The 57671-nt window shown below is 60.3% G+C and carries 42 protein-coding genes, 2 tRNA genes and 2 pseudogenes (1 of these 46 running past the window's edge); 20 read left to right on the top strand and 26 right to left on the bottom strand.

The features are described from left to right. Positions 1 to 677, bottom strand: the start of a protein-coding gene (locus D1Y84_RS01265; RefSeq protein ID WP_124846893.1) for a glycosyl hydrolase. It extends 727 nt beyond the left edge of the window; only the first 677 of its 1404 coding nucleotides appear in the window; the start codon lies at positions 675 to 677; its stop codon lies off the left edge, out of view. Between the two features lie 208 nt (positions 678 to 885). Here D1Y84_RS01265 and dcp point away from each other — a divergent pair, with 208 nt between their 5' ends. The 4 genes from dcp to D1Y84_RS01245 all read left to right on the top strand — a co-directional run bounded on the left by dcp (position 886) and on the right by D1Y84_RS01245 (position 7304). Continuing rightward, positions 886 to 3054: a peptidyl-dipeptidase Dcp gene (dcp, locus tag D1Y84_RS01260; RefSeq protein ID WP_233580938.1), complete on the top strand. Its 2169-nt coding sequence runs from the start codon at positions 886 to 888 to the stop codon at positions 3052 to 3054. A 601-nt stretch (positions 3055 to 3655) separates the two neighbouring features. Then, entirely contained in the window at positions 3656 to 4501 is an 846-nt protein-coding gene (locus tag D1Y84_RS01255) for an AraC family transcriptional regulator (RefSeq protein ID WP_124846892.1), read from the top strand. Between the two features lie 600 nt (positions 4502 to 5101). Next, positions 5102 to 6724 (top strand): FAD-dependent monooxygenase, encoded by a 1623-nt coding sequence (locus D1Y84_RS01250; RefSeq protein WP_124846891.1) that lies wholly within the window; start codon positions 5102 to 5104, stop codon positions 6722 to 6724. Next, positions 6717 to 7304 (top strand): isochorismatase family protein, encoded by a 588-nt coding sequence (locus D1Y84_RS01245; protein WP_158615254.1) that lies wholly within the window; start codon positions 6717 to 6719, stop codon positions 7302 to 7304. Before D1Y84_RS01250 ends, D1Y84_RS01245 begins: the two co-directional genes overlap by 8 nt. A 374-nt stretch (positions 7305 to 7678) precedes the next feature. On the opposite strand, the gene D1Y84_RS01240 is transcribed toward D1Y84_RS01245, so the two are convergent. Genes D1Y84_RS01240 through D1Y84_RS01230 form a run of 3 tightly spaced genes read right to left on the bottom strand, consistent with a single transcriptional unit; the run spans position 7679 to position 9471 of the window. Then, the gene (locus D1Y84_RS01240; RefSeq protein ID WP_124846889.1) at positions 7679 to 8308 is read right to left on the bottom strand and encodes a non-canonical purine NTP pyrophosphatase; all 630 of its coding nucleotides are present in this window, start codon (positions 8306 to 8308) and stop codon (positions 7679 to 7681) included. Then, positions 8305 to 9084, bottom strand: a complete 780-nt coding sequence (locus D1Y84_RS01235; protein WP_124846888.1) for an endonuclease III domain-containing protein — start codon at positions 9082 to 9084, stop codon at positions 8305 to 8307. The genes D1Y84_RS01240 and D1Y84_RS01235 overlap by 4 nt, the downstream gene beginning before the upstream one ends. Beyond that, a complete protein-coding gene (locus D1Y84_RS01230; RefSeq protein WP_124846887.1) occupies positions 9085 to 9471 on the bottom strand; it encodes a tetratricopeptide repeat protein in 387 nt (128 codons plus the stop codon). Between the two features lie 95 nt (positions 9472 to 9566). On the opposite strand from D1Y84_RS01230, the gene D1Y84_RS01225 reads away from it, so the two are divergent. Further along, positions 9567 to 9980: a secondary thiamine-phosphate synthase enzyme YjbQ gene (locus D1Y84_RS01225; RefSeq protein WP_124846886.1), complete on the top strand. Its 414-nt coding sequence runs from the start codon at positions 9567 to 9569 to the stop codon at positions 9978 to 9980. A gap of 50 nt (positions 9981 to 10030) precedes the next feature. Here D1Y84_RS01225 and D1Y84_RS01220 read toward each other — a convergent pair whose 3' ends face one another. The 8 genes from D1Y84_RS01220 to D1Y84_RS01185 form a co-directional block, all read right to left on the bottom strand. Next, positions 10031 to 11782, bottom strand: coding sequence for an ABC transporter ATP-binding protein (locus D1Y84_RS01220; RefSeq protein WP_124849860.1), 1752 nt, complete (start codon positions 11780 to 11782; stop codon positions 10031 to 10033). 17 nt (positions 11783 to 11799) lie between these two features. After that, the gene (gene lptG / locus D1Y84_RS01215) at positions 11800 to 14127 is read right to left on the bottom strand and encodes an LPS export ABC transporter permease LptG (RefSeq protein WP_124846885.1); all 2328 of its coding nucleotides are present in this window, start codon (positions 14125 to 14127) and stop codon (positions 11800 to 11802) included. Between the two features lie 138 nt (positions 14128 to 14265). Then, on the bottom strand, positions 14266 to 15024 hold the full coding sequence (locus D1Y84_RS01210; protein ID WP_124846884.1) for a response regulator transcription factor: 759 nt from the start codon (positions 15022 to 15024) through the stop codon (positions 14266 to 14268). Next, the gene (locus D1Y84_RS01205; protein WP_124846883.1) at positions 15021 to 15986 is read right to left on the bottom strand and encodes a sensor histidine kinase KdpD; all 966 of its coding nucleotides are present in this window, start codon (positions 15984 to 15986) and stop codon (positions 15021 to 15023) included. The genes D1Y84_RS01210 and D1Y84_RS01205 overlap by 4 nt, the downstream gene beginning before the upstream one ends. 111 nt (positions 15987 to 16097) lie before the next feature. Next, a complete protein-coding gene (locus D1Y84_RS01200; protein ID WP_124846882.1) occupies positions 16098 to 17054 on the bottom strand; it encodes a fatty acid desaturase in 957 nt (318 codons plus the stop codon). A gap of 646 nt (positions 17055 to 17700) precedes the next feature. After that, a complete protein-coding gene (locus D1Y84_RS01195; RefSeq protein WP_124846881.1) occupies positions 17701 to 20460 on the bottom strand; it encodes an HD domain-containing protein in 2760 nt (919 codons plus the stop codon). Between the two features lie 155 nt (positions 20461 to 20615). After that, positions 20616 to 20954, bottom strand: a complete 339-nt coding sequence (locus D1Y84_RS01190; protein WP_124846880.1) for a P-II family nitrogen regulator — start codon at positions 20952 to 20954, stop codon at positions 20616 to 20618. Between the two features lie 113 nt (positions 20955 to 21067). Beyond that, positions 21068 to 22492, bottom strand: coding sequence for an ammonium transporter (locus D1Y84_RS01185; RefSeq protein ID WP_124846879.1), 1425 nt, complete (start codon positions 22490 to 22492; stop codon positions 21068 to 21070). 276 nt (positions 22493 to 22768) lie between these two features. Between D1Y84_RS01185 and D1Y84_RS01180 the strand changes: the two genes are divergently transcribed. The 4 genes from D1Y84_RS01180 to D1Y84_RS01165 all read left to right on the top strand — a co-directional run bounded on the left by D1Y84_RS01180 (position 22769) and on the right by D1Y84_RS01165 (position 28372). Continuing rightward, complete coding sequence (locus tag D1Y84_RS01180; protein ID WP_124846878.1) at positions 22769 to 23365, top strand: NADH-quinone oxidoreductase subunit B; 597 nt, start codon at positions 22769 to 22771, stop codon at positions 23363 to 23365. A gap of 638 nt (positions 23366 to 24003) precedes the next feature. Beyond that, positions 24004 to 25581, top strand: coding sequence for a hypothetical protein (locus D1Y84_RS01175; protein WP_233580936.1), 1578 nt, complete (start codon positions 24004 to 24006; stop codon positions 25579 to 25581). Between the two features lie 180 nt (positions 25582 to 25761). Next, the gene (locus tag D1Y84_RS01170) at positions 25762 to 27828 is read left to right on the top strand and encodes a YCF48-related protein (protein WP_124846876.1); all 2067 of its coding nucleotides are present in this window, start codon (positions 25762 to 25764) and stop codon (positions 27826 to 27828) included. A 1-nt stretch (position 27829) separates the two neighbouring features. Then, the gene (locus tag D1Y84_RS01165; RefSeq protein WP_158615253.1) at positions 27830 to 28372 is read left to right on the top strand and encodes a GNAT family N-acetyltransferase; all 543 of its coding nucleotides are present in this window, start codon (positions 27830 to 27832) and stop codon (positions 28370 to 28372) included. On the opposite strand, the gene D1Y84_RS01160 is transcribed toward D1Y84_RS01165, so the two are convergent. After that, positions 28359 to 28838 (bottom strand): hypothetical protein, encoded by a 480-nt coding sequence (locus tag D1Y84_RS01160; protein ID WP_148092681.1) that lies wholly within the window; start codon positions 28836 to 28838, stop codon positions 28359 to 28361. The two genes, D1Y84_RS01165 and D1Y84_RS01160, sit on opposite strands and share 14 nt — an antisense overlap. 287 nt (positions 28839 to 29125) lie before the next feature. Here D1Y84_RS01160 and mqnE point away from each other — a divergent pair, with 287 nt between their 5' ends. Then, positions 29126 to 30280, top strand: a complete 1155-nt coding sequence (gene mqnE / locus D1Y84_RS01155) for an aminofutalosine synthase MqnE (RefSeq protein WP_124846873.1) — start codon at positions 29126 to 29128, stop codon at positions 30278 to 30280. A 56-nt stretch (positions 30281 to 30336) separates the two neighbouring features. Here the strand turns inward: mqnE and opgC are convergent, their stop codons facing one another. The 5 genes and pseudogenes from opgC to D1Y84_RS01130 all read right to left on the bottom strand — a co-directional run bounded on the left by opgC (position 30337) and on the right by D1Y84_RS01130 (position 37816). Beyond that, positions 30337 to 31635: an OpgC domain-containing protein gene (gene opgC, locus D1Y84_RS01150; protein ID WP_124846872.1), complete on the bottom strand. Its 1299-nt coding sequence runs from the start codon at positions 31633 to 31635 to the stop codon at positions 30337 to 30339. Between the two features lie 92 nt (positions 31636 to 31727). Next, complete coding sequence (locus D1Y84_RS01145) at positions 31728 to 32567, bottom strand: ABC transporter ATP-binding protein (protein WP_124846871.1); 840 nt, start codon at positions 32565 to 32567, stop codon at positions 31728 to 31730. A 1-nt stretch (position 32568) separates the two neighbouring features. Continuing rightward, the gene (locus D1Y84_RS01140; RefSeq protein WP_124846870.1) at positions 32569 to 33348 is read right to left on the bottom strand and encodes an ABC transporter permease; all 780 of its coding nucleotides are present in this window, start codon (positions 33346 to 33348) and stop codon (positions 32569 to 32571) included. A 154-nt stretch (positions 33349 to 33502) separates the two neighbouring features. Then, positions 33503 to 34944: pseudogene (locus D1Y84_RS01135) on the bottom strand (sigma-54-dependent transcriptional regulator). Continuing rightward, positions 34937 to 37816, bottom strand: coding sequence for an ATP-binding protein (locus D1Y84_RS01130; RefSeq protein WP_124846869.1), 2880 nt, complete (start codon positions 37814 to 37816; stop codon positions 34937 to 34939). The pseudogene D1Y84_RS01135 and the gene D1Y84_RS01130 overlap by 8 nt, the downstream one beginning before the upstream one ends. 465 nt (positions 37817 to 38281) lie before the next feature. Between D1Y84_RS01130 and D1Y84_RS01125 the strand changes: the two genes are divergently transcribed. After that, entirely contained in the window at positions 38282 to 39193 is a 912-nt protein-coding gene (locus D1Y84_RS01125) for an alpha/beta fold hydrolase (RefSeq protein WP_158615252.1), read from the top strand. 6 nt (positions 39194 to 39199) lie between these two features. Here the strand turns inward: D1Y84_RS01125 and D1Y84_RS01120 are convergent, their stop codons facing one another. Together D1Y84_RS01120 and glgX are read right to left on the bottom strand one after the other, a co-directional pair. Next, positions 39200 to 39904: a M48 family metallopeptidase gene (locus D1Y84_RS01120; RefSeq protein WP_124846867.1), complete on the bottom strand. Its 705-nt coding sequence runs from the start codon at positions 39902 to 39904 to the stop codon at positions 39200 to 39202. A gap of 59 nt (positions 39905 to 39963) precedes the next feature. Further along, the gene (gene glgX, locus D1Y84_RS01115; RefSeq protein WP_233580934.1) at positions 39964 to 42117 is read right to left on the bottom strand and encodes a glycogen debranching protein GlgX; all 2154 of its coding nucleotides are present in this window, start codon (positions 42115 to 42117) and stop codon (positions 39964 to 39966) included. A gap of 111 nt (positions 42118 to 42228) precedes the next feature. Here glgX and D1Y84_RS01110 point away from each other — a divergent pair. Then, positions 42229 to 42305 (top strand) — tRNA-Arg (locus D1Y84_RS01110). A 693-nt stretch (positions 42306 to 42998) separates the two neighbouring features. Here D1Y84_RS01110 and D1Y84_RS01105 read toward each other — a convergent pair. From D1Y84_RS01105 to D1Y84_RS01085, 5 genes are all read right to left on the bottom strand, one after another. After that, positions 42999 to 43199 carry a hypothetical protein gene (locus D1Y84_RS01105; RefSeq protein WP_148092678.1) on the bottom strand — a complete coding sequence of 67 codons (201 nt, stop codon included), beginning with the start codon at positions 43197 to 43199 and terminating at the stop codon, positions 42999 to 43001. Between the two features lie 851 nt (positions 43200 to 44050). Beyond that, complete coding sequence (locus D1Y84_RS17805; RefSeq protein ID WP_124846865.1) at positions 44051 to 44671, bottom strand: hypothetical protein; 621 nt, start codon at positions 44669 to 44671, stop codon at positions 44051 to 44053. An 845-nt stretch (positions 44672 to 45516) separates the two neighbouring features. Beyond that, positions 45517 to 46134, bottom strand: coding sequence for an alpha/beta hydrolase (locus D1Y84_RS01095; RefSeq protein WP_233581533.1), 618 nt, complete (start codon positions 46132 to 46134; stop codon positions 45517 to 45519). Positions 46135 to 47331: 1197 nt separating this feature from the next. After that, positions 47332 to 47772, bottom strand: coding sequence for a hypothetical protein (locus D1Y84_RS01090; RefSeq protein WP_124846863.1), 441 nt, complete (start codon positions 47770 to 47772; stop codon positions 47332 to 47334). 200 nt (positions 47773 to 47972) lie between these two features. Further along, complete coding sequence (locus D1Y84_RS01085) at positions 47973 to 48476, bottom strand: TetR/AcrR family transcriptional regulator (protein ID WP_255424371.1); 504 nt, start codon at positions 48474 to 48476, stop codon at positions 47973 to 47975. A gap of 231 nt (positions 48477 to 48707) precedes the next feature. Here D1Y84_RS01085 and D1Y84_RS01080 point away from each other — a divergent pair. The 4 genes and pseudogenes from D1Y84_RS01080 to D1Y84_RS01065 all read left to right on the top strand — a co-directional run. Beyond that, positions 48708 to 48911, top strand: a pseudogene (locus tag D1Y84_RS01080) (TetR/AcrR family transcriptional regulator); the annotation flags it as partial. 2463 nt (positions 48912 to 51374) lie between these two features. Beyond that, positions 51375 to 51986: an alpha/beta hydrolase gene (locus tag D1Y84_RS01075; protein WP_158615250.1), complete on the top strand. Its 612-nt coding sequence runs from the start codon at positions 51375 to 51377 to the stop codon at positions 51984 to 51986. A gap of 804 nt (positions 51987 to 52790) precedes the next feature. Beyond that, positions 52791 to 53006: a hypothetical protein gene (locus D1Y84_RS17720; RefSeq protein WP_148092679.1), complete on the top strand. Its 216-nt coding sequence runs from the start codon at positions 52791 to 52793 to the stop codon at positions 53004 to 53006. 988 nt (positions 53007 to 53994) lie between these two features. Beyond that, on the top strand, positions 53995 to 54195 hold the full coding sequence (locus D1Y84_RS01065) for a hypothetical protein (RefSeq protein WP_148092678.1): 201 nt from the start codon (positions 53995 to 53997) through the stop codon (positions 54193 to 54195). Between the two features lie 693 nt (positions 54196 to 54888). Here D1Y84_RS01065 and D1Y84_RS01060 read toward each other — a convergent pair. Beyond that, positions 54889 to 54964 (bottom strand) — tRNA-Arg (locus D1Y84_RS01060). Positions 54965 to 55139: 175 nt separating this feature from the next. On the opposite strand from D1Y84_RS01060, the gene D1Y84_RS18065 reads away from it, so the two are divergent. Genes D1Y84_RS18065 through D1Y84_RS18050 form a run of 4 tightly spaced genes read left to right on the top strand, consistent with a single transcriptional unit; the run spans position 55140 to position 57254 of the window. Beyond that, positions 55140 to 55412 carry a hypothetical protein gene (locus D1Y84_RS18065; RefSeq protein WP_199726335.1) on the top strand — a complete coding sequence of 91 codons (273 nt, stop codon included), beginning with the start codon at positions 55140 to 55142 and terminating at the stop codon, positions 55410 to 55412. A gap of 38 nt (positions 55413 to 55450) precedes the next feature. Further along, positions 55451 to 55843, top strand: a complete 393-nt coding sequence (locus D1Y84_RS18060) for a hypothetical protein (protein WP_199726334.1) — start codon at positions 55451 to 55453, stop codon at positions 55841 to 55843. 14 nt (positions 55844 to 55857) lie between these two features. After that, positions 55858 to 56742 carry an alpha-amylase family glycosyl hydrolase gene (locus tag D1Y84_RS18055; protein ID WP_199726333.1) on the top strand — a complete coding sequence of 295 codons (885 nt, stop codon included), beginning with the start codon at positions 55858 to 55860 and terminating at the stop codon, positions 56740 to 56742. After that, positions 56736 to 57254 (top strand): hypothetical protein, encoded by a 519-nt coding sequence (locus D1Y84_RS18050; protein WP_199726332.1) that lies wholly within the window; start codon positions 56736 to 56738, stop codon positions 57252 to 57254. The genes D1Y84_RS18055 and D1Y84_RS18050 overlap by 7 nt, the downstream gene beginning before the upstream one ends. Positions 57255 to 57671 lie beyond the last annotated feature (417 nt).

The following is a 57671-nucleotide window of genomic DNA, read 5'->3' as shown; positions in this document are numbered from 1 at the left end:
AGGTCGGCAAAAACTGTGCCGTCCGGGGTCAGCGTACCGGAGCCTTTTGGAACCAGGAGAAATTGCAATCCCACGTTGTTGGTTTCCGCCCCGCTTTCGCTGAGGTTGAGCAGCGGATACTCCCTGAGCGTGGCATCTGCCTTGACCGTGCGGTACAGGTCGCGTTGAAAATTCGCCACCGGCTGCCAGGTGGCGTTGCTGCCGCCCTTCACGCCCTTGTAGACGACCCCGCCAAAATTATTCGGCTCGTTGGGCCCTTCCATCGATCGCAGCGCGTGCGCAGCCGCCAGCTGCTTCCAGGCTTCAATGATCGCGCCGAAATCCTTGTCCTTGACGCCGCTTCCCGGGCTGAGATCAATCAACGCCCCACTCATCGCGTGCAGCAGCAGCAGGGAACTCATGTCGTAGCGCCCGTCGGCTGCGTCCCGAATGTTGCGCACGCCAAGGTAGCGCACTGACTTCGCCAGCTTGGCCGCGTCCTGCCCGTGCTGCACGTGGGTGTTCACGCCCAGTGAGTCAAGAAACCTCGCTACTGGAACAGCCTGCATGGGGCGTTCGCCGCTTGCGTGCGCGATCGCCGGACAAAGGCTGGCGAGCAGAACGAGGCCCACGCTCTCACCCCATGTGCGCCGGGAAAGTATGGTGGTGAACCAGCGGGTGCTCTTTTCACGATGCAAGGGGCAGGTCTCCTTCAGGTTTGGCTGGGTCTTGGCTCGATCGATGCTTCCCGTACGCGGAGGCAGCCGCCACGCGGAGTAAACCGTAAACGGCAAAGCTTCCTGCCCCAGCATATCCGCGGCTGGCTGCTTTCAAGCATTACAGTCGCGTTTTCGCAGCCTGGACACGGAAACCCTACAATCACCACACAGAGGTAACGAATCACGGATGCGGATGAAGACGATGCAGACATGGATGGCGGCCGGGGCGATCGCGCTCGGGAGCACGGCGGGTGGAGCGGCACAGGCGACGGGAGCAGGCGGCTTTGGACCCAGCAATCCGTTTTATGGGGAGAGCACGCTTCCATTCCACGCACCCCCTTTTGACCGCATCCACGACGCGGACTACCAGCCCGCGATCGAGGCCGGGATGCGCGAACACCTGCGCGAAATCGACGCGATCGCAAATGATCCCACGGCGCCGACCTTCGACAACACCCTGGTTGCCATGGAGCGTTCCGGGCTCTTGCTGCAGCGCGTACTGCGCGTGTTCAGCAGCGTCACTGGCGCCAACACCAACCCGGTCCTGCAAAAAGTCCAGCAGGAAGAAGCGCCGAGGCAGGCAGCGCATAACGACGCGATCTATCTAAACAGCAAGCTCTTCGCAAGAGTAAAGGCGATACACGACCAGCGCACCAGCCTGCATCTTGACGCGGAGCAGCTCCGGCTGGTCAAAGTGACGTACGACCAGTTTCTGCGCGCGGGAGCGCAGCTTTCCGATGCGGACAAGGCACAGCTTCGCCAGTTGAACGAGCGTGAGTCCACGCTTTCCAATGCTTTTGAAACCAGGCTGCTGGCTGCCACCAAGGCCGGTGCCTACACGACCACTGACAAAGCCGCTCTCGCGGGTTTGAGCGACGCGCAGCTGGCAGCCGCGGCCCAGGCGGCCAGTGCTCGTAAGCAGCAGGGCTATGTGCTGCCCTTGCAAAACACTACGCAGCAGCCGGCACTCGCTTCGCTTACGCAGCGCTCAACGCGCCAGGCGCTCTTCCAGGATTCCCTCGAGCGCGCCGAGCGCCCGGGCGACAACGATACCCGCGACGTGATCGCGCAACTGGCGCAGGTGCGCGCACACAAAGCGAAGCTGCTCGGTTTTTCGAGCTATGCCGCCTGGAAGCTAGGCGACCAGATGGCCAAGACGCCCGAGGCTGCTTTGCACTTTATGGACGCGCTGGTGCCTGCTGCCACGGCGAAGGCTCAGGGCGAGGCTGCCGAGATCCAGAAGGTGATCGACGCGCAGAATGGCGGCTTCCAGCTCGAAGCATGGGATTGGGACTTCTACGCCGAGCAGGTCCGCAAGGCACGTTACGACCTCGATGAAGCAGAGCTGAAGCCGTACTTCGAGATCGACAAAGTCCTCGAAAATGGCGTGTTTTATGCCGCTCACCTGCTGTACGGCATTTCGTTCAAGGAGCGCAAGGACATCCCGGTTTACGAGCCGGATGTGCGCGTCTTTGAGGTGACCGACAGCAACGGCAAGCCCCTGGCGCTGTTCTATTGCGACTACTGGAAGCGCGACAACAAGAACGGCGGCGCGTGGATGAGCGAGTTTGTGGGCCAGTCGCGCCTGCTGGGCACGCTGCCCGTGGTCTACAACGTTGCCAATTTCACCAAGCCTGCGCCGGGACAGCCCGCGCTGATCTCGTTCGACGATGTCACCACCATGTTCCACGAGTTTGGCCATGCGCTGCACGGCATGTTTGCGGACAGCATGTACCCGAGCCTGAGCGGCACGTCGGTTCCGCGCGACTTCGTGGAGTTTCCGTCGCAGTTCAACGAGCACTGGGCCATGTACCCGGAAGTCTTCGCGCACTATGCGCGCAACTACCAGACCGGGGCAGCCATGCCGGCGGAGTTGACGGCCAAGCTGCAGAAGGCGCGCACCTTCAACCAGGGTTACGCGCTGACCGAGCTGCTCGCGGCCGCGGAGCTCGACATGCAGTGGCACACTCTGCCGGCGGACGCGCCGCTGCAGAAGTCGGACGAGTTTGAGCAGCAGGCGCTCGAGAAGACCAGGCTTGCGCTGAAGCAGGTGCCGCCACGCTATCGCTCTTCGTACTTCATGCACATCTGGGGCAATGGCTATGCGGCCGGCTACTACGCGTACCTGTGGAGCGAAATGCTCGACGATGACGCGTTCCAGTGGTTCCAGGATCACGGCGGACTCACCCGCGCCAACGGCGATCGCTTCCGCCAGATGGTGCTGTCACGCGGCAACTCTGCAGATCTCGAGTCGCTGTACAAAGCCTGGCTTGGTGCGGATCCTTCGGCAAAGCCGATGCTGAAATATCGCGGGCTCGAGGACTCAGCAGCCGGCGACACCCAGGCCTCGAAGTAGGGGAGCGCACCTGGCGCAGACAAGCGCCGGGTGCCGTGCACGGTCCATACGCAGCGATGAGCTATGGAGGACACTTCCGGACTCACCGACGGCAACAAATTCTATGTTTCACGCGAACGCATCCTTCGATTCGACCCGGAAGGCGTTCTCCGTCGTCGTGCTCTCGAACAACGACGGATGCGTGTCGCGTGTTCAGCCGGCTGTGTGGAATCTGAGTTCCTGTCCGATTTGGCTGACTCTTTGAATTCGACAGGCTGTTCGAGACTTGCCGCTACTCTCAAAGAACCATTGCTCGATGAGTGACTCGGCCCGTTCTCGTCGCCCGAGAACGTCTGAGCGGCCACCAGGCGACATACGGTGCGCTTGTCGCACCGGCCATGACTGATGCAAAGCATGGCTGATTGCCGACAGTCGGCGAGGACAGATTGCGAAGCTACCGCCTTGGGTAATGCAGGTGCTTAATCTAATTTGTTCATTTGGCAACTCACTTCAGGGAGCATCCAACATCACAGATTGATGTTACGGGCTTGGCAAACTCGCGGAACCTGCCCACCAAGATGTATGTGGGTGGTAAGGACATCTGTGAGAGCTTTGAGGAAGTATGAGCTCACCTGACGGCAAGCCGACAGTGCCGGTACACCTCGCGGTATTCCAGATGCGGAACAACGAACGTGCAGAGGCGCCCCGTGATCAATTCGAGCTGTTTGCGCCCCTGACTACGGGCGAGACCTCTCTGAAAGTCAATGGTCGAGTGATTCACGACGGCAGCCTGCGTCCAGGGATGTTGCGTTTATCAGCACCAGTTGATCAGGAAGAACGCAATGTCAGAAGCCCTCTTCAGGGCATCCGGCTAACGTTGTCCAAGGCCAGGGTGGACCATCTCTTCTCACAATATGAATACAGACATCGCCCGGCACGGCACTGCTTCATGATCCCGATTCTCGGCGGCCAACCCCTTGTTCAGCGCCTCGTGAGTGATGCAACCTTCGCAGCGGAACTATCAGGAGCAGCAAGAGCGATCTATCTGGACGGTATTGCGGAAGCGATGATCGGTCTTCTGATCGAAAACCATCAAAAGCCTCCAGCAACCCCCGCGCGCTCATCAGTACGTCCCTTGTCACGAGCACAGCTCAAGGACTGCATGGTCTATGCCGACGAGATGCTCGGGCAAAAGCTGTGTCTTGTTGCATGGGCGCAGACTGTAAAACTATCCACCTCAGAATTCGGCCGGCGCTTTCAACGGGCTACGGGTAAGACTCCCTACGCGTGGTTCATGGATCGGCGGATTGAACGTGCTCAGAGCCTCTTGCAGAATACGACCACAACGCTGACCGCCGTGGCGCTCAGCCTCGGGTTTTCAAGCCAGAGCCACTTCACAGAAGCCTTTCGTCAACGTACCGGCCTGGCGCCAGACCGTTATCGCAGAAACTCGCTGCAAATCCGATAGGTCCAGCGGTTTTCTGAAATACCGTCTCCTACCTTCTGCTCTACGCTCCTTCTAGTGATCGAAAAGTCACCTGCAAAGGGAGTCTTGCAGGTTGAAGGAGGAGCGTCATGTCAAGTCTGGAATATATCCAACGCCAGAAGACTCGAGACGATACCGTCGGCTCTTTCCTGACTCGCTGAGAACACTTGGCCCCGTCTCTGCCAGGCAGGACTACGAGCAGAGTTGGGACTTAGGTGCGCAGTAATTCATTCTTGGAGACTGTCAACAGGGAACTCTGCACGAGGAGAGGAATCTTCATGACCGTTTGGACACTCGCGACACGTTGCGGCGAAAGACAGAGAAGCACTCCAGGAGTGGGCAGAGTTTCTTGAGGCTAATCAGCTTCCCCATTCTCCGCTGATCAGCTCAATCCAGGCCTGGCTTATCGTCGTCGAGGATCCGGACCGAAATTGCTGGCGGCTTTACACACTTGAGAAGCATGGCCGGGAACTCAAGCCGGAGGAAAAAAACCGTGGCTGCAGGAGTGATCGGACCTAATCGGTTGCACCTGGAATATCCCGCACCAAACCACGAAATGGTTCTAGCAAATCAGGAGATTTCATGAGCGAGATGAAACCCGTGTTGATTGTAGGAGCCGGGCCGACTGGGATGACCGCAGCGATGGAGCTTGCGCGCTTCGGCATCCCCGTCCGGATAGTAGAGAAAGCTTCGAAGCCGGCTACCACATCGCGCGCAGTGGGTGTGCAAGCGCGCACGTTGGAGCTCTTTGAGCAGCGCGGCTTCAGCGCGCAACTCGTGGAGCGTGGCAATCCAGGTGTCGCGGTCAGCGTCTACGGCGGTGGTAAGCGGGTATTTCACCTGCAGTTCAACACGATCGATAGCAAGTACCAGTACATCCTGTTCGTCTCTCAAGCCGAAGCGGAGAAGGCGCTGCGCGATGCGCTTGAGCGGGCGTCCGTGAGCATCGATTGGGGAACGACGATGGTCGCATTCTCACAGGCCGACCATGGCGATCATCTTACCGCCATACTCCAAGGTAGCGACGGTGTGCTGGAAAAGCTAGGCTGCTCCTACCTCATCGCGTCTGAAGGGGCACACAGTAATGTGCGAGAGACCCTGGGATTCGCCTTTGAAGGCAAGTCGCTTGAAGAACAGTATGCCTTGGGTGATTTCTATATCGATGGCGATCTATCGGATTCGGACCTGCATATCTTCTCGTCGGAGCATGGCTTCATGGGTATGTTTCCCATGGGCAACAAGCGATTCCGCATCATCGCAAGCAATCCCATCAGCAAACCGTCGAAGGAAACGGCACCTGCTCTGGAAGAGCTGCAGCAGCTTTATCATCAGCGGTCCCCGATCCCTGCGACGTTTCATGATCTGAAGTGGAGCTCATGGTTCCGTATCAACAGCCGCATGGTCCATCAGCTTAGAAGCGGTCGCATCTTCCTCGGTGGCGATTCAGCCCACATTCATAGCCCGGCCGGCGCTCAAGGTATGAACACCGGTATCCAGGACATGATCAATTTATGCTGGAAACTGGCGATGGTTCTCAAAGGTGAGGCGAAGGAGAGCATTCTCGAGACTTACGCTGCAGACCGTATTCCCGTCATCCGCGGTGTATTGACGAAAACAGAGGGACTGACTCACGCAATTGGAGAAGAAAAGGCTTTCTTCCGTTCGGTCTTCAACCACCTCGCACCCTGGATCGTGGGAACAGAGGTTGTTCAGCACAACAGCACGGAACGTATGAGCCAACTCAGTCTTCACTATCGCGAGAGCACCTTGTCCGACAACCATGCAGCAGCCGGCACGTTGAAGGCCGGAGATCGCGTACCGGACATCTCAGTCACGCTGCTGCCTGTGGAGGGTTCCGCCGACCAGAATGCACAGCTATCGACTCTCTTTCAGCTGATGGATCCTTCCACCTTCACGTTGCTCTACTCCAACATCAGTGATCCAGCGAAGACTCATGCTGAGATACAAGGTGCGATCGGGCCTTGGCACTCCCTCATGCAGGGTCATCAGATCGCTGCCGCAACGAACGATGACAGCGCATTTAAAGATCGCTTCGGCACTTCGTCGTCGATCATTCTGGTACGGCCCGATGGATACATCGCGTTCACGGGTTCGGAGCATTCTATTCCACGACTCGCGGAGTACTGCGACAAGTGGCTTATCGCTGAGCAGCCGGGCTCCGAGAGGGAGGAGCATCATGCTTAATCGACAGTCAGCCTGGGCGCAACTATCCGCTGGGATGGCACAGGTTCTTTTCTGCGATCTGCAGAAGGCGATCGTCAAGCACGGCCAAACCAATATCCCAAAAGCGCTCGCAAGTGCAGCCGGTGCCCTGCTTCAGCTGACAAAGATCTTTGACTTGCCTGCAGTCGTCAGCGTGGTGCCCCATGGTAGCGACTCGCAGGTGATTACTGAATTGGAGGGAGCAGAATCCGTCGGGCCCAAGTTGCTTCGAACAACCAACAGACTCGTTGCGGACCCTCCTACCTTGCAGGCGATCAAGCGCTCCGATCGCAAGGTGCTCATCGTAGCCGGATTCATGATGGAGGCAGTTGTGCTCGACACGGTTCTCGATGCGCGCGCGGCCGGGTACGAAGTTCTGGTAGCGGTCGATGCCTGCGGGAGCCCATCTCTCCGTACTGAACAGTCAGTCTTGCGGCAGATGGAATCCGCCGGTGCCGTCCCCACCTCGGTCATCTCAATTAGAACCAAGCTGTCACCTGGCTTTTCGACAGACGAGGGCAAGCAGATGTTCGCAGCCGTGCAAGCCATCAAGTATGCCTAGATGTACGGAGTAAGCGAATGCGCGTCCAGAATGGCTTGTTGCGACCACGTTGATTGCTTAGCTCGCAGGCGATGGTGGCTCGGGCGGGTGACCTGGGAAGCGGCCGTGAGCATCATCCAACAGTATGGCTGCCTTCTTGCACATCAAAGGTTCGACGACATCGTTGATGTACAGATTCGATATTCCTTGTCCTCGGAGAGCCGAGCCGATGGACCTGTTCTCCGGTTCTGAGATCGAGAGAGGGTGGCTGAGGCTCCCGCATCTGCTCTCGAAGCTTTACAGAGCGACCCACCATTCCGCCGCCGGGCTTCGTAAATGCTGTATCGGTCTTGTTTGCGGGGACGTGTAGGAGGCAAAGAGGCAGTGCGGGTGCGTCAGGCCGGAAGCATGCGGAGCAGCGCTCGCAACGCCGCTCCGCGATGGCTCAGACCCAACCGCGTTTCAGCGTCCAGTTCGGCCATCGAGCGGCCATACCCGGGCAGCAGGAAGAGCGGGTCGTAGCCGAACCCTCCGCCGCCTTGCGGGGCCTCGAGCAGCACGCCTGCGACGGTGCCTTCCGCAGTAGCGACAATCGTTTGGTTCTGTGCAACGGCCAGAACACAGCGATAGTGGGCCGCACGCGGAGTCCTCACCGGGAGCCGTCGCATCTCTGCCAATAGGCAAAGATTGTTGCGCTCGTCGCCCAGTATGCTGCCCGCAGTGGCAAAGCCGAGCCGATCGGCATAGCGGGCCGAGTACACTCCCGGCGCACCCCCAAGCGCATCGACCACCAGCCCTGAGTCGTCCGCCAGTACGTAGGCGCCGGGCAGAAACCCTCCATAGTACAGGGCCTTGCCCTCAGCATTCTCCTGGAAGGTCTCGCCATCTTCGGGAGGCGGCGCAATGCCCTCGAGCCCGGGCAGCTCCGCGATCTTCCAGTCTGAGCCGCCGGCGGCAGCGGCCACGGAGAAGTCGCGCAACTTGCCTCGGTTCCCGCTCGCCACGTACAGGGTGCGCTGGTTCATCTCTTGTCCTTTGCTGCTTGCCTCACCGCATCGATTGCGATGCGTGGCGCCTGTTCTGCAACCACTGGTGGGGCAAATTGAGGCTGGTTCAACGGGCAACCGCCGCAGCGGGGCACCCCGCCGCAGTGAGTTTTGCCGACCATCACGATCAGCGCGTGAAACTCGTTGTAGTGCGTGAGCAACGTGGGCGGCGCATCACTCGCGAACGCTGCCAGCGCGAGCTTTTGTATGTCCGCGTATCGCGCCTTCTCATCGATCAGGCCATGCCTGGTGACCACCCGGCGCAGGTACTCATCCACGACCATGACCGGCTGCGACAGGGCATAGAGCAGGATGGCATCCGCCGTCTCGGGTCCAACGCCCGGCAGCGCCAGCAGGGCTTCGCGGGTGGGGGTGGTCGGCGCGGCAGCCATCCGTCTGAGCGATCCTTCATACGCGCTGTCGAGCAGTGCGATGAACGCCTGAATTGCCGCGGCCTTGCGCACCATGTAGCCCGACGGGCGGATCAGGGTACGCAGTGTTTCATCCTCAAGCGCCCGCAACCCATCGACGGACATCGCGCCGGCGGCTTTCAGATTGGCAATCGATCGCTCCACGTTGCGCCAGGATGTGTTCTGCGTCAGGTACGCGCCCACCACGGTTTCGATTGCGCTCTCCGATGGCCACCAGTGCTGCGCACCGTATGCCTCAACCATGGCTTCGTACAGGGTGCGCAAAGCTCCGGCGTGTTGCCCGTTCGGTATTACGCGAGCCTGGTTTGTCTTTGCCGTGTCCATCTATTCCTGGGTTGCTGGCTGCGCACCGGGTCGCGACTGCTGCAGTTGCTGCTTCCAGCCCAGCAGCTTTGCACGCAGGCCAGCCGCCTCTGCTTCCGGCACCATGCCTTTGTGCTGGTACAGGATCGAAAGTGCCGTGTACGCTAGCACATCGTCCGGAGCCTGCTCGGCAAGTTGCTGCGCGGCTGCGATGCCCTCGTCCAGGCGCCCGGCGTCCTGCAGGGCGCGAATCAGGCCGTGCTGCGCATCCAGAAAAGCTGGGTCGGCCACGAGGGCGGCCCGGAAGCCAAGCGCCGCGGCAGCGGCATCCCCGGCGGCGAGCAGGTCCAATGCGGCGTAATACAGGTGTTCCGCCCGGTGGCGGTCGTGTGCGGGCGCGGCTTCCATCTTGTTTCGATCATAGCGCCGATGGCCAGACCGGCTGGCGCATGCGCGTTGCTCGCGTCCCCCACCCTCGTATTATCAACAGCATGACCGGCAACATGAAGGCGCACACCGAATACCTCTGGTTCAACACGGCGCGTAAGCGCGAGATGGTGCATATCACCCCGCAGATCGAGGCGATCGTCCTGGCGAGTGGCGTCGAGGATGGCCTGTGCTTTGTGTCGCCCATGCACATCACGGCGGCCATCTACGTGAATGACCACGAGAGCGGCCTAATCGAAGACATCGATGAGTGGCTCGAGAAGCTCGCACCCACCGGGCCCGACTACAGGCATCACCAGACGGGCGAAGACAATGGCGACGCACACCTGAAGTCTCTGCTGCTGCACCACGAGACGACTCTGCCGGTCACAAACGGGCGGCTGGACCTTGGCCCCTGGCAACGCATCTTCTACGCGGAGTTCGACGGCCTGCGCCGCAAGCGGGTGATCGTCAAGATCCTTGGGATCTAAACCTGTACGGGCCAAGGCAACGAGCTGCCTGGTCCCGCCTCGGGCCGGGCCTAGCTGGCGACGGCGATCTCTTCCTCGAGCATCTGCTTTTCGTGAAGGCTGGCGTAGTAGCCGCCCCTGGCGAGCAGCTCGTCGTGCGTACCCAGCTCGGTGATGCGCCCAGCGATCAGTACGGCGATCTGATCGGCATTGCGGATTGTCGACACGCGGTGCGCAATCAGCACGGTGGTGCGGCCACGCATCGCGCGCCCCAGGCCGGTGAGGATCTGTTCCTCGGTGTAGGTGTCCACGTTGGCCAGTGCATCGTCCAGGATCAGAATGCGGGGATCGCAAATGATCGCGCGGGCCAGGGCGGAGCGCTGTTTCTGGCCACCCGAGAGTGTCAGTCCGCGTTCCCCGATCACCGTGTCGAAGCCGGCGGGGAACTCTTCAAATTCTTTGCGAATGTGCGCGGCTTCGGCCGCAGCCAGCAGTTCGGCCTCCGTTGCGTCCGGGCGCCCCAGCGTGATGTTGTCGCGGATGGTAGTGGAGAACAGGAATGTCTCCTGCGGCACGTAGCCGATGCTCTCCCGCAGCGCGTCTAATGGGTAGTCGCGCACCGGTCGATCGTCGATCAGCACACTGCCCTTGGGAGCATCATGAAGCCGTACCAGCAGGCTCGCGAGCGTGCTCTTGCCCGCGCCTGTCGGGCCCACCAAGGCAAGGCTGCTACCGGCCGGCACCTTCAACGAGATACCGTGCAACGCCTCGGCTGCATTGCCCTCATAGCTGAAGTGCAGGTTGCGGAACTCGATCTCGCCTGCCTCGATCCCTGCCAGCGTCAGGTCTGCTTCGCGGTCATCGATGGTTGGCTCTTCCACCAGTACTTCCTGGATGCGCGTCACCGAAGCCTTGCCGCGCTGGACGAGGTTCACGACCCAGCCCAGCGCAATCATCGGCCAGGTCAGCATCACTGTGTAGGTGGAAAACGCCACAAAGTCGCCGACCGAGATGCGTCCGCGGATGACCTCGTGGCCGCCAATCCACAGCACCATGATCATGGCGAGCCCAAGCAGGTACTCAAGCGTGGGCCAGAGCATGCCCATCAACTGCACGAGTCGCAGGCCACGCCGGATGTACTCGCGGTTGGACTGCTCAAAGGCTGCGATCTGCGCTTCTTCCTGCGCGAACGCCCGCACCAGCCGAGCGCCGGAAAAGTTCTCCTGCGCCTGCGCGCTGATGTCCGAGAACATGGCCTGGATACGCTCAAAGCGATCGTGGATGCGGCGGCCCAGCGCCTGCACCAGCACGCTTGCCAGTGGCAGCGGCGCGAGCGCAACCAGCGTCAGCATGGGCGAGATGCGCAGCAGGAAATACAGGGCGCCCAGCGTGAACAGGATGGTGTTGGCGCTATACATGATCGCCGGACCGAGCAGCATGCGCACGGCGTTGAGGTCATTGGTCATGCGCGCCATGATGTCGCCGGTACGATTGCGCTGGAAGTAGCCTGCCGGCTGCTTCTCGAGCTGCGCGAACAGGTCGTTGCGCAGGTTGAACTCGATGTCGCGCGAGATGCCGATGAGGATCCAGCGCGTCCAGAACAGGAAGAAGCCCTTGGCGACCGCCAGTGCTACGAGCGAAAGTCCATAGCCCAGCAGCTTGCGCCGCGTTACCCCGTGCGAAAGGTCGTTCACCGCGGTACGAATAATCAGGGGAAAGAAGATCCAGATCGCGTTGGAGAGCACGGTGACCAGCGCGCCCCAGGCGTACGCGCGCTTGTAGCGCTTCAGGTAGGGCCACAGTGGTTTCAGTTCCGGCAGGATCATCGTGGCCCTCTCCTCTAGGTGGGTGTGCGCAGCAGCAGGTAGCTGCCGGCAAGCGCAAACAGCAGGTCCGGCGACCAGGCCGCCAGGAAGGCCGGCAGCATGTTTACGTCGCCCATAGCTTCCAGCGTACTAGAAACGATCCAGTAGACGATGGCGACGCCGATCGCCACGGCAATGCCGGCAAGCGATCCGGAGCGCCCCATGGAGAGCGCAAATGGCACGGCCAGCACCGCCATCACCAGCGTAATCAGCGGGTAAGCGAGCTTGTGGTTCAGCTGTACCCGCAGCCGCATGGTGTCAAACCCGCTCTGCCGCAGGTCATGAATGTAGCGGCTCAGCTCCACAAAACTCATCTCGGAGGATTGCCGCGGGTCCTTTTTGAAGTACTGCGGCTGTTCTGCCAGCGACGTCAGGCCCATGGCGGAGAAGGTAGTGTAGCTGGCCACCTCGTCGCCGGCGAACGTTCGCTCCCACCCATTGCGGAAGATCCACTGGTTCTGCTTTGCGTCCCAGGCCGCACTGGTGGCGAAGAGACGCTTTTCGAGCTCAAAGGTGCCGGGCTTGAATGTGAACACGCTAATGTTGGCGAACCGGTCCCGATCCTGGTCGAAGAACTGGTAGTAGAAGATGTGGCTGGGGAGCCCCGCTTTTTCAATGCCGAACATCCACTTTTCACCCGGGCGCTGGAAGGTCTGCGCGGGACGGCCCTTGATCACCGCGCGCAAAGCCTCCTGGCGGCGGTTCGCGCCCGGGATATAGGTCTCTCCGAAAGCGAACAGCGCGACCGACAGCAGGGAAGCGATGACGAGCACAGGCACGACCACGCGGTACACGCTGATGCCCGTGGCCTTCATCGCGGTGAGCTCGTTGGTGCGGTTCAGGGTGCCGAATACGACCAGTACCGCGATCAACACGCTGAGCGGCGCGATCAGGTAGATCATGCTGGGTGTGAGGTTCAGCAGGTACTCGCCTACGACCACAAACGGGGAGCGATTCCGGATGATGTCGCCCAGCAGCTCAAAGAACGTAAACAGCAGCATCAGCATGACAAAGGTGGCGAGCACCATGGCAAACGTCTTCAGGAACTCGACGATCACGTAGTTGTCGAGCAGCAGCGGGAAGTGGCTGCGGGCTGTGCGGACCCTGCCGGAGGTCGCTCCGGCGCGTGCGCCGTTGTTATTGCCCTCGGAGTGCCGGCCGCCCTTGCGGAAGCGCGCGGTGAGGTTCGGTAGCGACGGAAGCCCGGCACCGCTCACGGAGAGCCGTCGCAGCAGCAGCAGGCCGGCGGCTCCGAAGAGTATGTTCGCCGCCCATACCCCGGCCACCACGGAAACCTTGTTCTGCCGGGCCAGGGCGATGCCGGTGGACGAAAGGAAGTAGTAGATGAACACCAGGGCTATGGTCAGTACGAACCCGGCGCTTTTGCCGCCACGCTTGGAGCTCATGCCAAGCGGCACACCGACCAGCATCAGCACCAGGCAGGCGAACGGGTAGGCAAAGCGCTTGGACCGCTCGATCTGGTAGACGCGGCCGCCCGGGGCCGCCGCGAGCTTGCGCAGCGTCGCATCCGACATGGCCAGCATCGGCGACGGGGCCCGCGTCGTGTGGTCGTTGTCGTCGGCTTCCGAGACCAGCGGGAGGTCGGTCTGCGAAAAGGTGGAAACGTCGTACTGGTTGCTGTTGGAAGTGTCGATCTGCTGCTGCGCGCCGTGGCGCAGGCGCATCAGCACCTGGTCGCTGGCGTCGTTCACCACCGTTGCGTCGGCTGCCGTGGTAATGCGCGGCGCGTTGGCGTCGGTGATATCCGCAAGGAAGATCTTGTGCCACTGCGACGCGCCGGTCGACGCCTTCACGTCATCGATGTACAGCACGATGTTCTTGAAGTCCTCGTAGAAGACCCGCGGCTGTACTTCAAACGAAGCCTGCGAGTTCCGCAGGTCGTCTTCCAGCGTGAGGCTCATGCGCCATGCCGCCGGAGCCAGGTAGAGCGAGTTTGCCAGGCACAGGATGAGCCCGGCGAAGGCGACAATGCTGGCCGTGCGCACAAAGCTCCACACGCCGATACCGCAGGCTCGCATCGAGGTGATCTCGCTGTCACTGGCAAGACGGCTGAAGCCGAGCAGCACACCCACCAGTACCGCCATGGGCACGGTGAGCACAATTGTGCTCGGCAGCCAGTACACCATGATCTGCAGCACGGTGCCCATGGAGCTAGCGTTGCGCACCATCAGCTCCAGCAGGTGCTCCAGGTGCGGGATGAAAAAGATGAAGGTGAACAGGGCACCGCCAAGCAGCGCATGCGAGGTGATCTCGCGAAGAATGTAGCGGGTCAGAATGCGCATGGGCAGCTTTGCTTCTCATCGACCGGCGCAAGCCGTGAAGGTACGACTCGACAGGCTCTGTTGGTGGGGCAGGAGTGAAGCATCTGGCTGCCCCAAGTTTACAGGAGCCGGCCTCGCGGGCCCGGCGCGTCGGGCCTGCTACTCGCCGTTCGGCAAAAAGCGGTAACCAACACCCCGCACAGTCTTGAGGTATACAGGGTTGGCTGGTTCATCCTCGATGTAGCGTCGCAGCCGCACCACAAAGTTGTCGATCGCACGGGTGTCGGTGTCTTCGTGCACGCGCCACACCTGCTCCAACAGCTCCTTGCGCGGAATAATCCGTAGCGGATGCTCCGAGAGATAGCGCAAAAAGTCGGCCTCCATCAGGGTGAGACGGGTGCGCTGCCCCTTGGCTTCCAGCTCCAGCTGCGAAAAATCGATCACCCGGCCTGAAAACTCAAAGGTTGGCGGCGGCTCTTCCAGCTTGCCCGCACTCTCGCCCTCGGTATGCGGACGCTGCCATTGCATGCGCCGCAGCAATACGTGCAGCCGTGCGAGCAGTATGTTCAGGTCGAAGGGCTTGGCCAGGTAGTCATCGGCGCCTGCCTGCAATCCCCCCAGCACGTCCTCTGTCCGGCCGCGTGCTGTCAACATCAGCACCGGCACAAAGTTGCCGGCGCTACGCAGGGCAGCCGTCACGGCAAAGCCGTTAATGCCGGGCAGCATGACATCCAGCAGCACGGCGTCAAACGGCGGGCGCTCGGTGAGCAATGTGAGCGCAGTCTCACCGTCGTGCGCCAGCTCCACCTCGTAGCCTTCCGCCTGCAGGTTGAACAGAAGTCCCTCGGCAAGATGCAGTTCGTCCTCAACCACCAGGATCCGTGACGGGGTGTTGAGCGCGGGTGCTGTGGTGCTCATGGGGTCACACCCTGTTGCGAAGCTTTGCGTGCTTTTTCGCCGGATGCGAGCAGGCTTTCCGGCAGCTGGGGCAGTCGCGCGGTGAACGTTGAGCCCCGGTTTTCACCCTTGCTCTCGGCCGAGATACGGCCGCCGTGCTGCTTCACAATGGCCTGCACCAGGAACAGGCCAAGCCCGGTTCCCTGGGTGCGCATTACGGCGCGTACGGGTACCCGGTAAAAGCGCTTGAAGATTCGTTTCAGGTGCTCCGTGTCAATGCCGATGCCGTGATCCGTCACCTCGAGGCAGGCAGCGCCGTTCTCGTCTGCGAACACGCGAACGGTCATGGTGGCGGCCTGCGCGCGCACGGGCGAATACTTGATCGCGTTGTTCATCAGGTTTCCAAAGGCGGTGCTCAGGTCTTCAAGACTTCCATGCACCAGCAGCGGCTTGTCACAAAGCGAGAGCTGTATTGCTTCCGGCGCAAGCCCATGCTGGTTCAGAACACGCGCGGTGACACTTTCAGCGACGGCCCGGAGGTCCAGGGTCTCCATGGCGTGCTTGTGGCTGCGCTGGGTGATCTCGCCGGCCTTGAGGATCTGCTCCACCGTGGAAAGCAGCCGATCGCTGTCTGCCAGCATGATGCCGTAGAACTCCTGGCGCTTCTCTTCCGGCACGGGGCGGCGCTGCAGCGTTTCGAGATACAGGCGGATCGAGGCGATGGGTGTTTTCAGCTCGTGCGTAACAGCGTTGAGAAAGCTGTCCTGCTGGTCGTTGCGCCGCACCTCGCGCACCAGGAAGATGGTATTCAGCACGACACCGGCGATGAGCAGCATGGTGACCGGTATGCCGACTGCCAGTGGCAGGATCGCGCGCCAGTTCAGCACAATCCAGCTGACGTTAAGCGTGATGGCCAGGCCAACGAGCAGGATGCCAAGCAGGATGGCGAGCACTATGGCGGGTCGGCGGCGGGTGATGCGCATAGGATTTCCCGGCTGAGAACGTGGCAAAAAAAACAACGCCCGCAAGCAGTATAGGCCGTGTAGTGCCGACCTTCTGCTTGCGGGCGTTTTGCTGTTCAGGCGTGGTGCGGTTTAGGCAGCGCCCGAGGGACGGGGGTTAGCCGGGTCCCAGTTGGCGAGCTTGATGTCATGTGCCAGGCCCACCTTCTTCAGGAACCAGATGCCGTAGTAGTTGGGATCAAACTCGTACCAGCGCAGGCCATGACGGGCAGACACCGGGTGCGCGTGGTGGTTGTTGTGCCAGCCTTCGCCGCCAGTCAACAACGCTACCCACCAGTTGTTGCGTGACTCATCGCGGGTCTCGAAGCGGCGCGAACCCCACAGATGGGTCGCCGAGTTGACCAGCCACGTGGCATGCAGACCAAGCGTGACGCGCAGGAAGATGCCCCAGAGAACGACCGGCCATCCACCCCAGGCGAGGAGCGCAAGCCCGGTGACGGTGAGCGGTACCCAGTGGTACTTAGACAGGGCAACGTAGAACTTGTCGCGGCTCAGATCAGGAGCGTAACGGTTCAGGATCGCGGTCGAAGAGTGCAGGGCCTGGCCGCTCATGATCCAGCCCATGTGCGCCCAGAAGGTGCCCTCGGTCGGAGAGTGCGGATCGCCTTCATGGTCAGACAGCTGGTGATGCACGCGGTGGGTGCCCACCCAGAAGATTGGTCCACCCTCGAGCGAAAGCGTGCCGCAGACGGCGAGGCAGTGCTCAAGCCACTTGGGAACCTTGTAGCCACGATGGGTCAGCAACCGGTGATAGCACATGCCGATGCCGACATTGATCGAGAGGAAGTAGAGGACTACGAGTGAGACCAGGCCCTTCCAGGTGAAGAAGAACAGCGATACCACAGCGAGGACGTGGAAGATCACCATGAAAATCGTCGTGATCCATGAGACCGAGCCACTCTGGTGCTTGCGTCCAAGCGTGGGCAGTTGCGCCGGGGTGCTTGAGCCTGCACTGGTGCGGGTGCGGCGCTGGGCGTTCTCTTCGGCAGCCGTGGGGGTGATTACCGGTTCTTCGAGTTCTACAGCCATGTCTTGGGGGTGTCCTGTCCTGTCCGTGTTTCCTGCTTGAGTCAAAGCCTAGCAGCGGCGGAAAGGAGCAGGTGTAAGACTTGTGTAATGACCCGGTACAGCGAGGTACATGCACGCGAGATGCGGCCCCTCATGCGCCTCGCCCGCACGCATGCTCACGATCGGTTGCTCCATGCTCTCGCCGAACACTGACGATTTGGCCCGAGCAGAAAAGTCGATGCAGCAACATCGTCACGAGGCAACATATATTGACGATCTGGATTCTTAGTGTGGATAGTAGTTCGGCATTTGGGGCCAATCCAAGTGCTGGTTGCCTGCTCCGGGCGACCCGCTCGTACTACAGGCCGCACATGCGAGGGGGTCCTCGCTATGATCACGACTACGCACGCCCGTCCTCAAGCTCATCATGCCGTACATCTAGTAAGCGCTGCTCATGCTGTGCTTTGCCCACGTTGTCACATGCGGGTGGGTGCCGCAGCCTCTGCCCGCGAGACAGTCCGGGTGCTGGCGCGTCATCGCTGCCCCAACGGCGACGAAACTGCGTCGTGGCCATCCACGCCGGTGCCTTTCAGCTAAGGCTCACCCGCGCTTTCTCTGCATACCGCCGCTAGGACGGAGTCGGCGCCGCCTTTCATGCCGCACAGCGTTACGCTTGCGCTGTTCCCGCGGGCGCGGGTGGCGACGCGATGGATGCAGTCTCTGACTGATCGCTGGCAATCGTTGAGAGCGCTTCCTCGATCCGCTGCGTCATGCAGGCTTCTTCGGGCACCTGTAGCTTGCGCCCTGCGGTGGTCAGGTAAAACACGTCGATTGCCAGCTCACCCTCGGTATCGATCAGCGCCACCTCGATATTGCAGTGACAGATCGCAATCGCCGCCGACAGGGCGCGGAGCAGGCCTGGCGAGTCCGGTGCGACCACCTGCAGCAGGGTGCTGTGGCTTGAACTCTGGTTGTCGAAGTGGAAGCGCGGAACGATCCGCGTTCGTGCCGCGGTGGCCATGCCGTGCCGCGGTCGCTGCCGCGAGCGCAGCATCCCCTCGATTGCAATCTCGCCCCGTAAGGCGCTGCGCAGGCTCTTCAAAAAGCGCTCGTGCTCGCCCGGATTCAGCTCGAGTGTACGGAATGGATCGGTGAACTGAAACGAGTCCAGGATGATGCCCGCGCTGTTCGAGAAAGCATCCGCCTTGACGATGTTCATTCCCCAGGCCGAGAGCGCCCCTGCCATATCCGCGAACAGCATGGGCCGATCGCGGGTAATCAGCGTCACTTCGTTGAATTGTCGGTGCAGACGGAACGCCAGCTGGATCGGCTCGCTGGCCAGCCCCAGTGAAAGCTTGAAGTGTTCGCCAATCTGGTCCGGCAGCCTCGTCTGCAGGTAGCGTTGCGGCATGCCTTCCAGGAACGAGCGAAGCTGCTCGTTCTGAATGTTGTCCTGCGCGGCGAAGCCACCATGCACGGCCACGCGCGACAGGATTCGCGCCAGCACCACGGGGTCCGCATCGACGTGGTACCTGATCTCGTCGACCGAGCGGTCCAGGTAGTTGGCTGTCGCAATGTAGAGCTGCCAGATGTTCTCAGCCTTCCACGGAGTCAGCGCATCCGGGTGTACGGCCTTGATATCAGCAAAGGTAAGCAGGGTCAGCATCTTGAGCTGCTGCTGGCCGGGCGCATGTTCGCTGAACGCGCGAATGCTTTCCGGGTCGAAGATATCGCGGCGTAGCGCGTGCGACATCTCCAGGTGGTTGCGGATCAATCGACGCACGATGTCGCGTTCTTCCAGGTCGAACTCGAGTCGGGTAAAGACGCGTTCGGCCAGCTCGATACTTTCCCGCGCGTGGTCGCCTGTGCGCCGGGCCTTGCCGGTGTCGTGCAGCAGCAGCGCCAGCATCAGCAGGTCGCGCCGCTCGATCTCGGGCAGCAGGGTAGAGAAGCGCTTTTCCCACTCGTGCCGGGGTGTGCGCAGCGCGTGCACGTTTTCGATCACCAGGAACGTGTGCTCATCGACAGTGTAGCGATGATAGGCATCGCGTACCACCAGCGAGTCGATCCCATGAAACTCGGGCAACAACAGTTCCAGGAGGCCCAGCGCATGCATGATGCGCAGGGCGTGCGCAGCATGCGGCCCAAGCAGCACATCCCGGAGGCAGTTCCACAGGTACGGCCCTTCCGGCAGGTGCACCGCCAGTGCGGAAAGCGACTCGCTGATGCGGCTCTCCGTGCCCTCGCGAAAACTCGATCCATACTGCGCGATATGGGCAAAGACTCGCAGCAGCGATTCGGCATCGGTCGAGGTGCCTGGTTCCAGCGTGATGCGGTTGTCTTCCACCCAGAAGTTGGTGCCGCCGACCAGGCTGCGGCGCCGCCGCAGTACCTTCAGCAATGGCTTGCGGGCGATCGGGGGTGCCGCGTCCAGCAGCAGCGTGGCGCGACGGGAGATGGTGCGCGCGTGGCGATAGTAGGTGCGCATCCAGTAGGCCGGGTCAGCCGAGCCCAGTGTCTCGAGACCGACACTGCCGGCCGCCGCCTCATCCTGCGCGACCCAGTCGAGAATATTGTCATCGCGGCCATTGCGAATATGCAGAAAACATCGCGTCGCCGCGAGGAATTCAAAGGCGCTTTCGAGATCGTTCGGTTCTGAGCTCGCGGAGCTACCCGTCGAGGAGCTTTCTGCATTACCCGCAGCAGCACTCAGGCTGAGCGTGAAGCCCTCCGCGCCCGGCCGATCGGGCCATGCCCGTTGTGCCGCGAGGTGTCGCAACAGCTGGAGCCACCGAATCAGCTGGTAGTCCCGCATACCGCCGGGGCATTCTTTTATGTTCGGTTCCAGGTGGAAAATGGTGTCGCCGAACTTGGCGTGGCGCATCCGCGCAGCTTCCGCCAGGTAGGCTTCCATGCCGGCCGCCTCGCGCAGCAGCGCGGTCATCAGCAATTCGTTCTCGAAGCGGGCGGCCAGCCCCGCATCACCAAAGAGCAGGCGGCGATCCAGCAGGGAAATGCCGAACTCGAGGTTGGTTTCGCCATCGAGCCGTTCGCACTCCTTCAGGGTGCGGGTAGCAGGGCTGGCACGCAGCCCAATATCCCAGATCGCCTGGGTGGCAGTGCGGATCAGTTCGTGCGCATCGCGTTCGACAGCTTCGCTTGCACACAGGAAAAGCACATCGATGTCGGAAGCAGGAAAGAGTTCGCGGCGCCCGTAGCCTCCGAGCGCGAACACGGCGATGGCCGGCTCCTGCCCGGGTTGCAGCGTGCTCCAGATCTCGCGTAGCAGCGCATCCACTTCGACCGTGCGGCGCTGGATGGATGCCGTGCCATCGCCGGTGCGAAGGAACGTCTCACGCGCAGCCTGCTCGGCGAGCACGGTCTTCGCGCGAAGCTGAGCCAGTGGCAGAGAAGCGGCTTTCCACATGCGCGACTTGTCCTTTCTTGCAGCGGTTGCACTTGGAAGCTCTCGAAAGGTGCGCAAGCGATACAGGTCTGAAGCAGGTGGCGCAGGGAAACAGAGCCTGGGTGGTGCGGAGTGCGCGCCGGCGCGTGGCTTAGCCGAGGCCCCTCGTCGCGGTTCTAAAGGGCGGTTGGACCGCGCTCGTCATTGCGGATGCGGATCGCCTCATCCACCTTGGTCAGAAAGATCTTGCCATCGCCGATCTTGCCGGTCCGTGCTGCGTTGGAGATTGCGCTGACTGCCTTCTCCACAAGCTCGTCCTGCACCACGGTCTCCAGCTTGATCTTGGGCAGCAGGTCTACGGTGTACTCACGGCCACGGTAAAACTCCGTGTGGCCTTTCTGCCGGCCATGGCCGCGGGCTTCCAGGATCGTCATGCCCTCGATGCCCGCTTCCAGCAGGGCATCCTTCACGGCATCAAGGCGGGAGGGCTGCAAAATCGCTTCAATCTTGTACATCGTTCGCCAATCCTTCTTCCCGCAATGCGGGCTTCACTCACAGTATGCGGTCGCCCTTGCTCGGATGCAGCCACAAGCCGGCGCAACCGCGCCATCGGTAACGAGCCCGGCGCTCAGGAAGCGAAATCGTAGCCTTCTTCCCCATGCTGCGAGATGTCGAGGCCCTCGGCTTCATCATCGGCCGAGACACGCAGCCCGATCACCAGGTCCACCAGCTTGAGCAGGACCAGCGTGCCCACGATCGAAAGCGCCCAGGCAATCGCCACCCCCACGGCCTGGTTGCCGACCTGGTGCCAGTTACCCTCAATTGCGCCCGATGGAAGCACCGCGCCCTTCGCGTCCTTGAAGATCGGGTTGATTGCGGACGACGCGAAGATGCCGGTCAGGATGGCGCCCAGCGTGCCGCCCGCTCCATGCACGCCGAAAGCGTCGAGTGAGTCGTCGTAGCCAAACAGGTTCTTGACGAAGACAACCATGGCATAGCAGAAGAAGCCGGCGATCAGCCCGATGGCCAGGGCGCCCATGGGCTGCACGTAGCCCGCCGCGGGAGTGATGGCGACTAAGCCGGCCACTGCGCCCGAGATCGCGCCCAGGGCAGAGGGCTTGCCATTGCGAATCCACTCGGCGGCGCCCCACGCAATGGCTGCAGCCGCGGCACCGAAATGGGTGTTCACGAAGGCAGACGTGGCCAAGGGACCAGACGAAAGGGCGGAACCAGCGTTGAAGCCGAACCAGCCGACCCACAGCATGCAGGCTCCCACCAGCGACAACACCACGGAATGCGGCATCATCGGCTCGCGCGGATAGCCCACACGCTTGCCAAGGTACAGGGCACACACCAGGGCGGAAACACCGGATGTGACATGGACGACGGTGCCCCCGGCGAAGTCAAGCGTGGGGAAGCGGCCTCCTAGCGAGGCGTTCAGCAGGCCACCCTTGCCCCAGACCATGTGAGCCATGGGCGAGTACACCACCAATGACCAGAGCACCATGAAGACGCACATGGCGGAAAACTTCATGCGTTCCGCAAACGCCCCGGTGATCAGCGCAGGCGTGATGATCGCGAACATGAGCTGGTAAATCATGTAGGTCTGCAGCGGCAGGGTGGCCGCGTAGTCAGGGTCCGGGCTCAGTCCCACGCCGCGGAGAAACACGTGGTGCAGTCCCCCGATAAAGGCCGATCCCGAGTCAAACGCCAGCGAGTACGACACCAGCGCCCAAAGCACGGTGATGATCGCCATCATGCTGAAGCTCTGCATCATGGTGGCCAGCACATTCTTGCGTCGCACCAGGCCGGAGTAGAAAAGCGCCAGCCCGGGGCCCGTCATCATCAGCACCAGGGCCGCGGACACCAGCATCCAGGTGTTGTCCGCTCCGCTCTGCGCTGCGGCTGCAGCAGCTTCGAGCTTGGCAATGCGGGCTTCCGTTATCGCCGCCGGCGCGGCAGTGGTTTGGGCCAACGCATGGGCAAAGGGCAGACAACACAGGGCAGCGCACGGCAACAGAAGCAGGCGGCGGGAAAGGGAACTGGCGGACATGGCACTCCAAAGATATAGCGCTCGGGGTCTATGGTCTGCTGCCTGCACGGTGCAGTTCCCCCGGACATTCCCGAAGGACAGTTGTGCGGCAAAGCTGATTGTGTCCCGTGTTGCAGCTACTTTTACATACTTTGTCGCAAACCTAAAGAACAACGAGGCGGCCACCGCCGCGGCCGCGGGTCGGGCGTTGCCGCAAACTGATCCCGGGATCGGCCCCGGCAAAGTGCTTCGAGCGATTGGGTTCCTGCTTTGCGGTCGGGGCGATATAGTAACAATATGAGTTCTTCTCCGACTGGCCCCGCAAACGAGATCAACAAGGATCGGTACTTCTTTGGCGCGCTTGAGTCTTCCGGCAAGAACCGGGAAAAGCTGCGCGAGGTGACCTACGGCGACCAGCAGCCGGAGGGCATCCTGCTGGCCTCGCTGGACGCAGCGTTAAATTGGGCGCGTAAGAGCTCCGTGTGGCCCATGACCTTTGGCCTGGCCTGTTGCGCGATCGAGATGATGTCGATGGGCGCTTCACGCTTCGACGTGGCTCGCTTCGGCATGGAGGTGTTTCGGCCCTCCCCGCGCCAGGCGGATCTGATGGTGATCGCTGGTCGCGTTTCCAACAAGATGGCCCCGGTGATCCGCCGTCTTTACGACCAGATGCCCGAGCCGAAGTGGGTGATCTCCATGGGAGCCTGCGCCACCTCCGGCGGTGTCTTCAACAACTATGCCGTGGTCCAGGGCGTCAACCAGGTGATTCCGGTGGACATCTACGTTCCGGGCTGCCCACCTCGCCCTGAGCAGCTGATGTATGCCCTCACGCTTCTGCAGGAGAAGATTCAGCGCGAAAAGGGCACCACGCGCCGTGCACTCAACCTGAGCTAAGCCTGCCGAGAAGATCCACGCCTGAGCCCGCCACCCTGGCGGGCTCACTTGCGTGCGGCGAGCACGTTGCGAACCACGGCAACGCGCATGCTCTCCGGCTTCCACGGCCCTCTCGCACGTCCATTAGCACGTTGCCAGCCACGTTTCTGTTCCTATTCTGTACGCACCTAGCCCTATAGCACCTCGGTTTATACCAAAGTGGTAGCTGATGGGAGATTTTGCTTGCTTTGTGTGTTGCGAGCGGACACTCTTATCCCTGTAGATGGATCAGTGATGGGGATAGTCGGCAGAGTGTTCAAGGCGGCTGAACCCCTAGTTGATCAATCGGATACGAGCGAAAAAGCGGCTGGCGGCAGGCAACTTCACAGCCGCATGATGCTCTAAGGTAGTGAACGTGTACTAGGTTCCGCTCCCAGCTCACTTGTGGAGGTCAGAAATACTAGTAACATCGCGTTTTCGCCAGGAATTTTGTTCGACTTTTAAGTTTGGTTGCGGAGGATAGACGCATGTATCGAGGTTCAACGCATTCTTTGGGCCGAATTCTGCTAGTAGGTTGTGCTGTGGGGCTCGGCGCCACGGGCCTCTATGCGCAGGATTCAGCTTCAACACCGGCGGCGCCAGCACCAGCCCCGTCACAGATGATGCCGAAGCAGGCACCAGTATCCCGGATCGACATCTTCACCGGCTACTCGTACTTTGCTCCACATGGCACGGTCACGACCAACACGATTGCCGGAACACCGTACCCAGTACGTTATGGCTCGGTGGACGAAGGGGCGATCGGTTCGGCCGCTTACTTCTTCAACCGCTACGTAGGCGGCGTGGTTGAATACGCTGACCACACCCTGGGCAAGAACGATGGCTTCCAGGATGCGACTGCCGGTATCATCTTCCGCTATCCGTCATCGCTGGGTGTTACGCCCTTTGCTCACGCAATGGCCGGTGCTTCCCGCGTCGGTGGCCCGAATGCCGAACCCAATGTCTATCACGTCTACACCTGGGGCCCGATGCTCAAGGTTGGCGGCGGTCTTGATTACGACACCCCCTTGTTTAATCACCACCTCGGCATCCGCCTGTTCCAGGCAGACTATGTCTACACGCATGCCGATTTTGGTCCCCAACCCATCGATGGTGGCCGCGCCAACATCGACTCGGCTGAGCTGAGCGCAGGCCTCCTGTTCAAGTTCGGCAACATCGTGCCGCCGCCGCCGGTCACCTACACCTGCTCGGCTGCTCCGATGTCGGTATTCCCTGGCGACCCAGTCACCATTACGGGCACTGCCGCCAACCTGGATCCCAAGAAGCCTGCCAGCTACACCTGGACAGGTCAGGGCATCCAGATCAAGGGTGACAGCTCCACCGCGACAGTCGACACCGCAAACCTGCAGCCGGGTTCTTACACGGCGATGGGCCACGTTGGTTACGGCATGAAGCCGGGCCAGTTCGCTGACTGCACCGTGCCGTTCACGGTCAAGCAGTTCGAACCGCCGACGATCTCGTGCTCGGCCAACCCAAGCAGCGTGAACCCGGGCGACAGCTCGACGATCACTGCCATGGGTGTCAGCCCGCAGAACCGTCCGCTGACCTACAGCTACTCCGCATCGGCTGGCCAGATCTCCGGCACGTCGAACACGGCAACCCTGGCAACCGCAGGCGCACCGGCCGGCACCGTCACTGTCACCTGCAACGTGGCTGATGACAAGGGTCAGACCGCAACAACGACGACCACGGTCACCGTTGCTGCTCCGCCGGCACCCGCACCCAAGGTACAAACGCTTTGCGACATCACCTTCGATCGTGACACCAAGCGTCCCGCACGTGTGGACAACGAAGCCAAGGCCTGCCTTGACGACGTGACCCTCAACGCGCAGCGCTCGGCCGACGCCTCGGTGGTCCTGGTTGGCAATGCAGCTCCGGCAGCAGCACCGATGGGCCGGCATGGTAAGCATGCCGCCGCGATGATGACGCCTGAGAAGCTTGCTGCACAGCGCGCTGTCAACACCAAGGACTACCTGGTGAAGGAGAAGGGCATTGATGCTTCGCGCATCTCGGTCCGGACCGGCACGAAGGGTACGAACGAGGTTGACAACTACCTGGTACCTGCTGGCGCATCGTTCGATAGCGAGATCCAGGGCACGACACCGGTCGATGATTCGGTCAAGGCCCAGTCCCGCACCGCGCATGCACCTGCACACCACAAGCACCACAAGAAGTAACCCGTAAGAGCGGGGGCCGCGAGGCTTCCGCTCTGCGAGCAACACAGGGGCTGGCCGCTATCACGGTCAGCCCCGCTTTTCTGCTCTGCTTGTCTGCCCGAGCTTTACCGCTTGCGCTCAACCCGCTCGCTCGAACCCGCGTACACGATGTTGAAGGAGACCGGTCCACACCGGCGTATCATGACGAATCGCACCCATCGCACCACCCGCATCCTCCCTCGCCTTTTCAATCTTGCCGCCTTTGCTACGCTGGTTCTTGCTGTCACTCCCTTTTCCACGGCAAGCGCACAAACCCCATCAGCTTCGGCGCAGCGCATCTGGACGTCGGTCGGCCCGGACGGCGGAGATGCCCGCTCGCTCGCTCCCGACCCGAAGAACAATCAACACCTTTACCTGGGCACCCTGAGCTCGTGGGTGTACGAGACCAACGATGCCGGAAAGAGCTGGCAACGGCTCGCCAAGCTGGGCAGTGGTGACAATCTCGCAGTGGACAACATCTTCGTGGACGCGAGTGACCCCAAGACGCTGGTAGCCGGCGTGTTCGAGATTGACGGCCACGGCGGCAGCATCTACATCAGCCATGACGGCGGCAAGAAGTGGGCCGTGGTGCCCGACATGGATGGGCAGAGTGTTCGCGCTCTTGCGCAGGCTCCTTCCAATCCGAAAATCTACATGGCCGGCACGGTTTCCGGCGTTTATCGTTCCAACGATGGCGGCCAGCACTGGGCGGCGATCACGCCGGCACACTCGACCGAGCTTCATGAGGTGGAATCGGTTGCGATCGATCCAGTCGACACCAACATCATGTATGCCGGTACCTGGCACCTGCCCTGGAAGACCACGGACGGCGGAGCGCACTGGACCAACATCAAGAATGGCCTGATCGATGACTCGGACGTTTTCTCGATCATCATCGACCCGCATACGCCTTCCGTGGTCTATGCCAGTGCCTGCTCCGGCATTTACAAGAGCGACTCGGCCGGCGATCTCTTCCACAAGGTACAAGGCATTCCTTCGACCGCTCGGCGTACCCGCGTGCTGATGCAGGACCCGACCAACGCCAAGATCGTCTACGCGGGCACGACTGAGGGTCTTTACAAGACTGCCGATGCGGGCACGAACTGGACCCGCCTGACCGGCCCCGACGTGATCATCAACGACGTGTTTGTGGACCCCACGAACGATCAGCACCTGATGCTGGCGACCGATCGCAGCGGCGTTCTCGCAAGCGAGGACGGCGGCAAGACCTTCAGTTCGTCGAACAGTGGCTTTTCGCAGCGGCTCGTGCAGACGCTGCTGGTCGACCAGAAGCAGCCGGGCACCCTCTACGCCGGGGTACTGAACGACAAGATTTACGGCGGCATGTTCGTAAGCAAGGATGACGGATCCAGCTGGCAGCAGCAGTCGGAAGGGCTGAACGGGCGCGACGTCTTCGTGTTGGCACAGGGCACCGATGGCAATGTCTATGCAGGCACCAATGACGGCGTAGCGAAGCTCTCTGATGGAAAGTGGCAGACGATTGGTGACCTGGTCCAGCACGACAGCCACCCGGTGGTCTCCCGCGTCCACGGCCGCAAGGTGACGAAGACCGTGGAAACGTCCAAGAAGATGGGCGCGATCCAGGGCCGGGTCAACTCCTTGGACTTCGGTGGGCTCGATCAGCCGTCCACAGCCTGGTTCGCCGCCACCGCGAAGGGCGTATATCGCTCCGCGGACAATGGCACGACCTGGGAAATGACGAAGCTGCCGCCGGCCGATTACCGCTACGTCGATGCCCTAGGCTCGCGCGTGGTGGCTGGTCAGCGCGGCAGTCTCATGCTGTCGGATGATGCCGGGCAGAACTGGAAGCCGATTCCAGTTCCAACTGGACTCACCGGCATCAATGCCCTGGCTGTATCGGGCGACAACGTGCTTTGGGCGGGCGGACGCGAAGGCGTTTTCTACACCAAGGATTCGGGTGAGACCTGGCAGCAGATCAAGAACCTGCCTCTCGGCGAGATCGGTGGTCTTGACTACGATCCCTCGTTGAAGAAGGTCCTGGTGTCATCCCGCACGTCCACCACGATCTTCGGCGTCGATGCTTCCGGAAGTCCCTGGAAGTACTGGCAGGCTGGATGGCGTGTTCACCAGGTGCTGCAGCAGGGCAACCGGCTTGTTGGCGCCTCGCTGTTCGACGGTGTGGTGCTCGAGGCACGACCCCAGAACGCGGGCACCGCAACCCCGGGTGCTCCTTCAGGCGCTCAGTAGGGTGAGCCCGGTTGCACTACGCGACTACACGGAGGCAGACCTGCCTGTGCTGCATGCACTGGACCAGGTCTGCTTTCCGCCGGGCATCGCGTACAGCTACGCGGAGTTGCGCAGCTTCCTGCATCACCCCAGCTCGTCAACCGCAGTCGCCTGCTCCACATCCGCGAGCCAAAATGGCGAAGAACATATCCTGGGATTCGCCGTCGTACGCTCGGTGCGGCGGCGTTTGCGGGAGTCTCCATCGCCGGCTCCAGCCCTCCACATACTCACCATTGACGTAGCGCCGGAAGCACGTCGGCGCGGTGTGGGTGGCTTGCTGATGCGCTGGATGCTGCAGAAAGGCACGGCGCTCAACCTGCAGTCGATCGTGCTGGAAGTCTCAATCGAAAACCACGCGGCCCAGCGGTTCTACCGGCACTTCGGGTTCGAGGTCACCGGGACAATCCCGGGCTATTACAACGGCCTCACAGACGCACTGGAGCTGGAGTTAAGACTCGATCCAGTGGCTCCGGCTGCGCCTGCGGCAGGAGCTACCGGGGAGTAGCTGCGGCCGCGAGCAGCCCAGCCCGCGTGGCATCCGTGGACGCACCCTGAGCCTTCCACTGAATGCGTCCCGTTGGATCGACGAGGAGCACGACCACCATCGATTCATCCATTCCCAGTCCGATCGCCTGGTGCAACGCGGCCTTGTCTACGTAAACCGGGACGGTCCAGTGCAGCAGTTCGGGGTCGGTTTCCTGCGCACGCAAGGACGCGTTATCCCACCAGCGGTACAGGGCATTCTCAGGCGCGCTTACCGGCATCCGGTACACCTTGAAGTTTAAACGCGTGTGCTGCAGCGCCTGCGATGGAGCGGTCCAAGTGGCCAGTTGCTGCTCCTGGTCGCGACGCCATGAGATCAGCAGGAGATTGCGCGCACCCTGGAGCTGGTTTGGCAAGCGCAGCGACGTGCGATCGAGCGCTTGTGCTGAGATCTCCGGAAGGAAGTCTGGCTGGACAGCCTTCTGCACGGGCTCGCTAATTTCTCGATGCAGGCTCCACCAGTGCAGGGTACGCGGCTGTGCCGTCTGGGCAAGCGCCCGCGCCGCTCCCATGGAAGCCAAAAGGCAACCGGCGACGGCAAATGGAAGCGCAAGGAAACGGCACCGCCGATAAGTCTTCGTGGGCATCTTTCGGCATGGTAACAGTGCTGTTTGGTCACGTGGTGCGCGCGCGTGCGAGGGATCAACGCGCGACAGTAACCCTGGTGCGGGCTGCCGCACCTGGTTCGGTAAAATAAGGGCTGGAGTGCATATCCATGGCTGAACAGCTGGCAGGACTTGTGGGCGCACGGCGACCCTTTGTGACGGACGATCGCGCCCTGGAGCCGATCGCCGAGAAGGTGGCCGCGCAGCAGCGGCTGAGTTTCGAGGATGGCCTCGCGCTGTACCGGTCCCCGGACATCCTGGCTGTCGGCTGGCTGGCCAACAGCGTGCGCGAGCGCCTGCATGGCGACCTCACGTACTTCAACGTGAACCGCCACATCAATCCGACCAATGTGTGCGTGGCGTCGTGCCGGCTGTGTGCTTTTGGCCGTAAGAAGGGTACCGAAGGCACCTACACGATGGCGCTGGAGGAAGCGTGGGCAACGGCCGCCGAAGGCTACTCCGAGGCCGTGACCGAGTTCCACATTGTGGGCGGACTGCACCCTGACCTTCCCCTGGAGTACTTCCTCGACATGGTGTCCGGGCTCAAGGAGCGTTTCCCGCTGGTGCATGTCAAGGCATTCACGATGGTGGAGGTGGCCTTCTTCGCCAAGCGCGCCAAGCTCACCATTCGCGAGGTACTGGAGAAGGTGCGTGCGGCCGGGGTGGACTCCATGCCGGGCGGCGGCGCCGAGATCTTCTCCGACCGGGTGCGCTCGATCATCTGCGACCACAAGATCAACGGCAATGAGTGGCTCGAAACAGCGGAGACCGCGCACCAGCTTGGGCTGCGCAGCAACGCCACGATGCTCTATGGGCATGTCGAGAACGACGAAGACCGCGTGGATCACATGTGCCGGCTTCGCGATGTGCAGGACCGCACGGGCGGTTTCCAGACCTTTATCCCGCTCGCGTTCCACCCCGACAACACCGCGCTCCATCATCTGCCGCGTACGACCGGGCTGCTCGACATGAAGCAGATCGCTGTAGGGCGCCTGATGCTCGATAACTTCGCGCACATCAAGAGCTACTGGCAGATGGTTTCCGCAAAGATGGCACAGATTTCGCTGCGCTTTGGCGCGGATGACATCGACGGAACGGTGATCGAGGAGAAGATCTACCACGATGCGGGCGCTACTACGCCGCAGGGCATGCGCCGGCAGGACCTGGTGCACCTGATCACGGCTGCCGGCCGGGTCCCTTTTGAGCGCGACACGATGTACCGGGCGGTCACGCGTACCGAGGACACCTTCACCGTCGCTGTTTGAAGCCGGACGAGACATGCCCTCGCATGCCTCGTGCCTGGCTCGTGCTTAGCCCCCGTCTAGCTGATGTGCTCTTCTGCCGAGGCGAGCAGCGGCTGGGCGCAGTCCAGGAGCGATACAGTGGGCGCTCCGGCAGCTTTGGTGGGCTCGAGCTGCGTGGGCGCTGCCAAGGGGAGAGTGGTTCCCGCGGCAACGCCTGCGGGAACAGCCTTGCCGGACGCATGGTCGGGCGGCATGCTCTTTTCGCGATCCCGTTTGGCGCGCCGCCTTTTAACAATCTGCGACGCCAGCAGGAACAGTCCGCCGAAAGTCACCACAAGCACCAGAACGGCTGCTGCTCCATGCAGCTCCGCTACATCGTTGTAGAGCAGCGCCAGCGCAAAAAACACGAACACGATGTGCGCGCAGAAGACTTCAAGCGAGGCTTTGCCCAGCGTGAGAAACGGTTCGTTCTGTACCAGCCGAAAAACGAAGCGGCGAAGCCAGTAGAACAGCACGGTGAAAGCGACAAGGTTCAGGACGCGCAGCGGCCCAATGTGCCACTTGTCAAGCTGAAAGGCCAGCCGGTCCGGGGTAAGAACGCTCCCGAGCCATTCGTGGCGCACTCCCAAAAAGAAGAGGCATACGACCAAGGCCCCGGCAGCAATGGGTGCGTTGATGCGTTTCAGCGGGGAGTCACCGGCAGCCGACTTCGCACCCAGGTAGAGCCCGGCCATCCAGATGGCCTGCCACGCCAGAAGGTTGAACGCACCGCCTTCCTGCACGGGAATCTGCAGGTGTGTGAGGTGAACGATGCCTCCGTGAAGCCACTCGCGAAGCCCCACCTGTGCCCCGAACCAGAGCAAGAAACTCGCGACCAGCGGCAGCCGCCAGCCTTTCCGCACGGCCCAGGACAGGATCACAGGCGTGGCGGCAAGAAACAGCACATACAGTGGAAGAATATCCAGCAGAGGCGGGCAGTAAAGCAGCAGAAGTGAACCCGCGATCGCCGTCGCCGGGTGCGCCAGGTAGAAGTCGAGCAGGTTATAAATTGCGGCGCGATGCGTCGTGGTGGCCAAGGCGGCGATCACGGTGAAAGCCAGCGTCAGCATCAGCACGTGAATGCCATAGATCTTGAGTGCGCGCCGCCACAGCTTTGCATGCATGGCATTGCCATCTTCGGCGGCCTGCTTGCTGTAAATGCGCGCCACCAGCAAGGCCGAGAGAAACACAAAGCCCTCTGCCGAGGTCAGGAACCCGAACGGCTGGTTCACCCACTCGCTCAGGCGAGTGGGCAGGTGGGTCAACGTCATCCACACCAGAAAGAGTCCGCGGAGTGCGTCGAGTTCGGGCCGTCGCTGGAGCTTTGGAAATCGCATGCTACGTGGTTAGACGGGCTTTCCGGGAACGAGTTGCTGGAAGTCACGAGGAAGTGTTCTGCGAGCCAGCCGGAGCATGCGCTGCAGCGAACTCAGGCGAGATATTCCCGGATGAAAGGATCTTCGGAGTGCACCAGGTCCATCGTGGAGCCGTCGAAGATGAGCTTGCCATTGTGCAGCATGAGGAAGGTCGTGCTCGCTTCCACCTCTCCCTTGGGCAGCTTCTCCATCTTGCTGGCTTCCTTGTTGAACCGGTGCGTCGCCAGGGTAAAGGCGTCTTGCAGGCGGTGTGAAACCAGCAGGGCACTGGTCCCCGAAACATCCCGCTGCTTGATCACGAGTTCGATGATGGTCGTCGAGGTGATGGGATCCAGTCCGCCCGTGGGAGAGTCATACAGCAGCAACTGTGGCGAACTGATGATGGCGCGGGCAATGGACACACGCCGGCGCATACCGCCGGAAAGCTGTGACGGGAATTTGTCGATCGTGTCCTCGAGCTCAACGAATCGAAGCGCTTCACGCACTCTGCGATCGACTTCTTCTTCGGAGACGTGATCCTCATTAAGCCGGTAAGCAACATTGTCGCGCACAGTCAGCGAATCAAAGAGCGCGCCTTCCTGGAAGACCATGCCGATATCGGCGCGGAGGCGAAACAGATCCTGTTCCGCAAGCGTGCTCAAATCTTCTCCAAACACCTTGATGGTGCCGGAGTCGGGACGGATGAGGCCGTTCGCAAGCTTGAGGAGCACGCTTTTGCCGACGCCGGCAGGCCCGAGCAGGATCCTCGTCTCACCGCCCTTGAGCTGGAATGAGATGTCATCGAGTACGGTGTGGCCGGCCGAGGAGAGGCTCACGTTCTCAAACACGATGACGGGCTCGTCCGGGTGCTCTTCGTGCCAGCTTTTTTTCTTCTCTTCGGTCGCTTCAGCCATGCTACTTCCCAAAGATGCCGATCATCAGGCGGCTGATGACGAAGTCACTCGCGATGATGAGCACGGAGGACACCACGACGGCCTGGGTGGTGGAGCGCCCTACGCCCTGCGTGCCCCCCTTGGTGGTCATGCCGTAGAAGCAGCCTATCGTGGAGATGATGAAGCCGAAGATGACCGGCTTCACCAGGCCCTGGAAGATGTCGGAGAACACCAGCGATTGATATGCGGAGTGAAAATACTGCGAGGCATCCTGTCCCAGCATGAAGACCGCCACTGCGCCTCCACCCATGGTACCGACGGTGTCGGACAGGATTGTAAGGAAGAACAGCATGATCACGGTAGAGACAATACGGGGCATGACCAGTTTCTTCAGCGGATCCGTGCCGAGCGCGCGCATGGCGTCAATCTGCTCCGTCACCACCATGGAGCCAAGCTCCGAGGCCATGCCGGAGGCGTTGCGACCGGAAACCATCAGGCTGGTCAAAACCGGTCCCAGCTCCTTGATCATGGAGAAGGAAACCAACTGCCCCGTGATCGCGGCAGCACCAAACTGGGTCAGGGATGAGGCGGTTTGCAGCGCGAGTACGCCACCGGTAAAGAAGCCTGTCAGCAGGACAATGGGGATGGAGCCGACCCCGATAGAATCTGCCTGCGTAAAGATCTCGCCTAGGTAGAGCGGGCGGCGCAGCAGGTTAGCCAGGGCGCGCCCGATGAGCAGGGCGTAGTCCTGGAGCGCGAGAATTGCATTTTTAGCCGAGCGATCCAGTGTGCTGTCTGCCATAGAATTGGGACGCCCGTGCATGCCCTCCGCGAGCATGGCCTGCGATCTCTCTCCGTTCGATGCAAATGCAGGTGCAAGTCCAGGTACTTTGATGCGAACCGGCGCTGGAGCTCACCTTGTGTGAGCATACGCGAGGCGGATGCCGGACGACGGGCTAGGCCTCGCGCGTCCGCTTCTTGATCTCGACGCTGAGACGTTTAATCTTCTGGTTCAGGGTCGAAAGTGGAATGCGAAACTGTTCGGCCGCCTCGGTCTGGTTCCAGTTGCAGCGCTCCAGCTTGTCGATGATGATGCGCCGTTCAATGTCCTCCATGATGTCAAAGAGGGAAGCATTGGTGGAGTGCTCGAGCAGGCTTGAGGAGTAGCTCTTGCCCGTAACATGCGGCGGAAGCAGCTCAAGCCCGATGTGCTGACTCGTGCTGAGCACCACCCCGCGCTCCATCACGTTTTCAAGTTCGCGCACATTGCCGGGCCAGTCGTAATCCATCAGCGCGCGCAGGGCTTCGGGTGACAGGGTGCGCATGGGCAGCTCGTTTTCATCCGAGTAGCGGCGCAGAAAGTGGGTAGCCAGTGCTGGGATGTCTTCGCGGCGCGCACGCAGCGGTGGCAGCTCGAACCGGATCACATCCAGGCGATAGAAAAGATCCTCGCGGAACTTGCCTTCGCGCACTGCCTGGCGAAGATCGACGTTTGTCGCGGTGATGATGCGGACATCCACCTGGATCTCCTGCGTTCCGCCAAGGTGCATGAAGCGCTTGTCCTGCAGCACGCGCAGGATCTTGGCCTGGGTATCAAGCGGCATCGTGCCGATCTCGTCCAGGAAAAGCGTGCCGCCGTTGGCGACTTCAAACAGGCCCTTCTTGGCGGTGACGGCGGAGGTAAACGCACCCTTCACGTGGCCGAACAGGGTGGACTCGAGCAGGTCCGTCGGTACCGCGCCGGTGTTGACCGGGACGAACGGCTTTTCCTTGCGCGGCGAGTTGGCGTGCACTGCCTTTGCAATCAACTCCTTGCCGGTGCCGCTCTCGCCCTGGATCAGCACGGTGGACCGGGAGGGCGCGATCTGCGCCACCGTGTCGAAGATACGGAGCATGATCTCGCTCTTGCCGATGATGTGCGGAAAGTTGTAGCGCTGCTTCAGGGCACGCTTGAGCTGGACGTTTTCTTCTTCGGCCCGGTATCGGGCGATGGCGGCACGGATGTCCGCCAGCAGCTTCTCGTTATCCATGGTTTCTGGACGAAGTTCTGGGCGCCGGCGCGGATCGCGTCCACCACGTTGTCGACCGTGCCGTAGGCGGTCAACATGATCACGGGCAGCTCTGGGGCGCGCTCGCGGATAAGCTGCAGGATCTCGATACCATTCTTGCCGGGCAAGGCAAGGTCAAGCAGAACTAGGTCGTAGGGCCGTTGCTCGATCCGACCCAGCCCCGCCTCGCCGTCAATCGCCGTCTCTACCTGGTAGCCCTCAAGGTCGAGCAGGGTCTCGAGCGTCTCGCGAATGCCAGCCTCATCATCGATGATGAGGATCGTGTGCTCTGTGCCGCGATGGGCAGGAGCCTTGGATGGAGGTGTGGCTACATAGGTCGTTTCAGACATGCGCTGGTTTCTCTTTCAACGGAAATTCGAGCGCAAAGGTAGTACCAGCGCCAGGCTGCGATTCCACACGGATCTTGCCGGAATGCTCCTGCATGATGCCGTAGGTGACGGCGAGACCAAGCCCGGTACCGCGGCGCTGGCCTTCCTTGATAGCGCTCTTGGTGGTGAAGAACGGATCATAAATGCGCTGCACGTGCTCGGGCGCAATGCCGGAGCCCGAGTCGCACACAGAGACCGTGACCATGCCGTTGTAGCGCGTGCTGACCTCGAGACGTCCTCCGTCCTGCATGGCGTCTTTCGCATTGAGGAAGAGGTTCAAGAACACCTGCTGGAGCTTGCCATTGTTGCCCTGGATCGCCGGCAGGGCTGGATCCAGATCGCAGACGAGCTCGATCCGCGCTGTCTTGAGCTGGTGCTCCAGCAGCGCCAGGGTTTCCCGCACCACGGCATTCAGGTCGGTTGCCCGGAACTCGGCGCCGCCAGTGCGTGAGAAGTTCAGCAGGCCATTCACAATTTCGGACGCTCGAAACGTCTGCTTGGTAATCTTGTCGAGCAACGGGGCGAGCTTGGCATCATCGCGGAGCTGCTTGCTCAGCATCTGCGTGTAGGACGAGATTACGGCAAGCGGGGTGTTGACCTCGTGCGCTACGCCGGCAGCCAGCAGCCCGATGGAAGAGAGCTTCTCCGCCTGGGCAAGCTGGGACTCGAGGCCCACGCGGGCGGTGATGTCGTCGACCAGCACGATGCGCCCCAGTGTCTGGAACTCGCGGGAAACCAGGGGCGCGATCGAGATGTTCGCGACGCGGTTCTCCTCGCCCGGCGCCTCGCCCCGGGTACCCAGGGGGAACTTGTAGAGGTAGTGCACACCGGGCTCGTCCTTGACGCGGTGGAACTCACGCACGAAGGCGTCGTCAAACACATCGGCAAGCCGCTGTCCCAGCACCACCGCGCGCGGCATCGCGTAGAGCACTTCCATCTGCGCGTTCCAGCTCTCGATGCGTTCATCAAGATCGAGCGCGAGGATGCCCACATTGGTGGATTCGACGATGTTCTCGTTGAACTCCTTGAGCCGCTCGAACTCTTCGATCTTGCGCTGGAGGCTGGCGTACAGGGCCGCGTTCTGGATGGCGATGCCGATGTAGCCGGCCAGCGATTCCAGTAGCTCCACGTCTTCGCTCGAGAGAAAATCGCCATCGGTGGTGCGCCCCAAGCCAATGACAGCGATGGTGCGATCCTGCACCTGGCAGGGCAGGTAGTAGTGCAGCTCCAGTGCCGCCGCGGTGCGACGCTCCTGGTCCGCGAGGTGCAATGCCTGCTGCGGGTTTTCCAGGAAGATGTGGGTTCCGGCGTCCGGCTGATCGAAGTCCAGAAACCCCAGAGCGAGCGGCGCCGCGTCGGAGACCAGGGCAGGCGGGAGCCCATGGGCAGCCGCAAGCCGGAAGGCTCCGGGCGCGTCTGTGCGCTCGGCTGCACTTTCCCCGCTAGCCAGGAACACAGCGACCCGCGCCACCAGCAGGGTCTGGGAGAGGCGGCTGGTGATGGAGGTGAGCAGGTGATCAAGGTCAGTCTGGGTGCCCAGGCCTTTGCCGAACTCGATCAGGGTTTGCCGGTAGTCATAGCGCTTGCGATCAAACAGGCGATCCACGCGGTTCTGGATCGCGCGTTTGACCGGGTCGAATAGTGCGGAGGTGATGATGATCGCCGCCAGCAGCCCGTAGGTGCCGGCAGCCGGCAGCTTGGTGTGCACTGTCTCCGCGATCACCGCAACGACCACGAAGTAGAAGCCGACCAGCGAGGCGGTAGCCAGTGTGTAGGTCACGCCGCGCTTGAAGATCAGGTCGACGTCCATCAGGCGGTAGCGCACGATCGCCCAGGCGAAGGTGAGCGGCAGGATCACAAGCGCCAGGATGGCGAGGTTGCGCAGCGACTCGGGGGTGCCGATATCCAGCAGGTACGGGAAGACGTACAGCACCGAGAAGGGAACGATGCTCAGGATCGAGCCGCGCGTCAACCACTTTAACTGCTGGCGCCGAAGCACCTGGCCGTCCTCGCGGCCGGCCCGGCGATGCTCCACGGCAAAAAGCACGGTGGCCAGGACGTAGAACGCGTCGAGATAGGCGGTGGCGATCTGGTCGAGACGGTGTGCCAGGATGCCCGTGGCCTGCCAGTGCAGCCGGGCAAACACCTGCAACCCGATGATGAGGCAAGCCGGCAGGTAGGTGAGCCAGAGCACCGCGGCTTTGCGGCGGCCGGAACGGCTGCTGAACGACAGCGCAAAGTGCAGAAACAGGGCTGGCTGGAGCGCGCCCGCCACGATCCCGGCCCAGTACACGACCTGGTCAAATGCGTTGAGCTTGCCGGTGTAGAGGAACGAGTACACGGCAAAAGAAGCCAGGCAGAAGATATAAAAATGAGTGGCATGCGGCGCTGTCCAGCGGCGCAGCAGCACGTACAGTCCAATGCCGAGGTACACCAGCGCGATGAGCCGCTCGCCGAAGTTGATACTGGTATCCGCGCTGTCCAGAATGACCGGGACGTCGATCCGGATGCCGCGCCGCGAGATCACATAGCTCGCCGAACCATAGACCTTGGTGTGGTACCACTCGCGGGCAAGCGCGGCCGTGCGGGGCATGGGCTGCTGATTTACCGACAGCAGGAAGTCGCCGGCCTTGATGCCGGCGCGCTCACCCGCGCTGTTATGCGGTACCCGGTCTGCTTCGAGGGCGCCCTGAGACTCGCTCCACCAGACGCCGTCGGTCGGCCGCTGAAAATGCTGCTCCTGCTGAAAGTTCAGGACCGCAAGAAGCACCGCGGCTACGGTCAGCAGGGCAAGCGTCAGGGCAACTACTCGGGTTTGGAGAGACCGTTCCATGCTGAGGTGTGATCACCTCTTCGTGACCACCGACTGATGACCTTGCACGTCGAGGGCCATTTCTAAAGCACACCCGCGCCCGTACGATGCTGCTCTCATGAGGATATTCCCGTAATTTGCGCGCAGACGATGCAGCATTGCACCGTCACAGTCTCGCAAATATGGGAGGAGACTACTGGAAACTATACAGTTGCTCCCGAGACCTCGAGTTCTCTCCACCACCGCGGGTCAAGATTTCACTACAACTTCATTCACATGTCTGTAACAATCGAGTTTGCGCCAACGTGGCCTTGCATGCGCATACCCCCGACACGCGCGTATTAGTTCCCGGAGAGAAGTACCTTGCCGAACAATCATCCAGAGGAGCCGCGACCCGCTACTGTGGCGGTCACGGACTTCCACCCAGCGAGCACACCCACCGAGGCGAGCCTCGTCTCCCGTCGCACGGCTCTTCAGCTCATGGACTTGAGCCGAACAGTTCCGAGCGGCACGGATGCGCCTTCCACCGAGCAGGTCGCGATACGTGCGTGTGACGCGTTGATCGACGGATATCGCATGCATGCGCTGGTCGCCGGCGCAGGTGCACCGGTGGTGCTGGTGCATGGCCTGCTGGGTGCGGCTGCGGCATGGATGCCGGTGATGCGCGTCTTGGCCCGGGAGGCCACTGTGTACGCCGTGGACGCGATTGGCATAGGCCAGTCGGAGCGGGTGCGCGGGATTGACGGCAGTCTGCAGGCATCGGCCCGGCGATTGGCATTGTGGATGGACCATGCTGGTCTTGAGCGGGTAGACCTGGTCGGCACCTCGCATGGAGGCGCTGTGGCCATGTGTTTCGCCGCGATGTTCCCGCAACGGGTGCGTTCGCTCCTGCTTCACGCGCCGGCGAATCCTTTCTGCATGCAGTCCCAGCCGCAAATCCGCTTTGCCGGCACACGGATCGGCCGCCGTGTGGCGCACTGGCTGCCGGCCGCTCCCTCGTGGGTGCATCAGGCGGCGCTATGCCGCATGTATGGTGATCCCACCCGGGTACGCGCCGGCTCACTCGAGGAGTACGTCGAGTCGCTGCGCCGCCCCGGGACCGTGGAGTACATCCTGTCTGTGCTCCGGCACTGGGTGCCCGATATGACAGCACTGGTTCCCATGCTCCCGCGGCTGCGCAAGCTGCCGACGATGCTGTTGTGGGGAGCCCAGGACCGCGCCGTCTCACTCAGTTCGGCCTGGCGACTCCGCGCGGTGCTGCGTGCTCCCCTCGAGATCCTGCCCGAGTTGGGGCACCTGCCATTTGAAGAGGCGCCAGAGCTTTTCGCCGACCGCATCCTTCGTTTCGTCGCGGACACCGCTGGTCGGGCCAGTGTTGTGCCGCTCCGAACTGCCTAAAGCTTTCTAAAGTGTTTTCAGATATGCCCGGGCTGCGTCGATCTGGGGGAAGAGTTCTTCTTCCTCCTGGAACGCCCGGGGGTGCACGCATCGCCGCCCGCGCCGTACCGTCACAGGGTGCTTCAGGTGCAGCATTTCGTGGTACATCAGGTACTCGATGGCGAAGCGAGGCACGTCGGCACGGTCGAACACGCGGCTGACCATGATGGTGTTGTGCGCGGCATCGTAGTGCCCCAGAAGACGGCGCGCGTTGTGTTCACTCCACGTCAGCACGGGTCTCCCCAGCAGCCCGAAGAAGAAGCTGGTGTTGAGCGACTCAAAGACCTCGTCGAGATCCCAGTACTGCCCCTTGGCTGTAATCACTCGCTTGCGCCCGCGCAACTGCCGTATCTGCTCGGTCTGTCGAACAACCGGTTCAGAGAGGGTGTAGCGCTTATATCGGGAAGCATGGGTCGCTTCGATCGGCTTGCGATAGAGCTTGGCAAGCAGAATGTGAGCAATCGCGCGCAACACCGGCTCGGGTGCGCCTTCCAGGAGATCGGAAAGGTGCACGCGTAACACGCCCTCACGCATGCGGATCGTCGTGTTCAGGCTGGTGAACTTGCGAAACCGGGCATGAATGGGAGGGATCGGAGCACGCGGCCGAAGGACGCGGTACTCCTCGGAAAAAAGCTGTTGCAGGAACGGTTCCACCAAGCGAAAGCCTAGCATAGGAGACCCTCCAGGGATGTGAGTCCGCGACGGGCGGACTCACATCTCTGTTGAGTGTTCTAGTACTGGCCAGACTGCGCGTTCTCGCTCTTCAAGGCAAGCAGCAGCACAGAGCGCGCCGTCACGCCGTATGCCTCGCCTGTTTTGAAGCTGCCGGAAGCGCCATTCTCCTCGAGGTTGGTGTCGATCAGCAGGGCCCACTCTTCGCCGCCATAGGACTCGGGAAGCGTGAACTGGACGAGATCACTGTGCTCGTTGATGACCAGCAGCAGGGTGGCATCGCCGCCGCGCTTCTGGATTCCTGTGGGCTGCGCGCGGCCATCCATAAGCATGCCGAAGCACTTCATGTTGGAGTCGCCCCAGTGCTCGTCTTCCATCTCGGTGCCGTTGGCGTTGATCCAGGTGAGATCCTTCACGCCGATCGCCTCGTTGTAGTAGCCCTCGTAGAAGCGGCTGCGGCGCAGGATGGGGAACTTGTGACGGAGACGGGTCAACTCCTTCACAAAGGCGATGAGGTGCTTGCCCTTGTCGTGCAGGTCCCAGTTCAGCCACGAGATCTCGGAATCCTGGCAGTACGCGTTGTTGTTGCCTCCCTGCGTTCTGCCAAACTCGTCGCCCGCGAGCAGCATGGGCGTGCCCTGCGAAAGCAGCAACGTGGCCAGCATATTGCGGATCTGCCGCGAACGCAGGGCGTTGATCGCCTCGTCGTCGGTAGGTCCCTCAACGCCGCAGTTCCATGAGCGATTGTCAGAGCTGCCGTCGTTGTTGTTCTCGCCGTTGGCATCGTTGTGCTTCTCGTTGTAGGTCACGATGTCGTTGAGCGTGAAGCCGTCATGCGCCGTGAGGAAGTTGACGGAGGCCCACGGCTTGCGGCCATGGTGGTTGAACACGGCGTTGGACGCGCAGATGCGCTCGGTCAGCTCCGAAGCAGGTGCCTGGTCGCGCCAGAAATCGCGCACCGTGTCGCGGAACTTGTCGTTCCATTCAGCCCAGCCCGGGGGAAAACCACCGACCTGGTAGCCGCCGGGGCCGCAGTCCCATGGCTCTGCGATGAGCTTCACTGTCTGCAGAAGGGGGTCCTGCGAGCAGGCCTTGAGGAAGCCGCTCTTGTTGTCGAAGCCGTTGGGTTCGCGCGCCAGGATGGTGCCAAGGTCGAAGCGGAAGCCATCGACATTGGTGCCTTCCACCCAGTAACGGAGCGAATCCATGACCATCTGCAGCACGCGCGGATGGCTCACGTTGACCGTGTTGCCGGTACCGGTTTCGTTGATGTAGTAGCGTGGCTGGTCAGGGAGCAGGCGATAGTAGCTTGCGTTGTCGATACCCTTGAAGGACAACGTTGGTCCTTTTTCATTGCCTTCAGCCGTGTGGTTGTAGACCACGTCAAGGATCACCTCGAGCCCTGCCTCGTGGTACTTGGCCACCATCTCCTTGAATTCCTTCAGGGTGTCTGGCCGGTTGGACGCGTAACGAGGATCAGGGGCGAAAAAGCCGATCGTGTTGTAGCCCCAGTAGTTCACCATGCCTTTTTCAAGCAGGTTGCTGTCATTCACAAAAGTGTGGATTGGCAGCAGTTCGACGGAGGTGACGCCCAGGTCCTTGATGTAGTCAATGACTGGTTGCTGGGCCAGCCCAGCGTAGGTGCCGCGCAGGTGCTCCGGTATGTCGTTGCGCTGCTTGGTGAAACCCTTCACATGGGTTTCGTAGAAGATGGTCTCTTCCCAGGGAACATGCTTGCGACCACGCGTACCGGTGAAGTCGAAGTTAGGATCCACCACGATGCATTTCGGGACAAACGGGGCCGAGTCGCGCTCGTCGAACGTTGTATCGTCCATCGACTCCATCACGTAGCCGAAGATGGCCGGGTCCCAGATCACCTCGCCGATGTGGGCGTAGGCGTAGGGGTCGAGCAGGAGCTTGTTGTGATTGAAGCGATGTCCATTTTCCGGCTCATAGGGGCCGTAGACCCTGTACCCATAGCGCTGCCCGGGAGCCAGCCCCGGGATGTAGCCGTGCCAGACCTCGTTCGTGTGCTCTGGCAGCGCCAGTCGCTGCAACTCTTCTTTGCCATCGTCTGAAAAAAGACAAAGTTCCACCTTGGTCGCGTGGGCCGAGAAAAGGGCGAAATTGACTCCCTTGCCATCCCAATGCGCTCCCCGGTGAAATGATGTCCCCTCACGAATCTCGTACTGCGTCGCCTCTGCTGTGCTCACGAATGTTCCTGCCATCTTGTAAAGTCGTATTGCTGAATGAGAACTGGCGGGTAAGATGCAGGATTTCTTCTGCGCAGCAATTCGGGCAGCGATGAGACAATACATAGGCTTGGCCCCGTAGCTCAGGTGGATAGAGCGACGGTTTCCTAAACCGCAGGTCGCAAGTTCGAATCTTGCCGGGGCCACCACTACTCACGAGTATTTATGCGGGTTGTAGCGACCACCTTCAAACTTTGTATTTACATCGGTTTGAGCGATGAGGGCTTCGAAAGCTTAACATTGACGCACCTTTGACCCTACGCTGTGTTCTCGCCACTGCGCTCTATGATGCACAGAGAAGCCCCGAAAACCGTTACCGACCGGTGCACGAACCGTTACAAGGTGTAGGTAAGTTTTGGACGGTAACTAGGCGAAAATACGGCGAAACTGATAAGCTCGTCCAATATGGCTTGGCCTCAACTCCAGCCTTCCACACCTGCACTGGTTTGCCACCTACCGCCCCTGCCGCCGCTTGGTATTCGCGACTGCTAGCGTGCCGAATGTCACCCCTAGCCGCCACCAGCGCCGCCAACCTTAAAGTATCCGGACTGCTCTCACGTGCAAGCCTACTCAGCCAACACCCTCACGCTGCATCCGTGGATGGCCGATCCCGACGAGCCCCGTCTTCGTACCATAGCCTCCTCACTGGTGGCATCGGTGAGGTTGACGCGAGCGTCGAACGAGGAGGTCGTGGCCAAAACTCAACCTGTCCAGGAGACCGTAACGACCTCAGTGGAGATAGCGGAGCAGATCTTGCGGCTTTCCTTGGAGAGGGTGCGATCTCTGGCGAAGTGACGTTCTGGGCGATGAGCCACCCTGTAACCGAAAGCGTCCGCTTAGTTTTAGCGATCCTGCCGCGTCTCCCTCGCCATACGAGCCGCCCGATTACCGGTGATGATCAGCACCAGCGCAATCAACGACACCAGGAAGAATGTCCAGTCCAGCACGTGGGTATGCTGATTTTGGTTCAGGTAGATGACTGGTAGCTCGACCATGACGATCACCATGCCAGCACAGACGCGTTTGCTCTCCAGATAATCCATGCCCGGAATCATAGATGGAACCCGACGCATAAAGAAAACCCCAACCGAAGTTGGGGCGAGTTTGCAGAATTGCTGACCGATCTGATGCGACCAGCGTTAACTGGGCTGCAAATGGCGTAAATTCGTTCTACATCTTACTGTCGGCGAAAGCCTGGAGTACTGCCTCCTGCGCGCCAAGCGATGCGATGCTCTGCGTTCCACAGGCCCGCGCCCGACATAGGCGCGAGTCCTCAGAATCGTTGGTGGGACGATCTCCACAGATTTCACAGGCCCGGCCAGACGGCGCTCAAAGCACGAGACGATAGCATAGACCAGTACAGGGAGGATGAGAAGGGAGAGGGGTTCGAGATACACGGTCAGTCCTTTCGTACTTACGCAGGCATTTGGCGCCCTACGGATTAGCCTCCGCCAGCGCAGGTGATCCGATATGCGCACCCACGCGTAGCCAACAACACCACCGATGAGGAGCGCTCCTACAGCAGCGAGCGTGAGCACGACCGAATCCATCGGCCCAGCCTTAATATGGTCAATAGTCCGGGTCGCCCGTCTGAGTTGGATTTATTCCGGGCCTGCGGTAGAGTCAGGCATGCCAGCTAAGGACATATCGGCTCCAGTAGCCGCGTGCATGCGGTATCGACCGCACGTCCCTGACATGCCTAATCTAAAAGAGTTAAGAACAAGATTTCGATTGAGTCAGGCAGATATGGGTCGCCTTCTGGGACCAGTTCAGACGGATGTAGGCAGCGGGAATCGGGTAGGCGTCAACCGGAATTAGGGACGCGCATCCTACTGCACCTTTTAGACCCTGAGCCTGAGACCGTACTAAAAGCGCTTTACCCCAATTTAGAGCTTCAGGCCAACTCAACCGATAAGTGTGAGTCGATCACTGTTCCTGCGGACAATCCCGTTAAGTCACTTAAAACCGGCACGTGATTAGAGACGTCATTCTCGCTCGCCGGTGCATAGCGCTCGACCATTTTCTGGATCGTTAGATCGCGGTACTCAGGCCCTGGAAGTAGCGCCTGAAGAGCCGCGAAGCCTTGTGCTGCCGTGGGAAACACCGCGAAGCGAGGATCGCCGTGCGACGCTCCATGCAGCTGCGCGTACTCTCCCCAATCAATATTGCCGGGATTGTTGTTGCGCTGGGCACGGGAGTTGAGGACGTAGAATCCTTCCTCGCGTGCGATGCCTTCGGTGAGAGACATTAGGTTTTCTTTGCCACGATCTGGGCGTCGCGGCGGTAAATGCAGATGTCTGGTGGCGTGATCGCCGAATGGGGAGATATAGCTGAGAGCCTCGCCATGGCACGACATCGTCAAACCGAGCATCGATCCCTCGTCATGGTCCGCCGCTACGTCCACGAGGGCAAGAAATTGAGGCAGATCGCGGCAGGGAAGCTGGGGCTGTAGCCGATGCGCAAGCGACGCCGTCCAGCGCGGAACAGGGAAGTGGAGATCCCGCTTGACGCTCATCCTGAGACCTGCCCGGTCCGCGCGCTTAGGAGCTGGCTCGAGCGGGCCAAGCTAACCCAAGGCCAGGTCTTCCGCCGGATCGATCGACAACTCGCTCGGCCCACTCGTCCTGGCCTCTAGGGAGCTTGGTATAGCGGAATACCCTCTGAGCTTGGGGATCGAGGAGATTGATTACTCCTGATATGTCGGCTTATGGGGAAGTAACCTCGGGCCGGGAACGGACAGATGCGTTTAAAGTATCCGATACGATGTTCGTAATTCACTAGACAGAATCCGCGTTGTCGGACGTAAGTGGTTTGTTTGTGAGTCATATAGAACCATGGCGGCTCGCTCATGTCAAGAAGTGCTCTACGCGGTGGATAGGCGGAGGGACCACATTCGCCCCTGGCCCAACTTCCCACAGCGGCGTTTATGGTTACTTACCCAGATGGCATCGGGGCTTAATGAGTACATTGGCCTGCTCTCGTCACTTGAGAACGACCGATCCGGGACATTCGACCAGCCGACTCAGATGGACGCAGTACTCTACTGCCTTCTCACCTGTTCCTGTTCACTGTTCTCAGGATTTCGGCGACGACGGCCTGGCCAGGCTTGCTTGAGGGGTCGACCAAATCGAAATGACCGCCATCTACGGGAATAATTGTTACAGAATCGCCCTTGGAGCGGGCGGCAGTCTGATAGTCGACTGCCAAGGTTCCTACGTGTTGCAAGAGCGCCTGCGAGCCGGATGAATCTGGGGGATGTTTAGCGGGAGAAAGCTCTGAACCGATCCGTCATGATAGCGCGCAGGCTGATCCGCAGGCGTTCCTTCCATGAACTGGGTGACGGCGGGCATTGGGCAGTAATCAGATTCCAAGGGTTGCGCCGCAGTGAGATCGTGGACCGTCGATGTCGATGATCTCCTTGATGGCAAGGGGACCGATTGTATGAAGCGGACTGGTGCTTGGCAGCTTAGGCCGGGCGCCAAGCCACAGAGCGAGTTGGCCGCCGGAGGAATGTCCAACGACGAATACCCTTGAGAGATCGAGCTTGTCCTTCGCGGCGATCTTACGTAGATAATCAACGGCTTTGGCCAGGTCAAGGTAAGTATTGGGCCAACCCCCGCCGGGGCTGCCTGCGCGGCGATATTCAATGTTCCACGTTGCCACGCCCCGCTCGTGAGAGCCAAGGACAGAGGCTCCATGAGTGAGTAATCCGGGGGTGGATGATCGCGCGGGCAGATGATCTGCCCAACAACCTCCGTGGACGACGATGACCACGGGGACTCGCTCTCCGGAAGTCGGCAGACGGAGCTTTCCGAAGTGCAGAGGGCCAGAATCGTAATGCAATGTCTGAGCGTCTCTTGCGGGTGGTAAAGCCAGTGTCGATTGGGCCGAGGCGAGGCCTGCACAAAGGACAGGTGTGCAGGAGGTCACGAAAAGCCTGCTTATGGTTCCACTCAAGTGGTATTTGGCTGCACTCATCTTCAGTTTCATCTTCCCGCCCCTTGGGCTTACGATGAGCCGTAACTCTAGCTGAATCGGCTGATTTCTAGAGTTTAGCCGCCCCTCAGGGGACGGACGCAAATCTAATCTCGTTCCGTTGCAATGGGCTGCTAAACACGCGATTCGCCAAAGTATTTATGCATGTGTGCTAAATCGCAAATGCACTCATTGACCACAGATAAGTAATTAGAAGTCGGCATATAGGAAGTGCTCTGATGAGGTTGCTGTCCCCTCTCGGGCTGTCACTCACTTCCGTTAGCGGCTTGTCACCACTTAGCGACGGGTTCAGGTGAAGTCGATATCGACACAGAGCCGCGCACCTGCTGCACAAACGAATGTACTTGGTCTTCTGAACAACGCAGGCTGGTCAACCTGTATGTAGTGGCCGCTGTGCTGAACGACCACCCTCTACTGTTAGCAGAAAGCGTTCTCAAGCCCTCCTGCTTCTGGTTCCACATCTGATCCTTCGTCTCTCGAGAGAGATCAAGATGGGGAGCTGCGACGGCCGAAGAGCTGCAGCCTCGTGCGCGGAAATATCGAAGTTGCCCAGTTCTCCTTGGAAAGCCGCAAGGTTTTCTCTGCATACACCCTCAAGTGTTGGAGCAATGGGGTGGAATCGATCACCTGGATTACCTCCAGGGCATGCTCCCAGAGGGCGATTTCTCTAGCCTCTCGTCGCGTAGTCACCGGGTCACTCCAGCCGTGGCCTGCGCGGTCGAAAGAGCAGGTACGGGTCGTCCTACCCAGGACAGGCTGCACGCCGCTCCAGACCAACCCGTCATTGCCTAAGCCTGAATCAAGAACAAGCGTCGGGCTGCCGGCACCTTGGCAGTTGATTGGCATGCGATGACCGTCAGCGATGAGTGTAGTCCCGGGTGGGGGTCGCATCGCGACAAGCAACAGCGTCAACACTGATTAGAACCACAATTGTGACTGCACCAATACCCAGCAACAGAAGTGGTAAGCCTCGGCAAGACGCCTCGCCATGGGAGAGGGCCGCCGACGTAGAGCCAACGACCGGGCGAGACAGAAACCTGAGACGCAAATCCCACAGCACACAATCATAAGAGGCGAGAAGATCATCGCACCTCCTGAATGGAAGCGTATTCTCCTGCGTCGGTAAGGAAAAGTCGCCTTGCGGAAAGTGATCCGCTTCACACTGGGCAAAGGCAGAACTCACGCTTCCAGTCTCCCGGTGAACCGGGCCGATAGCGTGAGGACAATGCCAGCGGAAAGGACGCCGAAGCCCGACCACTCCGGCCAGCGTTGACGTGATGCTCCCAACAGCATCAGTCCCACTCCGATGAGCATGAAACCGACCCAGCGTCTGCCTAGACCCATCACGTCTCTCTTGGAAGTCATTGCATGCACATGGACTGCGATCTTGTCGCGGCTTTCCAAGCGCTTCTTCTCATCCGGGCTCATGCCGAGCTTGATGGTCTTGCTCTCGACGGCAGAGGCGGTGGCGGGATCGGCAACCACGGTGTCGATCGTCTTCTTCACGTCCTCGGGCGTCATGCTGTCCAGACCCGGGAGCTTGACGTTCAACTCGGCCCGGCGGTAACGGGTGCCCTGCCTTTCGGCTAGTGTCGTGACATTAACCGTAAGCAGCTCCATGAGGACTGTATCCTTTTCGGCGGCATGGATACCGAAGAGCAAGATGCCAAACGTGATTTACCGTCTGCTTGATTAGCCGGAGGTCTGACTGGCGTGGCCAGCTTTTCTTGCTGGCAGCTTGGCCTTTGTCTTCGCTGGCTCAGAGGCGGGCTCCATACCTGGATCAGGCAGCAACACCCTTCCACCTTGCAAGAGCTTCATCACGTGAAAGCAGTCGCTCGGGAGGATACTGCTCCCTTGCTGGCGCGCCAGATGTCTGCGGCGGTCAGCAGAACGTCCACAGCAATCCGGGCTGTTAGAAGCACCGCCGGATCGTCATGTGCAACATGCAGACTCTTGGCAAGTTGCTCTGCGAGCCCCCGCTGCTGTTCGCCAAGGTAGTCCCAAAGCCTGGCGCGCGCAGCGGGCGATTGGCCAAGGATTGATCGAACCAGAAGCGCGCGCTTCGGATCTTCATCCTCGACGCCAGTACAGCAAAGATTGCATCGGGCGAGCGCCCGTTCTACCGGTGCATCCTGAACACGTAGAGCGAAAACCTCAGTGAATTTTGCCGTGTTCGCCGTAAAGCTCGCCAGGACGATGGCGTCTTTACTCGGAAAATATCGGTACAGGGTGGACGGGCTGACATCGGCCGCCGCCGCGATTGTTTCCATCGTCGTCTGCTCATAGCCGCCACTGGCGAAGAGCGTCATAGCTTCCGCAATGATGCGGTCTCTGCTGTGCGCTGCGCCTTTCGCTCTCTCATGCCGATGACATGATCCTACATTAGAAAAAGAGTCTTGTTCATTTGACAGTGACTTTCATATGGGAGATGCCTCTTCCTCATGTTCATGTAGGATCATGTCAAGCATGAGAGAGCGAAAGGCGCAGCGCAGCAGAGACCGCATCATTGCGGAAGCTATGACGCTCTTCGCCAGTGGCGCTATGAGCAGACGACGATGGAAACAATCGCGGCGGCGGCCGATGTCAGCCCGTCACACCTGTACCGATATTTTCCGAGTAAAGACGCCATCGTCCTGGCGAGCTTTACGGCGAACACGGCAAAATTCACTGAGGTTTTCGCTCTACGTGTTCAGGATGCACCGGTAGAACGGGCGCTCGCCGATGCCAATCTTTGCTGTACTGGCGGTCGAGGATGAAGATCCGAAGCGCGCGCTTCTGGTTCGATCAATCCTTGGCCAATCGCCGCGCTGCGCGCGCCAGGCTTTGGGACTACCTACCTTGGCGAACAGCAGCGGGGGCTCCAGAGCAACTTGCCAAGAGTCTGCATGTTGCACATGACGATCCGGCGGTGCTTCTAACAGCCGCGGATTGCTGTGGACGTTCTGCTGACCGCCGCAGACATCTGGCGCGCCAGCAAGGGAGCAGTATCCTCCCGAGCGACTGCTTTCAACGTGATGAAGCTCTTGCAAGGTGGAAGGGTGTTGCTGCCTGATCCAGGTATGGAGCCCGCCTCTGAGCCAGCGAAGACAAAGGCCAAGCTGCCAGCAAGAAAAGCTGGCCACGCCAGTCAGACCTCCGGCTAATCAAGCAGACGGTAAATCACGTTTGGCATCTTGCTCTTCGTATCCATGCCGCCGAAAAAGGATACAGTCCTCATGAGCTGCTTACGGTTAATGTCACGACACTAGCCGAAAGGCAGGGCACCCGTTACCGGGCCGAGTTGAACGTCAAGCTCCCGGGTCTGGACAGCATGACGCCGCGAGGACGTGAAGAAGACGAGTCAACGATCGGAACGCAGCGATCGCACCGCGACGAACGCGCGTCTGGTACCGACGACCGTCCGCCGTTGCCGTCCCGATCCGATCCGTCGAGAGCAAGACCATCAAGCTCGGCATGAGCCCGGATGAGGTAAAAGAGACGCTTGGAAACCCGGACAAGATCGCAGTCCATGTGCATGCAATGACTTCCAAGAGAGACGTGATGGGTCTAGGCAGACGCTGGGTCGGTTTCATGCTCATCGGAGTGGGACTGATGCTGTTGGGAGCATCACGTCAACGCTGCCGGAGTGGTCGGGCTTCGGCGTCCTTTCCGCTGGCATTGTCCTCACGCTATCGGCCCGGTTCACCGGGAGACTGGAAGCGTGAGTTCTGCCTTTGCCCAGTGTGAAGCGGATCACTTTCCGCAAGGCGACTTTTCCTTACCGACGCAGGAGAATACGCTTCCATTCAGGAGGTGCGATGATCTTCTCGCCTCTTATGATTGTGTGTGCTGTGGGATTTGCGTCTCAGGTTTCTGTCTCGCCCGGTCGTTGGCTCTACGTCGGCGGCCCTCTCCCATGGCGAGGCGTCTTGCCGAGGGCTTACCACTTCTGTTGCTGGGTATTGTGCAGTCACAATTGTGGTTCTAATCAGTGTTGACGCTGTTGCTTGTCGCGATGCGACCCCCACCCGGGACTACACTCATCGCTGACGGTCATCGCATGCCAATCAACTGCCAAGGTGCCGGCAGCCCGACGCTTGTTCTTGATTCAGGCTTAGGCAATGACGGGTTGGTCTGGAGCGGCGTGCAGCCTGTCCTGGGTAGGACGACCCGTACCTGCTCTTTCGACCCGCGCGGCCACGGCTGGAGTGACCCGGTGACTACGCGACGAGAGGCTAGAGAAATCGCCCTCTGGGAGCATGCCCTGGAGGTAATCCAGGTGATCGATTCCACCCCATTGCTCCAACACTTGAGGGTGTATGCAGAGAAAACCTTGCGGCTTTCCAAGGAGAACTGGGCAACTTCGATATTTCCGCGCACGAGGCTGCAGCTCTTCGGCCGTCGCAGCTCCCCATCTTGATCTCTCTCGAGAGACGAAGGATCAGATGTGGAACCAGAAGCAGGAGGGCTTGAGAACGCTTTCTGCTAACAGTAGAGGTGGTCGTTCAGCACAGCGGCCACTACATACAGGTTGACCAGCCTGCGTTGTTCAGAAGACCAAGTACATTCGTTTGTGCAGCAGGTGCGCGGCTCTGTGTCGATATCGACTTCACCTGAACCCGTCGCTAAGTGGTGACAAGCCGCTAACGGAAGTGAGTGACAGCCCGAGAGGGGGACAGCAACCTCATCAGAGCACTTCCTATATGCCGACTTCTAATTACTTATCTGTGGTCAATGAGTGCATTTGCGATTTAGCACACATGCATAAATACTTTGGCGAATCGCGTGTTTAGCAGCCCATTGCAACGGAACGAGATTAGTTGATTTGCGTCCGTCCCCTGAGGGGCGGCTAAACTCTAGAAATCAGCCGATTCAGCTAGAGTTACGGCTCATCGTAAGCCCAGGGGCGGGAAGATGAAACTGAAGATGAGTGCAGCCAAATACCACTTGAGTGGAACCATAAGCAGGCTTTTCGTGACCTCCTGCACACCTGTCCTTTGTGCAGGCCTCGCCTCGGCCCAATCGACACTGGCTTTACCACCCGCAAGAGACGCTCAGACATTGCATTACGATTCTGGCCCTCTGCACTTCGGAAAGCTCCGTCTGCCGACTTCCGGAGAGCGAGTCCCCGTGGTCATCGTCGTCCACGGAGGTTGTTGGGCAGATCATCTGCCCGGCGATCATCCACCCCCGGATTACTCACTCATGGAGCCTCTGTCCTTGGCTCTCACGAGCGGGGCGTGGCAACGTGGAACATTGAATATCGCCGCGCAGGCAGCCCCGGCGGGGGTTGGCCCAATACTTACCTTGACCTGGCCAAAGCCGTTGATTATCTACGTAAGATCGCCGCGAAGGACAAGCTCGATCTCTCAAGGGTATTCGTCGTTGGACATTCCTCCGGCGGCCAACTCGCTCTGTGGCTTGGCGCCCGGCCTAAGCTGCCAAGCACCAGTCCGCTTCATACAATCGGTCCCCTTGCCATCAAGGAGATCATCGACATCGACGGTCCACCCGATCTCACTGCGGCGCAACCCTTGGAATCTGATTACTGCCCAATGCCCGCCGTCACCCAGTTCATGGAAGGAACGCCTGCGGATCAGCCTGCGCGCTATCATGACGGATCGGTTCAGAGCTTTCTCCCGCTAAACATCCCCCAGATCATCCTCAGCGGCGGCCTCTTGCAACACGTAGGAACCTTGGCAGTCGACTATCAGACTGCCGCCCGCTCCAAGGGCGATTCTGTAACAATTATTCCCGTAGATGGCGGTCATTTCGATTTGGTCGACCCCTCAAGCAAGCCTGGCCAGGCCGTCGTCGCCGAAATCCTGAGAACAGTGAACAGGAACAGGTGAGAAGGCAGTAGAGTACTGCGTCCATCTGAGTCGGCTGGTCGAATGTCCCGGATCGGTCGTTCTCAAGTGACGAGAGCAGGCCAATGTACTCATTAAGCCCCGATGCCATCTGGGTAAGTAACCATAAACGCCGCTGTGGGAAGTTGGGCCAGGGGCGAATGTGGTCCCTCCGCCTATCCACCGCGTAGAGCACTTCTTGACATGAGCGAGCCGCCATGGTTCTATATGACTCACAAACAAACCACTTACGTCCGACAACGCGGATTCTGTCTAGTGAATTACGAACATCGTATCGGATACTTTAAACGCATCTGTCCGTTCCCGGCCCGAGGTTACTTCCCCATAAGCCGACATATCAGGAGTAATCAATCTCCTCGATCCCCAAGCTCAGAGGGTATTCCGCTATACCAAGCTCCCCTAGAGGCCAGGACGAGTGGGCCGAGCGAGTTGTCGATCGATCCGGCGGAAGACCTGGCCTTGGGTTAGCTTGGCCCGCTCGAGCCAGCTCCTAAGCGCGCGGACCGGGCAGGTCTCAGGATGAGCGTCAAGCGGGATCTCCACTTCCCTGTTCCGCGCTGGACGGCGTCGCTTGCGCATCGGCTACAGCCCCAGCTTCCCTGCCGCGATCTGCCTCAATTTCTTGCCCTCGTGGACGTAGCGGCGGACCATGACGAGGGATCGATGCTCGGTTTGACGATGTCGTGCCATGGCGAGGCTCTCAGCTATATCTCCCCATTCGGCGATCACGCCACCAGACATCTGCATTTACCGCCGCGACGCCCAGATCGTGGCAAAGAAAACCTAATGTCTCTCACCGAAGGCATCGCACGCGAGGAAGGATTCTACGTCCTCAACTCCCGTGCCCAGCGCAACAACAATCCCGGCAATATTGATTGGGGAGAGTACGCGCAGCTGCATGGAGCGTCGCACGGCGATCCTCGCTTCGCGGTGTTCCCACGGCAGCACAAGGCTTCGCGGCTCTTCAGGCGCTACTTCCAGGGCCTGAGTACCGCGATCTAACGATCCAGAAAATGGTCGAGCGCTATGCACCGGCGAGCGAGAATGACGTCTCTAATCACGTGCCGGTTTTAAGTGACTTAACGGGATTGTCCGCAGGAACAGTGATCGACTCACACTTATCGGTTGAGTTGGCCTGAAGCTCTAAATTGGGGTAAAGCGCTTTTAGTACGGTCTCAGGCTCAGGGTCTAAAAGGTGCAGTAGGATGCGCGTCCCTAATTCCGGTTGACGCCTACCCGATTCCCGCTGCCTACATCCGTCTGAACTGGTCCCAGAAGGCGACCCATATCTGCCTGACTCAATCGAAATCTTGTTCTTAACTCTTTTAGATTAGGCATGTCAGGGACGTGCGGTCGATACCGCATGCACGCGGCTACTGGAGCCGATATGTCCTTAGCTGGCATGCCTGACTCTACCGCAGGCCCGGAATAAATCCAACTCAGACGGGCGACCCGGACTATTGACCATATTAAGGCTGGGCCGATGGATTCGGTCGTGCTCACGCTCGCTGCTGTAGGAGCGCTCCTCATCGTGGTGTTGTTGGCTACGCGTGGGTGCGCATATCGGATCACCTGCGCTGGCGGAGGCTAATCCGTAGGGCGCCAAATGCCTGCGTAAGTACGAAAGGACTGACCGTGTATCTCGAACCCCTCTCCCTTCTCATCCTCCCTGTACTGGTCTATGCTATCGTCTCGTGCTTTGAGCGCCGTCTGGCCGGGCCTGTGAAATCTGTGGAGATCGTCCCACCAACGATTCTGAGGACTCGCGCCTATGTCGGGCGCGGGCCTGTGGAACGCAGAGCATCGCATCGCTTGGCGCGCAAGGAGGCAGTACTCCAGGCTTTCGCCGACAGTAAGATGTAGAACGAATTTACGCCATTTGCAGCCCAGTTAACGCTGGTCGCATCAGATCGGTCAGCAATTCTGCAAACTCGCCCCAACTTCGGTTGGGGTTTTCTTTATGCGTCGGGTTCCATCTATGATTCCGGGCATGGATTATCTGGAGAGCAAACGCGTCTGTGCTGGCATGGTGATCGTCATGGTCGAGCTACCAGTCATCTACCTGAACCAAAATCAGCATACCCACGTGCTGGACTGGACATTCTTCCTGGTGTCGTTGATTGCGCTGGTGCTGATCATCACCGGTAATCGGGCGGCTCGTATGGCGAGGGAGACGCGGCAGGATCGCTAAAACTAAGCGGACGCTTTCGGTTACAGGGTGGCTCATCGCCCAGAACGTCACTTCGCCAGAGATCGCACCCTCTCCAAGGAAAGCCGCAAGATCTGCTCCGCTATCTCCACTGAGGTCGTTACGGTCTCCTGGACAGGTTGAGTTTTGGCCACGACCTCCTCGTTCGACGCTCGCGTCAACCTCACCGATGCCACCAGTGAGGAGGCTATGGTACGAAGACGGGGCTCGTCGGGATCGGCCATCCACGGATGCAGCGTGGGGGTGTTGGCTGAGTAGGCTTGCACGTGAGAGCAGTCCGGATACTTTAAGGTTGGCGGCGCTGTGGCGGCTAGGGGTGACATTCGGCACGCTAGCAGTCGCGAATACCAAGCGGCGGCAGGGGCGGTAGGTGGCAAACCAGTGCAGGTGTGGAAGGCTGGAGTTGAGGCCAAGCCATATTGGACGAGCTTATCAGTTTCGCCGTATTTTCGCCTAGTTACCGTCCAAAACTTACCTACACCTTGTAACGGTTCGTGCACCGGGTCGGTAACGGTTTTCGGGGCTTCTCTGTGCATCATAGAGCGCAGTGGCGAGAACACAGCGTAGGGTCAAAGGTGCGTCAATGTTAAGCTTTCGAAGCCCTCATCGCTCAAACCGATGTAAATACAAAGTTTGAAGGTGGTCGCTACAACCCGCATAAATACTCGTGAGTAGTGGTGGCCCCGGCAAGATTCGAACTTGCGACCTGCGTTTAGGAAACCGTCGCTCTATCCACCTGAGCTACGGGGCCAAGCCTATGTATTGTCTCATCGCTGCCCGAATTGCTGCGCAGAAGAAATCCTGCATCTTACCCGCCAGTTCTCATTCAGCAATACGACTTTACAAGATGGCAGGAACATTCGTGAGCACAGCAGAGGCGACGCAGTACGAGATTCGTGAGGGGACATCATTTCACCGGGGAGCGCATGGGATGGCAAGGAGTCAATTTCGCCCTTTTCTCGGCCCACGCGACCAAGGTGGAACTTTGTCTTTTTTCAGACGATGGCAAAGAAGAGTTGCAGCGACTGGCGCTGCCAGAGCACACGAACGAGGTCTGGCACGGCTACATCCCGGGGCTGGCTCCGGGCAGCGCTATGGGTACAGGGTCTACGGCCCCTATGAGCCGGAAAATGGACATCGCTTCAATCACAACAAGCTCCTGCTCGACCCCTACGCCTACGCCCACATCGGCGAGGTGATCTGGGACCCGGCCATCTTCGGCTACGTGATGGAGTCGATGGACGATACAACGTTCGACGAGCGCGACTCGGCCCCGTTTGTCCCGAAATGCATCGTGGTGGATCCTAACTTCGACTTCACCGGTACGCGTGGTCGCAAGCATGTTCCCTGGGAAGAGACCATCTTCTACGAAACCCATGTGAAGGGTTTCACCAAGCAGCGCAACGACATACCGGAGCACCTGCGCGGCACCTACGCTGGGCTGGCCCAGCAACCAGTCATTGACTACATCAAGGACCTGGGCGTCACCTCCGTCGAACTGCTGCCAATCCACACTTTTGTGAATGACAGCAACCTGCTTGAAAAAGGCATGGTGAACTACTGGGGCTACAACACGATCGGCTTTTTCGCCCCTGATCCTCGTTACGCGTCCAACGGCCAGACACCCTGAAGGAATTCAAGGAGATGGTGGCCAAGTACCACGAGGCAGGGCTCGAGGTGATCCTTGACGTGGTCTACAACCACACGGCTGAAGGCAATGAAAAAGGACCAACGTTGTCCTTCAAGGGTATCGACAACGCAAGCTACTATCGCCTGCTCCCTGACCAGCCACGCTACTACATCAACGAAACCGGTACCGGCAACACGGTCAACGTGAGCCATCCGCGCGTGCTGCAGATGGTCATGGATTCGCTCCGTTACTGGGTGGAAGGCACCAATGTCGATGGCTTCCGCTTCGACCTTGGCACCATCCTGGCGCGCGAACCCAACGGCTTCGACAACAAGAGCGGCTTCCTCAAGGCCTGCTCGCAGGACCCCCTTCTGCAGACAGTGAAGCTCATCGCAGAGCCATGGGACTGCGGCCCCGGCGGCTACCAGGTCGGTGGTTTTCCCCCGGGCTGGGCTGAATGGAACGACAAGTTCCGCGACACGGTGCGCGATTTCTGGCGCGACCAGGCACCTGCTTCGGAGCTGACCGAGCGCATCTGCGCGTCCAACGCCGTGTTCAACCACCATGGCCGCAAGCCGTGGGCCTCCGTCAACTTCCTCACGGCGCATGGCGGCTTCACGCTCAACGACATCGTGACCTACAACGAGAAGCACAACGATGCCAAGGCGGCGAGAACAACAACGACGGCAGCTCTGACAATCGCTCATGGAACTGCGGCGTTGAGGGACCTACCGACGACGAGGCGATCACAACGCCCTGCGTTCGCGGCAGATCCGCAATATGCTGGCCACGTTGCTGCTTTCGCAGGGCACGCCCATGCTGCTCGCGGGCGACGAGTTTGGCAGAACGCAGGAGGCAACAACAACGCGTACTGCCAGGATTCCGAGATCTCGTGCTGAACTGGGACCTGCACGACAAGGGCAAGCACCTCATCGCCTTTGTGAAGGAGTTGACCCGTCTCCGTCACAAGTTCCCCATCCTGCGCCGCAGCCGCTTCTACGAGGGCTACTACAACGAGGCGATCGGCGTGAAAGGATCTCACCTGGATCAACGCCAACGGCACCGAGATGGAAGACGAGCACTGGGGCGACTCCAACATGAAGTGCTTCGGCATGCTTATGGATGCCGCGCGCAGCCCACAGGAATCCAGAAGCGCGGCGGCGATGCCACCCTGCTGCTGGTCATCAACGAGCACAGTGATCTCGTCCAGTCCAGTTCACGCTTCCCGAGTCCTATGGCGCGAAGAGTGGGCCCTGCTGATCGACACCAACCTCGAGGAGAATGGCGCTTCCGGCAGCTTCAAAACAGGCGAGGCATACGGCGCGTGACGGCGCGCTCTGTGCTGCTGCTTGCCTTGAAGAGCGAGAACGCGCAGTCTGGGCCAGTACTAGAACACTCAACAGAGATGTGAGTCCGCCCGTCGCGGACTCACATCCCTGGAGGGTCTCTATGCTAGGCTTTCGCTTGGTGGAAACCGTTCCTGCAACAGCTTTTTTCCGAGGAGTACCGCGTCCTTCGGCCGCGTGCTCCGATCCCTCCCATTCATGCCCGGTTTCGCAAGTTCACCAGCCTGAACACGACGATCCGCATGCGTGAGGGCGTGTTACGCGTGCACCTTTCCGATCTCCTGGAAGGCGCACCCGAGCCGGTGTTGCGCGCGATTGCTCACATTCTGTTGCCAAGCTCTATCGCAAGCCGATCGAAGCGACCCATGCTTCCGATATAAGCGCTACACCCTCTCTGAACCGGTTGTTCGACAGACCGAGCAGATACGGCAGTTGCGCCGGGCGCAAGCGAGTGATTACAGCCAAGGGGCAGTACTGGGATC

The sequence above is a fragment of the Acidipila sp. EB88 genome, assembly GCF_003858395.1.
Taxonomy (GTDB): domain Bacteria; phylum Acidobacteriota; class Terriglobia; order Terriglobales; family Acidobacteriaceae; genus EB88.
This window is presented reverse-complemented; position numbering and strand designations above follow the sequence as displayed.

Excerpts from the sequence above, each read along its gene's own strand:
- dcp (WP_233580938.1), top strand. The coding sequence starts at position 886 with ATGCGGATGAAGACGATGCAGACATGGATGGCGGCCGGGGCGATCGCG.
- D1Y84_RS01255 (WP_124846892.1), top strand. The coding sequence starts at position 3,656 with ATGAGCTCACCTGACGGCAAGCCGACAGTGCCGGTACACCTCGCGGTA.
- D1Y84_RS01250 (WP_124846891.1), top strand. The coding sequence starts at position 5,102 with ATGAGCGAGATGAAACCCGTGTTGATTGTAGGAGCCGGGCCGACTGGG.
- D1Y84_RS01245 (WP_158615254.1), top strand. The coding sequence starts at position 6,717 with ATGCTTAATCGACAGTCAGCCTGGGCGCAACTATCCGCTGGGATGGCA.
- D1Y84_RS01240 (WP_124846889.1), bottom strand. The coding sequence starts at position 8,308 with ATGAACCAGCGCACCCTGTACGTGGCGAGCGGGAACCGAGGCAAGTTG.
- D1Y84_RS01235 (WP_124846888.1), bottom strand. The coding sequence starts at position 9,084 with ATGGACACGGCAAAGACAAACCAGGCTCGCGTAATACCGAACGGGCAA.
- D1Y84_RS01230 (WP_124846887.1), bottom strand. The coding sequence starts at position 9,471 with ATGGAAGCCGCGCCCGCACACGACCGCCACCGGGCGGAACACCTGTAT.
- D1Y84_RS01225 (WP_124846886.1), top strand. The coding sequence starts at position 9,567 with ATGAAGGCGCACACCGAATACCTCTGGTTCAACACGGCGCGTAAGCGC.
- lptG (WP_124846885.1), bottom strand. The coding sequence starts at position 14,127 with ATGCGCATTCTGACCCGCTACATTCTTCGCGAGATCACCTCGCATGCG.
- D1Y84_RS01210 (WP_124846884.1), bottom strand. The coding sequence starts at position 15,024 with ATGAGCACCACAGCACCCGCGCTCAACACCCCGTCACGGATCCTGGTG.
- D1Y84_RS01205 (WP_124846883.1), bottom strand. The coding sequence starts at position 15,986 with ATGCGCATCACCCGCCGCCGACCCGCCATAGTGCTCGCCATCCTGCTT.
- D1Y84_RS01200 (WP_124846882.1), bottom strand. The coding sequence starts at position 17,054 with ATGGCTGTAGAACTCGAAGAACCGGTAATCACCCCCACGGCTGCCGAA.
- D1Y84_RS01195 (WP_124846881.1), bottom strand. The coding sequence starts at position 20,460 with ATGTGGAAAGCCGCTTCTCTGCCACTGGCTCAGCTTCGCGCGAAGACC.
- D1Y84_RS01190 (WP_124846880.1), bottom strand. The coding sequence starts at position 20,954 with ATGTACAAGATTGAAGCGATTTTGCAGCCCTCCCGCCTTGATGCCGTG.
- D1Y84_RS01185 (WP_124846879.1), bottom strand. The coding sequence starts at position 22,492 with ATGTCCGCCAGTTCCCTTTCCCGCCGCCTGCTTCTGTTGCCGTGCGCT.
- D1Y84_RS01180 (WP_124846878.1), top strand. The coding sequence starts at position 22,769 with ATGAGTTCTTCTCCGACTGGCCCCGCAAACGAGATCAACAAGGATCGG.
- D1Y84_RS01175 (WP_233580936.1), top strand. The coding sequence starts at position 24,004 with ATGATGCCGAAGCAGGCACCAGTATCCCGGATCGACATCTTCACCGGC.
- D1Y84_RS01170 (WP_124846876.1), top strand. The coding sequence starts at position 25,762 with ATGACGAATCGCACCCATCGCACCACCCGCATCCTCCCTCGCCTTTTC.
- mqnE (WP_124846873.1), top strand. The coding sequence starts at position 29,126 with ATGGCTGAACAGCTGGCAGGACTTGTGGGCGCACGGCGACCCTTTGTG.
- opgC (WP_124846872.1), bottom strand. The coding sequence starts at position 31,635 with ATGCGATTTCCAAAGCTCCAGCGACGGCCCGAACTCGACGCACTCCGC.
- D1Y84_RS01145 (WP_124846871.1), bottom strand. The coding sequence starts at position 32,567 with ATGGCTGAAGCGACCGAAGAGAAGAAAAAAAGCTGGCACGAAGAGCAC.
- D1Y84_RS01140 (WP_124846870.1), bottom strand. The coding sequence starts at position 33,348 with ATGGCAGACAGCACACTGGATCGCTCGGCTAAAAATGCAATTCTCGCG.
- D1Y84_RS01130 (WP_124846869.1), bottom strand. The coding sequence starts at position 37,816 with ATGGAACGGTCTCTCCAAACCCGAGTAGTTGCCCTGACGCTTGCCCTG.
- D1Y84_RS01120 (WP_124846867.1), bottom strand. The coding sequence starts at position 39,904 with ATGCTAGGCTTTCGCTTGGTGGAACCGTTCCTGCAACAGCTTTTTTCC.
- D1Y84_RS01105 (WP_148092678.1), bottom strand. The coding sequence starts at position 43,199 with ATGGATTATCTGGAGAGCAAACGCGTCTGTGCTGGCATGGTGATCGTC.
- D1Y84_RS17805 (WP_124846865.1), bottom strand. The coding sequence starts at position 44,671 with ATGAGCGTCAAGCGGGATCTCCACTTCCCTGTTCCGCGCTGGACGGCG.
- D1Y84_RS01095 (WP_233581533.1), bottom strand. The coding sequence starts at position 46,134 with ATGAGTGCAGCCAAATACCACTTGAGTGGAACCATAAGCAGGCTTTTC.
- D1Y84_RS01090 (WP_124846863.1), bottom strand. The coding sequence starts at position 47,772 with ATGGAGCTGCTTACGGTTAATGTCACGACACTAGCCGAAAGGCAGGGC.
- D1Y84_RS17720 (WP_148092679.1), top strand. The coding sequence starts at position 52,791 with ATGTCTCTCACCGAAGGCATCGCACGCGAGGAAGGATTCTACGTCCTC.
- D1Y84_RS01065 (WP_148092678.1), top strand. The coding sequence starts at position 53,995 with ATGGATTATCTGGAGAGCAAACGCGTCTGTGCTGGCATGGTGATCGTC.
- D1Y84_RS18065 (WP_199726335.1), top strand. The coding sequence starts at position 55,140 with ATGGGATGGCAAGGAGTCAATTTCGCCCTTTTCTCGGCCCACGCGACC.
- D1Y84_RS18060 (WP_199726334.1), top strand. The coding sequence starts at position 55,451 with ATGGACGATACAACGTTCGACGAGCGCGACTCGGCCCCGTTTGTCCCG.
- D1Y84_RS18055 (WP_199726333.1), top strand. The coding sequence starts at position 55,858 with ATGGTGGCCAAGTACCACGAGGCAGGGCTCGAGGTGATCCTTGACGTG.